This window comes from Candidatus Bathyarchaeia archaeon (assembly GCA_035935655.1).
GTDB lineage: Archaea > Thermoproteota > Bathyarchaeia > 40CM-2-53-6 > 40CM-2-53-6 > 40CM-2-53-6.
Genome location: DASYWW010000037.1, coordinates 229,356 through 287,026 on the forward strand (window position 1 = coordinate 229,356; position 57,671 = coordinate 287,026).

Sequence of the window (57,671 nt, forward strand, 5' to 3'; positions counted from 1 at the left end):
TCACCGCCCACTGCTACAACTGTCAATCCAGGGTTAGAGAGGCGAGCACCTGTGGCAATTGGAAGGACTCTACCGTGGAGCGTGTGGAATCCATAGGCGTTGACAAAGTGCGGCGTTTTGCCTGAGCATCCGATTCCCGAGAAGATTGCGACCCTGTGGGGTTCGAGCTGCATTTCCAGGAGGGTCATCTGGATCGCGTTGACGATCCCAAAGTCGCCGCAACCTGGGCACCAGTCGTTGTGAACTTGTGTTCGGTAGGTTTTCAGCTCAAGCATGGGATACAGTTACCTCTTTCATTCCGTTCTTTATTATCTCTTTGACTCCTTCGTAGATCTCGTTCTGAGAAAACGGTCTTCCATCGAACTTTACGATAGTGTTGTCCATTGCTATACCAGTTTTTTCCCGGATGAGCCCGGCCATCTGGGCCGAATAATTGTTTTCTATCGCGATCTTTCTCCGGGCGGAACTGAGCACCTGCTGAACTAGGTCAGTCGGGAACGGGTTGACGTAACGCACCTGTAGAAAGTTTGTTTCTATTCCATCGATCTTGAGGTCTTCCATTCCATCGAGTATCGCACCTTTCGATGATCCCCAGCCGACAAGTGTTATTGGAGCGGACTTGGGTCCGTGAAGTGTTGCCTTCTTCGCGTCTGGGATAATTTGTCCTGCAAGCTCGATTTTCCGCATTCTCTTTCTCATCATCTTGATTCGGATATCTGCCGCCTCAGTAATATGTCCGTACTCATCGTGCTCATCGCCCGTCGTCCAGAATATTCCTCCCTTCTGACCGGGTATGGCCCGTGGAGAAATTCCCATTTCTGTCCAGCGGTACCGTCGGTAATCCGTGGTGTTGGCTAGATCCGAATCTCTAACCATGTCACCTCGATCGACCTTCAGGTTGTCACCATTAAATGGAGGAACGTCCTGGTATGTGCTTGCCAGGAACTTGTCAGTTAGCAGAATCACTGGAACCTGGTAATGTTCGGCGTAGTTGAACGCGTCGAACGTATCGTAGTAAGTCTCGACCACATCTCCAGGTGCCATGATTATTCTTGGAAATTCCCCGTGGGCAGCATGAAGTGCGAATCGTAGGTCCGCTTGTTCAGTGCGAGTAGGCAGACCTGTTGCCGGACCCGCTCTCTGATATAGCACCACAACAGGTCCTGGGGCCTCAGTTATTCCCGCCCATCCCAAGCCCTCGGCCATAAGAGAGAATCCCGGGCCAGATGTGGAGGTTGAGGACCTAAGGCCGGCGTGTGCGGCGCCAGTGGCCATGTTGATGGCGGAAATCTCATCCTCTGCCTGTACGACTATCATGTTGTAGTCTTTTTGATGAGACTCCAAATATTCGCTCTCGTCCGTCGCTGGTGTAATCGGATAGTAGGTTTGGAATCCGCATCCGGCCTTGAGTTTGGCAATAGCGACTGCTTGGACTCCTCTGATCATCATTCGCTTCCCGGATAACGGCTGCTTTCGCAGTTTTGTCGGAAAAGCATCTTCGCCGAAACTCTTCTTTGCGTAGTCGTAGCCACGCCTTGCAGCGCTTACGTTCAGGTCGCCGAGAGCCGCTTTCCTGCCTGTGAATCCTTCCCTGATAGCTTCGGTAGCAAGGTCGAAGTCGTAGTCAGCAAGGCCCAACGAGGCGCCCAAGGCTATCGTGTTTACCATGACTTGGTATTTGCTGAGTTCCTTGTCTTTTCCGAACTCTTTCAGAGCATCAACAAGGAGATTCATGTACGGTATGGGAAAGAGTTTGATGTCATCTCTGCCGAAGGATTCAGGCGTTAAGTTCAGGCTCCGATCGTATATTATTCCACCACCGGGGCTGACCTCATGTCTATGTCCTCGATGGGTTGGGTGAACCTTGTTTAGGTCCCCGAAGATCGTCTCCCGGTCGAGCGCGACCAAGAGGTCTACCCAGTCCACATGGGAACGGGGCGCCTTGGACTCGACTCTAAGCCTGTAGTAGCTGTGTTCTCCTTTGATGTTGGAGTGGTATTCGATGTTGGCAAATATGTGAAGCCCTCCTCGTATGCATGCTTTGGCAAAGTTCTCTGCAACAGAGTTGATCCCGCTGCCTTGGGGACCGCCTATCATCCAGGTGAAGCTGTTATTTACCGTCAAATTCTCGCAGTACTAGGTATAGTCTACTATAGAAAATTCTTTGCTCTTCCCAAGTTCGTTCTGCACTATATGGAATAGTACCGATCGAGAGAGCCTGTTAGAATTCGTTTGTCTCGAAAAAGCGCTAAATACGCATAATCTAGCTTGAATTTGCCTTCGTCATGAACCCGATGGGACGCGCAGCATTAGCAGAGGCCTATGGAACATTTCTTCTTACCATGATAGGCCCCGGGACCATAACGGCAGTCACGTTTCTCGACGGTCAAGTCACGAGCGCCGGCCTTGGGTTTATTGGCCTTGCCCATGGAATAGCCCTCCTATTAGCTGTCTACACTATCGGTCGTGTCACGGGGGCCCACATCAACCCGGCAGTGACGATCGCTCACTGGGCTACGAGGAGAATAGAGACCAAGAAGGTCGCGCCGTACATTCTCGGCCAGCTCACTGGCGCATCTATCGCGGGCTTCATCCAACTCGCGTTGTGGACATCGAGCAACAACCCTGGACTCGTGGGAGCGGCGAGGGCAACCTTTCTCGGTGATACGATTCCTAGCCCTCAGTTCGGCACCGGTGCCGTGCTTCTCGCAGAGGTCATCGGAACAGCTATTCTTGTCTTCACCATCTTCGGAGCCACCGCAAAATCTGCCGACCCTAGCCGGGCCGGTGTCACCATAGGGTTTGCTCTTGGAGCGGTTGTGTGGATGTTCGGCCCGATTTCGGGGGCGTCTCTCAATCCAGCCAGAACTTGGGGACCGACGTTTGCGTCCACCGTCTTCAGTCTTACACCGCTCGGGAATTTATGGATCTATATCGTTGGACCGATCTTCGGAGGACTGCTCGGAGCATTCCTCTACGATGTCCTGAGATAGAAATAGTCTCGGATAAATTGAACTTCCGGCCAGCTCAAGACTTCGCTTGCGCGGGAGTCGTTTCTTGGACGGGTGGAGGGGAATAACCAGGATTTACTCGCTCGTTGATCTCTTTGGCGAGGGCGTGTCCGTGCAGGACGACCGTGACCTTCTTTACTCCATCAAGTTTGGAGGTCAACGTTCGTATGTTCATTCCGATGTCCTCAGCGAAAATGGGCGGACAGAATGGCGCGGTCAGGTGATACTTGATTAGTATGTCTCCGTTATCTTGGATGTTTATCTCGTCAACCAAGTGCATCTCGGTGATCGGAAGCCCGATCTCCGGATCAACGACCTTCTCAAGCTCTTTTTCAACTGCCTCGACGGTAACCAAACTCTTTCACTAGAAAAGACGTGCCTGTTTTGATTTATAGGTTCCTTAGAGTCGTAACCGATTTGAACGGACCTAGCTTCTCTAAGAAGCGCCGTGCTAGAGTCTCGCTCCAGTAGATCATCGGGAAGAACGCGACTCGCTTTCTTCCGCAATGTACGTCTCCTCCACCAAAAAACCGCCTTTCCCCGATCGCTTCCTGTTCGGCGCCGATTCTGAGCGAATCGGACAGTTCAAAGCATGATATGAGCTTGGAAAAGCTCAGGGTTCCGCGCCTTTCTCGACATGAGCTCCCATGAGGCACCGGCTCATCATTCAAACTGGTAACGAGTGCTACCCCCCGGGCAATTCGGTCTCGGAAAATGCAAACTCGATTATGACATAAGTCATGTTTAAATAGATTTTACGGGGAATTCTCCAATGTCGCCTTATTGATCATTCCGTGCGAAGTTGCAGCAAAATCCGTCATTCCTGCATTACGAGCGATGATAGCCCGCGAGCTGATAGAAGACTACGGAATGAAACAGGAACTCGTCGCAGAGCGACTTGGAATTACACAAGCGGCCGTGAGCAAGTATAGGCACCAAGTTCGAGGAGAAGCAATAGACTTGGGAGCCGCGGCAGAAGTCCGTCAGATGAGCAAAGACATCGCCTCAAGACTCGTCGATAACCCAAACCCGATAGACGTATCAAGAGATCTCTGTCAAGCATGCACAGACATTCGTGCATTAGGCCTTATGTGCGAAACCTGCAGGAAGGTCGACCCTAGTTGGGATGTTGAACATTGTACGATCTGTTTCGGGCATCACAGCTGCGCGGAAACCATAAGCATCGAGCCCAGCAGCATTGCAAAGTATAGAAAAATCCCGATCCAACATTAATTGAATTCATACGTCGAGGCTAATCCTATCTTTCCGAGTTTATCGGCGCAATGTTCGATCTGTGTGCTATCAGATTATCAAGGTCAATGACCTGATGAAGGTCAGTACTTGATCACTCGTCCGCCGCCGGAAGACTTCCTGTATGGCCCTCTCTTTCGCTTACGGGCTTTATCCTTAGATTCTCTCCTCCGAATCATCTTATCTTCAGCGCTCACAAATCTCGCCTCCCGAGGTTAGCTCACGGCTCTATCTCCTAAAGAATAAATCCCTTTAAATTGCTCGCAAAAGGAGATTACGAGACTCTAGGAGATACCCCGAGTACCTTGAAACTAGGCTTCGGCAAGCCGAAACAGAAAAACTCCCCCGTCGAAACCACGACCGACTCCGTGGTGGCCAATAGACTGAAAGAGCTCTGCGGTGGGGACAGCGATCTCTATGGCGTTATGTCGCGACTCATGTTTCTCGACCCGAAGAAGATCACAAGCCCTCTGGATCGCGTGCTAACTGAGGCTCAAGAATTCGAAGCCCAGGGAAACAGGTTACGAGCCGAAGTCAGTTACAGGGTTGCTGGTGGAATATCTCTCTACAGGGGCGATTTGGACGGTGTGAGGAAATATTTCGAAAAAGCAGCTTCATACGCCGGAGACTCACATCCCGAGTACCAGATTCTTCTAAAACGTAGCGATGAGGCTGTGAACGTAGCTAGAAAGTTCTATGACGAATTTGGTTCGCTGAGCATGCAATCATAGAACACGATGTAGATCGTCATCCGGTTATTCTGAATCCTCGAAACTCGCCTGTAAAGTCGGACCAGTCAATTTCGATATTCTTTACCCTCGCCCGAGGTGGGCCGACGCGGCAGAAATGGATGAGCTGATCCAGTTCCTCCCTGTCTCCCTCGGCAACCACTTCAACGCTTCCATCAGGAAGATTCCTTACCCAACCATTGATATCCCGTTTTCTCGCCAAGTCGGCAATCTCTCGACGAAAGAACACGCCTTGCACAACTCCAGAGATCAGAATTCGCGCACGAAGATGCAAGTTTGCACACTATCTGCTATCTAATTAGCCATGTTCTGGTGACTCCATTCAACTAGGAAGTAGAAGCAATCTAGGCTAGACTGCCGGAGCGGTTACAAGCTGAGCCGCAGCCGGCTGTGGTAAAGGCTCCTTCGCGACTTCAACAATTTCCACGACGAGCCCCTCGGTTTTCAATCCATTCATGGCCGAGAAAGCATCGAGGGTCATGTAGATATCTCCAGCATCTTCCGCCTCTAGCCTCAATCCATTTCTGACAAGAACTTCCCGTGTCCGAGGGAAGGTAACGAGAAGGTCCCCGATCGCTGTATCACCGCGAATGCTCTCGATTGTTACGACGACGCGCTCTCGAGCGGGAGGTTCGATGGTGACAGGCTGCTGTGTGGTCTGTCTAGTCACGGCTGGAGGTTTCTTTGCTTCAGCCCTTTTACGAACGTGTCCCGCTTTAACGGGCTTTGACTTAGCCTTCTTTCCAGCTTTCTTAGTTCTTGGAGGAACAACGCGACGCTTTTTCGCCATGTGATTGACCTTGCTTACCTGTGTAATGGCGGGACCTGCGTTAAAAGATTCGCGGCGTGGGAATACCGTTGGAAAAGATAGAGTCACGCCTCTACCGGGCGGGTTCGATGGACCATGCGAGCGGAAGTGCTTGCGTCAGTTGCTCCGCCTGCCTTACGGCTCTTGTTCTGAGCTCGTCAACGATCCCCGTGATTATTGGGTTAGAGTACTCTTCAATCCTTCCCTCGTCGGAGAGTTTCGCTATGGCCGGATCTAAGGGTATGGCTCCCAAGAACGGCAAATCCAAGCTCAAGGCTAGTTTTTGTCCCTGTGGTTCTCCGAAAACATACATCGTACCTCCGCAATCAGGGCATGTGAGATAGCTCATGTTCTCTATGAGTCCCAGCACGGGAGCGTTCATCTTCTTGGCCATGTTGACCGCCTTGGACACTATCATTGAAGCAAGATCTTGTGGGGAAGAGATCACAATTACGCCATCTAGCGGCAAAGATTGGAACACCGTTAGGGGCGCGTCACTAGTATTATGGACCACTAGACCATCCGCAATGAAGTTCTCATTTCCTTCAACTCTGATATCGTATACTTCACGCCGTCCCACGGGAGTCAATTTTGACACCCGTTCGAATCCGACGTACTGGTTGACCAGCGCGCGACCGACGGCCTGGCGACCGTTCCCCCTGATGAGACCGGCGCCGTACCTACTTGTACGCGCGCTGGCATTACATTCGAAGCTCCAGAATGTTGTTGCGTAGGAATGGCCAGAAGGAGTCTCTAGGGACCGTATTCGTGAATTGAGGTTTGTCACCTTCAATCCTACTGAAATTGCAAGAGCTCTAATGCCTTCCAGCAGCCCTCGGTTCGGGGTCTCGAAGACCATCCAGCCGGGCCTCCTAAACCGGCTCTTTCGAAGGCGACGAAATCCATCCGCGTCACAATACCCCTCGATGAAGGCGAGCTTCTGTGACTCGGGCAATTCGAAGACCCATTTGGGGACCCGCTTCTGTAGAGCAGACCTGTGTAGGTCGAGCTTGTCGAAGAGAAGGGCCAATGTTTTTGACGAGACGCCAAACTGTAGGGCATTCTTGGAGATTCTTGCGCCTCGGACAATCCTCTTAATTAGCTCGATGTACTTCGCCCTATATCTTCCGTTGATCGGCTCGGCGAACATGACTTGATAAGTCCTTGTCTTAGGATTGAGTCTCACGAAACCGTCTCCCATGAAATATCCGATAATTCGACAAAAATCATCTGTCGTATGACTTGGAAGAATGGGTCCAGTGGAGCTTGTGTCTGTGATGGGCGATAGCTCTAGTGGAACCGCCTTATTCTGAGGCAGTCTCTTTACCACGGCGATGATATCACCGGGCCTCAATTGCCCAAGCTGCTTCCAATAGAGCGAGTATCGGTAGTTTCTGCCGCCTGATGACCTAGACTTCGCCACCGCGAGAAACGGGTGATTCAAAGTCGCTGCAATCTTTCTAGTCCTGGTTCGGATTTCAAACACTTCAGCTTCGCCCTGGGGCAGAACTTCTAAGACACGTTTCGCGACGAGGGTGGCACTCAGGGCATTCGGAGATCGGCCTGACTCGGAGATCGAAGCGTCGACAGAGTAGACATGGTCGCCAGGGTTTAGCTGGGATATTGGAACAGGATGTGGGTTCGCGTAGACCATCGTGTCTGAAGCAACACACCCCGGTGGGAGGTCGACCAGGAGGTAGTGGAGGTCTCCCCAGTCGACGTCCCAGTATAGCTGTCGAATAACGCTGTTAACGATGGGTCCGCGCCATATGACCGGCATGTTGGGATCTTCCAACACGAGATTGATGGACATGACCTTAATCCCGCTCTGTGTTTTGAGCGGAACGATGCCGCCGTTTGGCCCTTTGAACGGTTTGCCTGCTACGCCCAGAATTTTCGCGATGCTTGGCCCGGTTAGGTCCGCGTCAAGAACTCCGACTTCGTACCCGCGCTTCCTTAGTTCCGAGGCCAGTATGCTTGTCACGAACGACTTTCCGACGCCACCTTTCCCGGAAACTATTGCGATTATGCTGCGTATACCTCGCCTGCCAAGGCGTTCGATCCCCGGACCTACCATCGAGCCAGCTCTCGGCGGAGGCGACTGGGCTGCGGAAGCCTGTAGTCGGACTCTCAGTTCTTCCAGTTCCTTTCGGGTCATAGTTGTCGTGTCGACCTTTACAGATTTTACATCGTCGAGTTTTCTGATTGCGTTTTCTACGTCAGTTTGAAGGGTCTTAGCTAGCGGACAGTGAGCCACGGTCAGAGCAATTCTGACGCTAACATTTCCGTTGTCGATCGTTACGTCTCGCACCATGTTTAGGTCGACAATGCTTCGGCCGATCTCTGGGTCTAGAACGGTTTCCAGTCTCCCCATGATTAGGTTCTTATCAACCAAAGGCTATTCCCGGCTTGACTCAGGATCAACATGCGCTCTTGCGTATTTACACCCTCCTCCAAGACCTGCAAGCGAGGCTGTTACGACTAGCATCCGACAGTGAATGACATGCCGGTCTCAGAGAGAACCAGAAGAGCCTTGAAAGATTTTGATCTTACAGAATACGAGGTAAAGGCCTACATCTCTCTGGTCGAGTCTGGCCCGATGCCCGCTAGCCAACTCAGTACGAATGCCACAATTCCATACTCGAAAATTTACGAGATTCTTGGAAACTTGGAGAGAAAGGGTTGGGTGGAGACTGAACAAGGAAGACCGAGTAAATATTTTGCAAAACCGCCTTCAGCGGCGCTTGACTCATCTAGAGTCAGAATGGAGAACACGCTAAAGTCCAGCCAGACGGATGCGTTGTCGGAGTTGCAACCTCTCTATGAGAGGAAGGAGGTCCAGGAGAGGCCTGACATCTGGATTGTGAGGGGACAGAACAACATTCTAGACAGGATCAAGGAAACACTAGGGCGAACCAGGAGAGAGCTGCTCGTAGCGATGCCCGTCGTTCCAGAGTCCGTAATCTCCATGGCCGCACCGCTCTTGTCTCTCATGGTTAGCCGAGGCATCAGGGTGTCACTCATGGTTCCAAGCATTACTGGCAAGGATATGATCAAGAGGCTGAAAGGGGTGGCCGAAGTTAGGGTCCGAGACCAAATGTTCGGCGGAGGGATGATCTCGGACAGTGGCGAAATAATCATCCTCCTCGGCGAAGAGCCTGAGAAGGGGCTTACCTTGGCTATCTCCTCACACCACGAGGGTCTAGTAAAGTTTGGAAAAATCTATTTCGAGTTCCTCTGGGAAAACTCCAGACCAGTGTAGAGAGCTCTGGCGAGACTCTGACAAAAGGGTAAAAGGCTATGACCTATTCGTCCGGACGATGCTCCGGTGGTGTAGCCCGGTTTAGCATAGCGGCCTTAGCCCTGAAAACAGGGTGGCCAATCGTGCCCAACTGGGCGACGGCGAAGAATCCTGCAGGGATTCAGAGCCGTTGATCGCGGGAGGCTTAACGGGAACGTTGAGCCCGCGAATTCAAAGGCGGCCCTGGCCGCGGAAAATCCCGCCCGGAGCACCATTCTTCCACGCTAGCTTACCCTGCCGCCTCCTCAACGACGGGAAGCTCTGTTGAAACTCCCTGTAAACTGTTTCTTCTACTCGTCCGCCGTGTTGCAGAATGTAGCTTGCCTCACGTGATTTTCTTCCCAAGAGGTACGGAAGTATTCTAGTGATGACTGCCACTGCTCGAGATCCTTGTGCCTCAGCCTCATAGCGACCCTTTCGAGGCCCCATTAGGGCGACGCCCATCAGAGCAGCTGCCCTTCCAATAGGTTCAGGTTCATAAATGCCTATTCTTACTCTTGCACGGAAGTATCTCTTGCCATTCACCGGTGCGCTCATGTAGGTAACTTCACCATCGGCGAGAATCAAAGCTCCCAGCCAAGCAGCATTGACCTCTTGGCCAAGCGGAGCAATCATCTGGGCCGTTATTGGCTTGCTTCCCATTACGAACCCAGACTATCGAGATACTGTTCAGCATATGCTGAAGAGGCGTCCGAAGCTTTATTCCCTTTCCCTAGAAACTTCGGTCCAGAGGCCTGTGGGTCTTGAGGACACCTTAGACCTCCGTGGCAGCACTCTCACCTTGGTTCATCCTACGCAAACTAAACGCTCGCGCATTCTTATTGAGTGTTCTGTCATGTCTTCGGTTGATCGATGACTAGACTTGCTCTCATCGACTCGGAGGATTACCGTAGTCGTCGGGTTCCCCCTCACTGCTTTACCTGAGAGCCCTTGCGCCTCGGAGACGAGCAGTCTCTTCTTGGCAGTGAACGGTCAAACCTCTATCGCCCCCTCATGCCCGTAGCGTGGTAGCTTGGCACATTGCCATGCCAGGGATTTTACGGTGGCCAACCACCGGTTATCCCAGTTTTGACCCGTCGCGTGGTCGAAGTCGCTCTCCTCATCCCAACGTGACAAGCTCATACAACGAACGCCTCTGCGATGTGACCGGTCATTCCTCGAACATAACAGTCAGAGCTGACCGAAGCCACCACCTCTCACCAGCAAACCGAAGAGTTGCGAGTGGTACGACCGTAGGGCTTATTTTGGCCAGAGCTTCTCTGTCATTTTTTTACGAGCGGGGGTACCATAGCCAGGTCAAATGGGCAGTGGGCTCAACAAGATCCCGCCAAGGGCTTAGGACCCTGTGGCGAAGGCCTTCGTGGGTTCGAATCCCACCCCCCGCACCAATGAAATCAGCGTGAGTTTTTGCGAGAAATGGGCCACTCACAGACCTCGGACGGAAAAACGATCCGATGGTGGCCAGGCGCGAAAGGCTTGTTTGACAGCGCCCTAGCGTCTTTGCCTTTTCTTGCTGAACCCTGACACAAGGCGCCTTTCAGAAATGAAGGAGAAAACGCCCAGAACTGATACGGAGAGGATTACTAACCCCATAACTGTCTCAGGCGTGTCGCTGAACACAACTATGATCAAGTCGCCGTTCGCAACTGACCTCGCCGGAGCTGTAACCTTTGAAGTCAAACGATAGAATAGTCCATAGAACACGCGGCTACCTCCGCCGGGTTCATTTATCGTCGTGAGGATCTCGACACCCAAAAGCCCTCCCCTGAACGACCAACTGAGAAGGTTACCGGGATCATATCCAAACGTCCATTTTGAGATAGGGGTATTGATTGTGCTAAAGTTCAGTGTTTCAACATTCTTCACCAAGATGGGAAAATCCCGCGGGAGCAACGGATGTCCGTTTACTAGAAACGTAAACCTGATTGGGGAACCCAGACCCCCCCGGCTCGCACTCGCAAGTTGACCGGCCACGTTCACGAGATACCCCGTGCCGATGTTGTTCACCTCGTAGCCTCCAACAGTGACGTTAGAAGGCACTGAGAACGACTTCCAAGCCATATCCACCTGTGAGTTTCCCGACTTGTCAGTTTGGATCCCACTCAGATCAAAACTCAGGGAGATGTTCAACCACTGAATCGAAGTGCTATTCATCCAAGAAGAAGACCTGGATTGGAGAACCAAGTTAGAGACACGGGCAGATGAATCCTTTGCCCCAATCGCTTGCTGAACCGCAGCCGCAAGGCTCGTCGAGTTAGAGCCCTCTAGGACACCACTGAACTGTGGTAGAGTAAACGATGCTTCGTATGCCGTGATATTCTGGAAGATGCTCAAATTGGCTGATGCATGAACTACCCCATTGGCGACGTTGGCCGACAGACTGGCGAGCGGAGCAGAGGCGTCCACTCTCGGTGGAGAGAAGGCTGCCAAGACGAGTAGGAGGAGAGCGCCAACAATTACAGTCCGCTTAGCCGGAGTCATATTCCGCTAGAATTATCAATCGGAAACGCATCTCTTAAAGGTAGTCGAGCGATCGACTCTATCGAAGGCGACTAATCCGTCTTGGCCGCGGGAAGGACAATTAAGACCGTCAAGAAAAAGTCAAAGAGGAGGCTATTCCTCGCTCTTTCAATCACGCTTATAGTCATCTTCGGGGGAGTTGGGTATCTCCTGTTCTATAATCCCTACCAGGGAGGGCTGGCGATCGATTGGCAATTGAAGATCGTATTTTATGACCTGCAGACCGGGACGAATGTTACACTACCGCCTGGTATCGGAGTTCAGGGTGAAATAATCAACAACTACACTCTCTTTCGATACGGTCCTGACCGTTACGCACCGATTAGTACTCGCGACACTACTGGAACCGTCTACGTTCAATCGACTGTGCCGACGATCTATACGTTCGGAGACCTGTTCAACATCTGGGGAAAGCAATTCAACCAAAAATGCGTTCCCAACCCCCTGACAAATTTCGCAACTCTCTATTGCACTAGGCCGGGCGAGGCGATAGTCTGGGACGCTGATAATGATGGTGGCAGCTACGATCCCTCGGATCAGGTAATGCTTCTCGGCAACAACACAGCTCCTGCTCAAGGTTCGCCCCTCAGTACCGATCCTCACATCAAATACGTTGACTCCGACAGCAATAGTCAATGGGATCCCGGGGAGACAATAGTCTATGATTCGAACTTAAACGGAATCTACGATTCCGGCGATAGGCTCATAGCAGGAACGACCCCCTCCACCGGCACACAGCTGAAGTCTGATTCGAGAATCTACTTCATAGATTCCGTGGTTCAGAATGGCACTTGGGATCCTCCCATACTCCCACCGGCCATGATTGATATTGGTCTTGACAAGGAACGATGCGTTAACCAGGCACTGGGCCTTTCAGCCAACAAGAGCTGGGAGATCATCATTAACTCGCCAGTTGGCGTGTCGCAGCATTGCTAGCTGGTTGAGCTGCTCAGAACCTTGAGACCGCTCGTAGGAGTGGTCTGCCTAGTTTGATTATGAGGCGGTAAATGGTTGGTCAACCAAATGGCAGGCGACCCAGTGGTTCTTTTCAACCTCCATTAATGGAGGATCCACTGATGTGCACCTGATATGAGCATATGGACAGCGCGTGTTGAAATGGCACCCCGGAGGGGGCGCGATAGGACTGGGAATCTCACCACTGATCACTTCTCCTGTGCGTTTGATCGCAGGGTCGGGAACAGGAACCGCTCCAATCAGGGCCCTAGTGTAAGGATGAAGAGGTCTGTTAATTATCGCATCAACATCCCCTAGCTCAACTACTCTTCCAAGATACATGACCGCAACCCTGTCACAAATGTGGCGCGCTAAGGCGAGGTCGTGAGTAATGTAGAGAAAAGACGCTCCCCGCTTCTGAACCAGAGTCAGCATCAAGTTCAGAACTTCGGCCCTAATCGAAACGTCAAGCATAGAAACAGGCTCGTCTGCCACAACGAACTCGGGATTCAGCACGAAAGCCCGTGCAACAGCGACCCTTTGTCTCTGCCCGCCGCTCATCTCATGCGGGAATCTATGCATGAACTCCTCAGGGGGAACAAGCTCGACCTCTCGCAAGATCTGCTTCACTCTCTCATCAAGCTCATCACGAGTCTTCGTGACTTTTTGAATTCGCAGCGGCTCAGCGACGATATCCTTGATCATCATTCTAGGGTTCAGGGATTCAAAGGGATCCTGGAAGATGATTTGCATTTCCTTACGGAGAGGTTTGAGTTCTCTCGAGGAGAGATGGGAAATGTCTTTCCCCTTGTAGAGGATCTTCCCTTCAGTCGGGTCGGTGAGCCTAATCAGTAGCCTTCCCGTGGTCGTCTTTCCGCTTCCGCTTTCTCCGACGAGCCCTAAGACTTCACCCTTCCTGACGAAGAGATTTATCCCGTCAACTGCCCGTACCAGAAGCTCCGACCGAGCGAAGAGAGTCGAGGCAAATCCACGTTTTATCGGAAAGTATTTTTTCAGTCCTTGGGCGGCTATTATTTCCTCATTTTCCAAATTGCTCAGATCCATTTCCTAGTAGAGATAACACGCCACCGAATGGTTTGAGGAGCCCGACTTTTTCATTTCTGGGAACGTTGTCTTGCAAACATCCATCGCGAAGGGGCACCTCGGATGGAACGGGCACCCGCTGGGGGGGGACAGAAGGTCCGGAGGCTGGCCGGGGATCGAGGTAAGCTTCTTCCTCTCCCCCTTGATACTGGGAAAAGCGCCCAATAGACCTTGAGTGTAGGGATGAAGAGGTTCCTTGAACACGGCCTCGGCATCTCCATATTCCACAATATGACCAGCGTACATTATCGCAATCTTCTCACATACTTCAGCAACCAATGACAAGTCGTGACTTATCACCATCATGGAGAGGCCCAATTTCTCCTTTAGGCCTCGCATCAACTGCAGGACTTGCGCCTGGACAACTACGTCGAGAGCAGTTCCCGGTTCGTCGGCTATCAACAATTTCGGGTTCGAGGCAAGGGCCATTGCAATCAACGCCCGTTGGCGCATTCCACCACTGAACTCGTGTGGATAATTTCTGACTCGGGAGGGCTCGACTCCCACCATCTCGAAAAGTGCCTCTGCACGTCTCCATGCTTCCGACTTGGATACGTTCGGTTCATGCAATCTTATTGCTTCGACTATTTGGTCGCCCACTTTGAACACGGGATTCAAGGCATTCATGGCGCCTTGAAACACTATAGAGATTCCTTTCCATCGTATCTTGCGCATCTCTTTATCGTTCAGCGGAACCAGGTCTGTTCCATCGAAGATTATCTTGCCCCTCCTTACTCGGCCCCCCATGGGGAGAATTTTCAGGATCGACAGCGCGACAGTTGTCTTTCCGCATCCAGATTCTCCGACAACCCCTAGAGCTTCTCCTTTTTCGATTTCAAAGTTAACGTTCTCAGCCGCCTTCACCCATCCTCTCAGGATGCGATACTGAGTAGTTAGATCTTGGACTTGCAGCAATGGCATATTGGTGATCGCTCTAGGTCCGGTCCTCGCAAAACAATCTCAAGGGCGAAGATAAGGCTTGGGGATAGTTGACGGCTTGAAGATTGATACGACCCTACGGCTGCTGCTAGGTGTATCCCGACTAGCGACGTCGTCTCAGCCTCGGGTTGAAAATCGCATCGAACCCAAATCCGAGGAGAATGAATGACAGAGACAACACAGCGATTCCCAGCCCTGGTGGAATGATCCACCACCACGGGAGCGAAACACCGCCTCTTGCTTCCGCAAGCATTCTACCCCAGGTCGTTTCGGTTAGGCTTCCAAGTCCGAGAAAGCTAAGGGCTGCCTCCCCGACGATCGCAGACGGAACAGATAACGCGAGGTTGACATAGGTTAGCGAGACAATGTTGGTGAAGATGTGCCGGATTACTATGTATCCCGTCCCCGCTCCCGAGGCTTTGGCAGCCTCGATGAATGGTCTTTCTCGCAGACTCAGGACTTGAGAGCGGACGAGCCTAGCGAACCCCATCCAGCCGAGAAAACCGAGGACAAAAATGATGTTGGTAAGACTTTGTCCGAGCACGGCGACCAGGACGATTAGCAACGGGAGTGATGGAATTACAAGCATCATATCGGTGAACCGCATCAAAACCTCGTCAACTAGTTTTCCCAGGTATCCGGCCATGAGACCCACCAGCAGTCCTAGCCCAATGCCAATGACGGTGGCCGTAAGGCCTACGATGAGCGAGAGTCGGGCGCCGTAGACAAATTGCGTGAAAACATCATAGCCGGAATCATCCGTGCCCATCCAGCCAAAAGTGTTGCCGAACACAGCCAACTGGAATTCCTTTACTGAAACGTCTGCATGAAAGTTGCCGTTTGGTAAGGTTAGCTCCAGAACGTATCGATAGGTTCCTGGAACGTTGAAGATAACTTCCGCCGCATTTAAGCTCGTCCCACCGAGACGCAGCGTCTGGGCGACGTTATTCGCATCTAGAGAGCCGACAGGGGAGTAGGTCTGCGCATTGGTTAAGGTCTGTGTCCAGAAGGTGAAGTTCTCCTCGGTTGGCATCCGGTACAACTTTGTCACATAGTCAGTAGCGTTGAACGGACTGGAACGGTCTTTCACGATGACGATTGAGTTTCCAAGGAAATCTTTGGACTCTCCCTGATATGGGTAGTTGAGCGTCTTTACCAGTTGGATTTTTCCCCCTAACGTAGAGTTGACGGCGAAGTCGAGAGAATTCGACGTTTGACTATTTTTCGTCAACGTGATTCCGGATCCCACTGTGTTGTAGGTCAACTGCGAGAACTGGGTATTCTGACTATATCCTCCTGCACCGGTGTAGAACGTTATCCAGCTTGGAGGGTCAAGAGAAGCGGAGACTACCTCCTGCTTCGGATGATAAGGCGTTAACAGCGGTGCTGCTACGGCGAGAACAAGGAAAAACAGCAATAGGACAAGCCCGGCGGCAGCCATCCTGGTAGAGAGAAGAGATTGGAAGAATTTCTTGAGTCGAATAATGCGATATGGTACTCTTGACGCCGTCGACAAGACGTGGCTCACTCGTATTTTATCCGCGGGTCTATGATTCCGTAGACAATATCAGATATCAGATTCGCCCCGATGACGCACAGGGCGATGATGTAGAACATTGCCTGCATGACCGGAAAGTCTTTGTTGTTGATCGCGTTGAAAATCCAGAGACCGAGACCATCCCAGAAGAAGACTGTCTCTGTAATAATGGCTCCCCCGAGCAAACCTCCAAAGCTAAGAGCTGCATTGGTAACGATTGGCAGGGACGCGTTCTTTAGCGCATGCTTGAACAGCACCCCCCAATTCGAAACACCCTTCGCTTTTGCCGTAACAATGTAGTCTTCGCCAAGCGATTCCATCATCGTTGCCCTCGTTATCAGCAAATGCCCCCCATAGAAGAAGAGGGTAAGGACGGCTGCGGGCAGGAACAGATACTGAGTCCTGACAACTATCTGTGTAAGAAGCGGTGGCGGGTTGAGTATCCACTGCGGGGTTGCGGGCGTCACTCCTCCTGGGGGGAACCATCCCAAGGTCTGGGCGAAAATGAGTATGGCCAGAAGACCCATCCAGAACGTGGGAAGAGAATACGTGATAAGCGATATGATTACTGAACCATTGTCAAACAGAGACCCTCTTCTTGACGCGGATAGGACGCCGAGAAAGACTCCGATCAGGATTGAAAATGTAGTAGACACACCTAGCAGGATCAGCGTATTGTATAGTCTCCCTTCGTGAATCATCTCATCAAGAATAGGTTTGCCCGAAGAATAGGAATTTCCAAAGTCGAAGGTTACCATGCTCTTGAAATACGCTAGAAATCGCTCGAGAAACGTCGTGCTGATGCACTCCCCAGCAGGGGTGAATCCTTTGCAGATACCATATGCTATCTGAAGGTGGTGGATAACCCGAGTGTCGTGCACCTTCGGATTCTGGGTCAAGTTCGCAATGGCCGCCTGAGTCCCGGGCAAAAGCTCGAATATCGTGAAGTTCAAGACTATTACAAACAGCACGAGGATGACCGTGTTTATTCCTCGTTTAAGCAGGTATCCACGAAGACCCATTTTTCAGACCGACGAGAGATACCACCCCTGTCATATGTAATTTAGCCTTATCGGTAGCTGGTTCCGAACGTTTGTTTCAAAAGCAAGATTGGATGTTAATTGGGAAGGGAGCATCTGTGAATCGGGCCTTTCGGACCGGTGCACGCGCCCGAACCACCAATGTCGCGAAACGCCTGGGATTTTGAATATCTCCCCGTGACAGCCTCAGACCGCATCCAAGGCTACCGCAGGTATTTGAGAAAAATAAGAAGGGGAGTTTGACTTGATACGATGTTCTGTTATGCTGTTACGTAGAATTGTCCGATCTGGACAGGTCCGGTGCCAGTGTTGTCGAAGATCCTGATCACGTAGTGAGTTCCGTGTACGAGAGCTGGACTCCAACTGTTCGTTACTGTTCCTCCGGACACTGTAACGGTGCCCGATTGGGCGGTTCCCAGTGTTCCGTCGGCGTTGAGGACGCTGGCAGAGTCGGTTATTGTGTGGCCGGCTGGTAGGCTTGCTGCGCCTGAAGCGTTGCAGTTCACGAGCACGAGCTGAGTTGCAGCGGTGTTAGTATTCTGGTAGTAGAGACAGACGCCGCTACCGGGGAGCTGCATGTTGTACGGGTCGATTTGTGGGTCGACATTGAAGAGTCCCGGGCTAGTGCCTGTACCTCCGAACGGAGCAGTGTTACCAGTGTCGAACAAAACGGCAAGCGCTGATGCAACACAGACGTCAACAACGGTAGCTGTTGGGGTGCACGCGTATTGCGGGTGGGCCCAGTAGCTGTTGGCCTTGTCGAAGAAGAAGGCCATGTTGCTTCCGTCCAAGATGTTCACTTGACCGTCTTTGTTGTGGTCACCCCAGCTTGCCTTTTGTAGAGCGTGACCTTGGTCACCTCTAATGCCCCGCATATAGTTCGGGTAGGCAGTCAAGAGCACCCTGCTGTCAGTTGACATTGATGTTCCACCGATCACCGCGCCTGTGGAGCTCTGGATGCATGAACCTCCGGGCTTTCCGGAGGCTTGGAAGGTGCTTGGGCTGACGTTGGGGCAGACGTAAGGACCGCTACCAGTGAAGATTCCCTGGACGCTACCGTCAGCGAACGTTGTTCCGCAGCCTGCGACCGCTCCTGCAGTTCCTACGCAGGTCACCGGGTCGAAGCCTGGGTCAGCGCATGCTGATGATGGTCCGTTGGCAATCACGTTCACTGGGCCGGCTGGTGTGGACAAGCTGGATACGCTTCCGCATATCGAGCCGCCCGGTCCCTGGTACAAGTGCTGTGGAACGATAGGTACTCCACCGATGTTGATCTCATAGAAAGCGCTGTTCGACTCCAACTTCACCTGGACCGTCTTAGCGTCCAAAGCGACAGCATTGGTAACGAAAGCAACGCTTGAGAAGCCGTTAGCGGAGGGATCGTCCCGTTGAGTCAGGATGCTATAGACAACGTCCTGAGCTGTGACTGGCGTATTGTCGTGGAAGAAGAGGTCGTTACGAAGGTGCCATGTCTGGGTCGTAATACCCTTAACACAGCTTGGGGCAACAACACTCGGTCCAGCAATACAGCCAAGCTCATTGGGGTTGAATGTCTCAGAGTGGCTTGTAGTCATCCAGTCGATCACCTGTTGGTTAGCACCGCCGGTAGTCGGGTTCACGGCAACCATCGAATCGAAGACTTGGCCAATGATCTCAAAGTCCCAGACAGTCGTCGCCTGATAGACGTTGATCGTGTCCGGATCTTGCGAGAAGCCTCGTCGGATCAGGTTCGGGTTACCGCCACCTGGCGCGAAAACACCGCTCGCCGGAGTGTAGCCTGGAAGCTGGCGCATGTTCATCAGCGACCAGAACCCTGTCTGAGAACCGTGACCCTTCTGGATCACGAGACTCGAGCTCAGGCCTGCGCCGCTGCCTTGCCAGTTCCAACCATTCAGTTCAGCGAACTGTTGAAGGTGAGAGTATTGTGGGTTGCCGATGGGGACGTTGAACGCTCGCAGTGCCGCATCTTGGAAGATTGCAGCTGCGCCGCTCAAAGTTGGTGTCGAGATGGCCTGGAATTCTCCCGCACTGGTGATAGCGTCGAACGCGGGGTCGCAGTGGAAGTCATAGTTGGATGGGAACAGGTTGAACGCTGCACCGCAGTCAAAGGAAGCGAATTGGCTGTGGTAGTTGCTGAACAGAAAGTCCGGTGTGGATCCTAGCGAGAATCCGCCCGTGTAAATGTTCCACCTGTCAGCGAGACCAGTGCCACCGTCACCGAAAACGATCGGGACAGCGACCCTGATGGTGTTGTACGCGGCTGTTGGTTGTAACGCAGCTCCTGTTGTATAGTAGAGGACCGTGGCAGTTCCGGTGGAGGTCTGGGTGCATGGTGCCGGGCAGCTGCCGGAGTCGTTTGGTGTTCCAAAGAACATGTTGATACTGTCAGCGACGATCTGCCCGAAGTGAGCCCTAGGCCGGTCAGTTCGAAGCAGGGCCAAGAAGTGTGCTCCCGCAGGAGCGGTGAAGTGAGTATACGAGGTTGCGTTCGGCGCGGTTGTTCCCATAGAGTTTACGGCTAGTTCAGCACAGCTGTTCACTGCCGTTCCCGCAGGAGCGGTGGTCGCACCGGACAAGGTGAAGCCCGGAACCTTCGAAAGGTATTGGCAGGCTGCATCAATATCGGCCGGGCTAGCATAGCCTGATACTACACTGCCTCGCGCGGTTCGTCCGGGTACACCCCACCATACAGAGCCGGCACCGGTGTTCGCGTCAACGAGGTGATGCGCTGAGATTGGAGCGCACGCCTTGATTACAGCGTCCAATGTGAGATCGGTGCATTCAGTACTGAGCACAGCTGCGGGGAATGGGGCACCCGGCGGCGGGCTAGCCACACAGGGCGAACCCTGAATGAGGTGGGCAGGGGCAAGGAATGTGTCTAGGCACCTGGCTAGTCCGTGGAGATCGGCGTCGTTCGCGACAAATTCTGGCTTGTCAACCAAGTGAGCAATTGCTTTCATGATGTTCGGCATAGCTGCAGTGGGTGTTAGAGTGCTCGGACTGTTCCAGACAACGTTCCATGTAGCCGTGAGGGCTCCACCTAGCGTACCAGAGCCTGCAGGGATAGCTACGGTGCAGCCTGCTGCGACTCCGCAGCCGAGGTGGGGTGCACTCGTAGAGTTACCTGTGACCATCGATCCTGTGATCAGGTAGGTGCCCGCTAGGATGCACGGGAACACGTATGTTCCAGTGGGGGTTTGACCACCCTGATCATTGGTTGGCAAGGACGCAGGAGTTCCTGAAGGCTGGTTGGCTATGGTAACTGTATTCAGCGAGTCCTTGAACGCGCCGCCTGCCTCAACGTTGACAACATTGAGGGTTAGCTGTCCATTCCCGTTTGCACAAGCAGCTGTCGTTCCAGGAGTTCCAGGGACGACAGAGCCGGTGAGCGAGGGTCGTGCGGTCTGCATGGCCGTTCCTAGGAATGGGGCGTGGTTGTTGACGTCAAGCTGGAATATGCCGAATTCAGGATCCTGAGCACTGCACCATACATCTGCGTTATTACAGAGGGTACCGAGGTCAGGGAACTGAATGGGCCAGTCGCTTACGTCAATCTGACCGCTCTTGAACGCACCGAACATGGTGGCGAAGTCCGAATAGTCGTGAATAACCAGATTGGGCGTAGCAGGTCCGAAAGGTGACCAAGAGGTCGTTTGTGTAGAGGTGATTGCGTGTACTTGGACATGTATTGGCATTGACATGAGAAATGCGATAGTAAGCATTGCAACTAGTATTGGTGTATTTTTTAGCAATATTCTTCGAAGGGGGTATCGGGCAATTTGCCCTTTTAAGATTATCCTCTAAAAGGGTGGCTCGGGATACCCCTGGGTGGACGGAGGAATCTAGCCAGCCATTTGACTCATCGAGAACGTTTTCCTTTCCTCGGTCTCATGTCGTCCTCGATCTCCGCTAACTTTAGCCTTCTGCGTCGAGCGAGGAAACCGCCGACTGAGACCAAGGCCACAATGCCAGCGCCTCCTGATAGCAGGTAGAGAAAGGGCGCATTGGAAGGCCATGCCACTACGAAAAGCGTGCGCCCAACCTCGTCTGAGGTGTCGTTGGCGAATGGAATATGAACGGTCGCTACAACCGTATAGGTGTTGGGCTTGAGCTTAGTGGTGTTGAGCATGTAGCTGTAAGTTACTGTGCCTGAAGCGGCAAGCCCTCGGCCAGTTTCGTTATGGATGAACGTGGTCGGAGGGCCGTAGGAGACGGAGAGATTGTAGTTTTCGGGGAAAGTTCCTTGATTCTTGAGGATCACTCTGACGGTCACCTGCTGACCTGGAGTTATGCTAGCAGGTGTTGCCGTAACAGCGAATACCGCAACATCGTGTTTCGGTGGCCGAACTATTTCTATTCTCTTGACAGACATGCCCTGGAAACCATTGTCTATGTCAACAACCGTCAGGCGAACAGTGAAGTTTCCGAGATATCTGGTGTCACCAGGACTAACGTATGGGTGGCTAGTCATCGGGACCGTGTTGTTTTCTGAACCTCCGTCGCCGAAGTCCCAGACGTACCGTAGGATACCGGATAGAGGGTGGTCAGGATCAAAACTTGCTGTAGCATCGAAAGTTACAGCACGGCCCTGCTCGGCCGGTTGGGGAAACGTAGTAAACTTGGCAATAGGCCCAAGCTGGCCAGTCCCGGCAACATTCGTAAAGTAGCCGTCAGAAGTATCGACTCCAATATAGTAGGTGTAACCTGCAGCGTTGGTAGTGGCCAAATCTGTGTAAACCGGTTTCTTTCCTCTCGCATCTTGGGCAAAACTCGACGGAAACATTCCAGCGGCTAGTGTCAATGGACTGACCCCTGTTCCTGTAATGTTAAAGACGACATTTGCAAGGACACCGTTGCCTCCGGGGAATATTCCGGCGTCGCCAAGACCAATCACTGCCTCATAAATGACCCCTCGATTGCTGACATCGTTTTTGAAAGCATCAGCATGGTTTCCAAATACTGTTTGGGTGCCCGTCGAGCCAGTGACATCGACACTGAGCGCGTTGAGGTAGTGGGGGTCATAATACAAAGCGAACTCAAACGCGTTAAACGATGGAGTGTTCGTTACGTTGATCTGAATAGTAAACTGATTCTTTGGAGTCAATGTCAGGCCTGACGCAGCACAGAAAGGACTAGTATTGGTCACATTAGAAGAACTGCAATCATTGCTCCAGACACCTACGAAAGGTTGGGGCGCACCATGCACGGGAACTGGTGTGATTGGACTTGCGTTGAGCGTGGCAGATATAGCAAAGACCAGCAACAAGATCGAAGTTGCTACGCGTCGGTTCAGCTGAACGACCTCTGAAAACAAGAGGCGGCTAAAAGCAGCTTAAAAGTTTATGGAAGCGCCCTGCGAGATTTTTGAAGACATCTTCCAAGAAAAAACACCTACTGATTTTTGAGGGTATGAATTCTTGCGCGTGGTTCTGCTATGGCGGAACGCTGTAGTCGAAATCGTGCTAGAGAGGTGAAGGTATGCCCCTTCTTCTCCGTCTGAGAAGCAGGACCAGCGCGGCAAGTACCGCTACTCCGCCGACTCCAGCACCGACGTAGACCAATGGGAAGGCTTGAGGAGTACCTGGTCCAGTCGGCGCTGTTACGGTTACGGCATGAGTAACGACTGAGCTTCCTCCATAGGAGTCGGTGATCGTCAGGTTCACGTTGTAGGTTCCCGCATTGGAATAGGTATGAGTCACCGATACGCCCGTACCGCTCGTTCCGTCGCCGAAGGCCCAAGAATATGTGAACGTGGAGCTTCCACCGGAAGCGGTGGCGGTGAAAGTGACAGTCTGTCCAGACTGGACCGTCGTGGGGCTAGTACCAAAGTCGGCTGTAATCGGGGCATCAACAGCCATTATTGTGTAACCATTCTCCTGAATCCTGGATTTTGACAATACTGTGGTCCTTGTCTCCTGAGCTCGCACAAGTACACTGAATCTTGCGCTGGTAAGGTAAATGTGTGAAACTGATGCGGATGAGCCAGATGAGATAATTTGGCTGCTCCCGTCGCCGAAGAAGAAGACGTATCGGAAACTTGTTGAGCGCAACACGGCCGGATAATTGCTATTGTAGGCTACAGTCGCGGTTAATTGAACTGCATGATTAACGAAGGCAACAGTTGTGTTTGAGGTTATTCCGAGTGAGTATACCATCGGGGTTCCTGTGACATTTACTAGAAAAGTCGTGGAGGCAGTGAAAGGCCCGTTAACCCAGGATGGGGCGCTGTCCGTGACAGTAAGGGTCGAATTGTATAACCCTGCATAATTGTATGAGACGAGCGCTGTCTTGTTCTGCGCAGTAGTACCGAGTGGAATTACTAGGTTTGATTTGGAACAGACGGATACATCATTGGAGCTTTGGGCTGGACAGAGTCCATAGCTTCCCGAGTAGGAAGATGTTCCGCCAAGCCAGCTGCCGCCAACATCTCCCGCGACACCCACAGCCAACGTGTGGAGATTATTCTTTGCAACAAGTGGAAGGATACGGGTAGCAGAAACGGAAACAGTGGCACTGGCATTTGTGACTGTAAGAGTGACCCTGTTGACGAGGGGAGGAGGCGCGGTAATAGTAACGAGGCTGCCAGTCCTGTCTATCTTTGGAGTGTATGTGGATGAATCGACACTGCTAAAGTCCCAGTGATAAGTAAGAGCTCCTCTACAGTAAGAACATGAGGCTGTAGCCGTGAAAGTCAAAGGACTACCGGGAACTTCTGGGTTTGGCGAGTACGACCAGGACGCGTTAAACCAAGAGGTCGATGGAGCGAGCGGTTGAGAGTCTAAAAGATTGAAAATGTCTTGAGTGCTGAACGACCCGTCTACAGTGTAGTGAGGATCTGGACTGGTAACTGCGCCAACGGCTAGCGTTACGATGTTTGTTCCGAAGTGGATGGCGGTGTAACCCGCGCCCACCACGTCGAACCTTAGCCTGAAGAAGGTGACGCTGTTAACGTTCCCGGTATCTCCGTTGGGACCGATATGGAGACCGAGAACCACTTGAGCAAGACGGATTACTCCGTTGACGCGATCAGCACTCGATGCCAGCTGGAGAGTGCAACTCGGATTCGAGATCGGACAACCAACGTTCCCACCGAACGTTAGTCCTGTCTGGTCGAAGGCGACAAAGTCTAGAATGTGAGGGTCGTAGTTGACGGTGATGTCGAACCCATTGATTGTCGTGTTCATGTTGGTGAATATTACATCGGCGATGAAACCTCCGCCGATTTGCGGGCTTAGGGTTTCAGGGCTATCAGACGTGAGAGGGTCGAGGGTTGCGGCAGGGTCGCCGTCAACGTCTCCAGCCCACTGGCACCCAGAGTCGATTACTCCATCTGAGTTTTTGGTGGTAATTGGCGTCGGAAAGGGATTGGGAGAATCTGCAGATGAGCCTAGCGCACAATCGATACCCAGATTATTGGCGGGACCGAGGGCTGCGGAAACAGTATGGATCAGGGGAAGGGATCCTCCCAACAGGTGGTTGAGTGGACCTCCCGCAACAAGTCCGGCCACTAGGATCAAGAGGAGGACAATCGCGGTTCTTGAACGGGTCTCGTTTCCGGTAGAATGAACCATTCATCTTGCACTTTGATAATGTTATGATCGAATTCTTGTGTCCGGTACTTATTCCTTGGGATAGCTACAAAAGCATAGTGGCGACCCTTGCCATAGAAACATACCTGGTTGAGTAATTTTTGGGATATGAAAGTGGTCGCGAAGTGGCTATGGTTCGCACGCGATCCGGATTACGAGGTGGCATAGAACCGGCCAATTTGGACGCCATTATCGTAGAAGATGATTTCGTACTGTGAACCGCTGGTGAGACTGGGGCTCCATGTTGACACCCCGCTTCCACCTGCTCCGACCACAACTGTTCCAGCGACTGGAGTCCCTAATATCCCGGATGAAGCGACGGGAAATGCTTTCGAAGTGATCGTGTGACCAGCCGGAAGCGCAACTCCCCCTGAATTACCACAGGTTAACACCTCGAACAGAGTCTGAACCGTGGTCGTTTTCTGATAATAGAGACATGTGGCGGTCCCTGACAGTTGCAAAGAGTAGGGGTCTATCTGCGGGTCAAGGACGCTGAGCTGTGTGGACGGATTGACGTTTGCGCCTCCGAATGGAGCCGTCAAACCCTGATCAAAGTAAACGGAAAGTGCTGACATGACGCAAATGTCAACAATGGTAGCCGTTGGGCTGCACGCGTATTCCGGGTGGGCCCAGTAGCTATTGGCCTTGTCGAAGAAGAAAGCAGCGTTGCTCGCGTCTAAAATGTTGACAACGCCGTCGTCGTTGACGTCCGCCCAGCTTTGCTTCTGCAGGCTGTTTGCTTGCCCGCCCCGGACTCCTCGCATGTAGTTGAAGTTGGCCTGGAGCAGAACTCTGCTGTCAACCGTGAATTGGCCTCCGCCAATTATGGTGCCAGCGCCGCTCTGGGCGCATGAACCGCCAGCCTTTCCGAAAGCTAGCTTGCCGCTGTCAACATTGTTGCAGACGTAAGGACCACTACCAGTGAATATGCCCTGAATGCTACCATCAGCGAATGTCGTGCCGCAGGCGGCAACGGCTCCGAACGAGCCAGTGCATGTTAAGGGATCAAATGATGGATCAGCACATGACGAGGCAGGACCGTTGGTTACTGCACTCACAACTCCTCCTGGAGTTGATACTGGAGAGATTCTTCCGCAAACGGATCCCCAAAGATGCTGAGGAATAATGGGTATGCTTCCGATGTTAATTTCGTAGTAGGGACTGTTGGACTGTAGTTTGACTTGAACTGTCTTCGCGTCAAGGGCGATCGCGTTGGTCACGAATGCCGCGCTACTGAACGCGTTCGCGGAAGGATCGTCCCTCGTGGTTAGGATCGAGTAGACAACGTCCCCGGCCGTTACTGGTGTGTTGTCTTGGAAGAAGATGTCATCACGCAAATGCCAAGTCTGGGTGACGATTCCCTTGGCACACATCGGAGTCGATACACTGGGCGGAGGAATACAGCCCAGCTCGTTTGAGTTGAAGCTTGCAGAGTGGCTTGTAGTCATCCAGTCGACGACCTGTTGGTTCGCACCGCCCGTTTCCGGATTGACCTGCAACATCGTGTCGAAGACTTGGCCAATGATCTCGAAGTCCCAGACGGTCAGAGCTTGATACGGATTCAGCGTGTCAGGGTCTTGTGAGAAACCGCGGCGTATCAGGTTCGGATTACCTCCACCCGGGGCGTATACTGAGCTTGTCGGAGTATAGCCTGGAACCTGGCGTGCGTTCAGCAACGACCAGAAACCAGTCTGAGTGCCATGACCCTTCTGGACGACGAGACTGGAGCCGAGTCCGTTGCCTGTCTGCTGCCAGTTCCAGCCGTTCAACGCAGCGAACTGTTGGATGCGACTGTACATCGCGATGCCGATTGGGAGATTGTAGGCTCTCAGTGCTGCGTCCTGGAAGATCGCGCCGGCAGATGTAAGCGTCGGGCTTGAAATCGCTTGGAATTCTCCGGCATTGGTCATCGCGTCAAATCCAGGGTCGCAGTGGAAGACGTAGTTTGCTGGAAAGTTGTTGAATGAGCCACCGCAATCGTTTGATCCGAACTCGCTATGGTAGTTTGAAAAGAGAAAATCGGGTGTTGAGCCCAGAGAGAAGCCGCCCGTATACAGATTCCAGCCATCAGCCTTGCCTGCTCCACCATCTCCGAAAACAACACTGACAGCCGCTCCGATCGAGCTGTATGCGGCTGTTGGCTGCAATGCGGACCCTTGGTTGAAGTAGAGTACTGTCGCAGTGCCGGTAGAGGTCTGAGTGCATGTTGCTGGGCAAGTGCCTGAATCGTTCGGTGTTCCAAAGAGCATGTTGATGCTGTCAGCAATTATCTGGCCAAAATGGGCTCTCGGCGGGTCAGTTCGAAGCAATACGACGAAATGGGTCCCGGGTGGGGCGGTAAAGTGGGGGTATGATGTCGGTTGAGTTGTCCCAACAGATGCCTGACCGAGGGCAGCACAAGTGTTGGTTGTCCCACCTGATAATGGGAAGCCTGCTGCTACGAGGTATTGGCACGCCGCGTCAATATCGGCGGGACCGGAATATCCCGCTGCGACGCCTCCTATCGCGCTCCGCCCAGGTACGCCCCACCATATCGATCCGCTACCGGTGTTGTCATCGACCAGATTGTACGCCGAGATTGGATTGCACGCGGTGATTACCGCGTCCAAAGCAAGACTGTTGCACTCTTTCGTAAGCACCGAGGCCGGAAACGGCGAGCCGGGTTGGCCAGCTGATGGGGCAACGCAAGGCGAACCCTGTATGAGATGTGCGGGAGCCAGAAATGTGTCGTCGCATGTTGCTCCTCCGTTGAGAATAGAATCATGCTGGACGAACTCTGGCTTGTCAACTAGATGAGCAATAGCTTTCATGACATTCGGAAACAGCGCAGATGGCGTTAGAGTGCTAGGACTGTTCCAGACAACGTTCCATGTTGCAGAAACTGTTCCTCCTTGGGTGCCGCTGCCGGCGGGAACCACTATCGTGCAGCCAGCCGCCGCGCCACAACCAAGATGTGTCCCACTTGTGGCATTACCGGTAATCATTGTTCCCGAGATCTGGTAGACACCTGCTAGAATGCATTGGAACTTGTATGAGCCAGTCGGGGTTGACCCGCCTAGATCGTTTGTGGAGGTGCTGGGGGTGCCACTCGGCTGGTTGCTGATTGTGATAGAGTTCAGTGAGTCCTTGAATGTCTGGGTGTTGTTCTCGATGTTGACAACGCTCAGGGTGAGCTGTCCGTTTCCGTTCGAACAAGCGCTCGAAGTTCCCGAGAGAACGCTTGTCACGGAACCGGTGAGTGCCGGCCTTGCCGTCTGCAAGGCTTTTCCTAGGAACGGGGCGTGGTTGTTGATGTCTAGCTGGAATATGCCGAATTCAGGGTCTTGAGCGCTACACCATATGTCTGCATTATTGCAGAACTTTGAAAGATCTGGAGCCTGAATAGGCCAGTCGGTGATATCAATCAGGCCATTGTTGAAAGCGCTAAACATCGTGGTGAAGTCAGAATAATCATGTATGATGAGGTTCGGTGTTGATGGTCCGAATGGAGACCAGGAGGTTTTCTGCGTTGGGTTTTGGGTTACCCCATGAACTTGAACGTAAGTCGGCATCGACATTAGAAATGCGAGTGTAAGTAGACCTACGAGAGTAGCGGACGCTTGTCTACTCAATAATCAGTACCGATACGGTTTGGATGCCTGGCCGAATTTATCACTATCGGAATACTCCTGCCTCGCGGGAGTGTTGGAGACATCTACGGCAAGCGTCAGATTCCCGCGGCAAGAACCCCCGTTCAGGGCGGTTGGGAAATCAGCTAAGTCTGGTCAGAGTACGGTTTTGCCGAAGTTGAAGGCCAGTAGGGACGCGTCAACAATGTCTACATGCCCATCGTGATCAAAGTCGGCGTACGGATTGTAGAGTGGAGATCCGATCATCGAGTCAAAGGATACTGCGAGGGCGGAAGCGTCAAGAATGTCAACAGTACCGTCGCCCGTAACATCGCCGGGAGGCGAGATCCGCATGATCCCCATTGACAGAAAGTTGTCGCCTTTGTTGATAGCGCTCTCGCCAGGGACGGATTGAAGTGTCGCGTTCATGACGTATCGTCCCCAAATCAGCGAGGGCTGGAAGATGACTTGCTGTGTGCTGCCGGGTGTTAGGCTCAGAGGTTTAGTGAATGTTGTTGTGTTCATCTTCAATGTCACAGCGGTTGATTCAGCAAAGTCGCCGTAGTTCTTGACTCCGACAGTTATGTTGAACGGATAACCGGATCTGATGAGACGAGTGGAAACGGAAACAATCGTTATTCCGACGTCATGAATCCCGGCAATCGGGTCCGAGGTTGTCTTCCAAAGATCTATGGCGCCGCTCGTAGAGTTTTGTCTGGTGAAGAATATCCATAGCTTCTGATCGGACATCTGAGCAGCGGTGGGAAGAGCGTCAGTGGTGGCTGAGGTCAGGGCAAGAGGTCCCGTCCAAGAGGTTGCGTTCGGAGCAAAGGTTGTGTAGTCAATATTGTTCCCGCTGATCGTACTTACTGAGAAGAAGACGTAGAGGGTGCCGTCTCTAGCTTGAACCATAGAGGGTGAGCCATCGTCGTTAGTGTCCGCGAAGAGCAGTTGTCTGGCGGTCCATGAACTCGAGGTAATCCCAGTAGACGGGAGCGCTGGAATGGTAGCATCGGTGCTCGTCGAGTACAAGTTAGTGGCGCCAGTATCGTTGGAGGACCAGACGATCCTTATGCTACCGTCCTTTGCAATGATTGCGGAAGGTGTCACCTGGCTCAGGGCCGGGTTTGAAGCCCCTGGGACCGGAAAATCTGCCGACCAAGCGAGCCCGTCGAAATACTTGTAGTAGATACTGCTGCAGACTGGGGCACAACCAACGCCTGTCTGGCGAGACCACACTACCCAGATCCTGCCGTACCTATCGACCGCAACAGATGGAGAGGCATCACTTAGCGATGTCGTTGTCATCTGGATAGCCGGAGTGGTGGGGGATGGGCTTGCGATCGTATCTGAGTATAATCTGTAGTATAGGTTCGGGTGGCCGGTCTTGTTGGACGACCAGACTATCATCATCGTGCCGTTTGCTAGAGGACTCACTGAGTCGTAGTTATCGGCGCCGGCATCATTGCTCACCTGTTGCTTGTTAGTCCAGGCAGTTCCGTTCCATACTTTGAAGTAGATGATGTGGTTTTTCACTACTCCTAAGGGGACCTCGCTCCATGCCAGCCAGACCCTGCCGAGAGGGTCCAGGGCGACAGATGGGCTCCCAACGCTCACCGATGACGGCGTTGTTCCGTAGATTACCGGGTCTCCCGGGTCGTAGACGTTGCTGTTGTTGAGATCGTATGCGATTATCTCTCCAGGATCCCACAGGCCATTGCCGTTGAGGTCTGCGAACTTGACTAGGGAATCACTTACTAGGGCGGTTGCATTTCGGGGGGCGTTGCCAACTATGACGGTCTCGCCTGTTTCGTAGATCTTGTCATTGTTGACGTCATACGCAACTGTTTCGCCCGGATCCCAATGGCCGTCCCCTGCGATTCCTCCGGCGATTACCGATTCTCCCTGGTCATACATTCCGTTGCTGTTAGAGTCGTAGACCACAGGTTCACCTTGGTCCCAGACGCCGTTCCCGTTGAGATCGACGAATTTTATCTTCGGATCGGACTTGAGAACGGTGCCGATTGTTAGTTGAGTCCCCGCAATAACGGGCTCGCTCAGCAGGGTTCCAGGCAGCGGAGGTATGCCAAGGACGACCGGCTCGCCAGCATCGTACACGTGGTTACTGTTGCTATCATAGACGACCGCTTCGCCCAAATCCCAAACGTTGTTTGTGTCGGAGTCGACATATCGGAGGTTCGGGTCAGTCTTCAGAACGGTCCCAATAGCCGGCACTGGCCCCGCAATTACTGGCTCTCGGAGCAGCGTTCCGACTGCGGGCGCGGTTCCGAATACGATTACGTCGGCAGCATCGTAGACGTTGTTGTTGTCGGACTCGTAGATGATGGTCTCGCCTGTGGACCAGCCGCCTGTTAGGAATGTGTCGACGAACCTCATGATGGGATCGAAGGCGATGATGGTTCCGTTGGGCGGAGCGGGTCCGACGATAACTCTGTCGACGAACAAATTGTGAGTACTACCGGGGCCGATGTAGATCCCGTTGTTATTCCGGTCGTAGATTACTGTCTCGCCGGGGTCCCAGTGACCGTTACTGTTTGCATCCCAGAACCTTAAGCGGGGATCGATTGAGGCACTGTAGCTGCCGTTGAAGTTGCTGTCGTACGTGACGCTGTCTCCCGGGACCCAGTGATTGTTGTTATTGGTGTCAACATATCGTATCTTTGGATCGTTTGCGAGCTGTGTCTGGGGGGCGGGAGCGCCGTTCGCTATGACCGGTTCTCCGGTTTCGAAGATGTTGTCGTTGTTGGCGTCGTAGACGACTGCGTCTCCGCTGGTCCATGAGCCTGTTCTGTTGGAGTCGACGAATCTGATCTTGGAATCTACGCTCAGGTTTGTGCCTAAGGCGGGTGCTGTGCCTGATATGACAATGTCTCCGGTCGTGTATGTTCCGCTGTTGTCAGCGTCGTAGATCACGGTCTTTCCTGACGCCCATGTTCCGGGCGCGTTTGGAGTGCTGGCGGGTGGAGTGTCGACAAACTTGATTTTTGGATCGAGGGATGCGCTGTACAGTCCATCATTGTTCACATCGTAGGCTACCGGTTTGCCCAGTGACCAGACTCCGTTTCCGTTCGTATCGAAGAATTTTAACTTCGCGTCGGTCTTCAGAGCACTAGTTGGGGCAACAGGTAGGCCTCCGACCACAAGCTCGCCCGCGTCGTAGAGTCCGTTGTTGTTTGCGTCGTAGACAACTGGTTCGCCTTGATCCCATACGTTGTCGAGGTTCGTGTCAACAAACTTCAGGTGGCTATCGGATTTTAATGGTGTGGAATAGGCGGGGGGTGTTCCGGCTATGATGCTGTCGCCGAAGTTGTAGAGGGTATCATTGTTCGCATCGTAGATTACGGTCTCTCCGCTGTCCCAGTGTCCATTGTTGTTTGTGTCCACGAACCGGATTCTAGAGTCGACCTTAAGCGCTGTTCCAATCGGGGGAGAGCTATCGAGAATTCGTATCTTGGGATCGAGGGAAAGCGTTGTGCCCATTGAGACTCGCGTGGGGGCTGCGAACCCGATAGCGTGAGCATTCTCGAGATTGATGAGGCTTGAGACGCCAAGGAGGGTCAGTGACACCAGGAGGAGGGCTCTGATGAGTTGTCCTTGGCGGGTGGTCAAGAAGTTCACCTATTAGTAACTGGCCTTCCGAGTAGAAAAAGAAAAAGGAGGGTTGAGCCCTGAGAGGGCTCCCGTTATTCGCGCTAGCTCTTGACTTTGAAGAACAATCCAGGGCCGGAGGCGCCAGGAACGCATACCGTTAGGCTTGCACATTCAAGTGCAGTTGCGGTGATGCTCCAGGTTCCAATGGTTGGCATTGAGGAGAAGTCTATGGTTGCGCTGACGGTGGTCGAGTTGCCGGGGAACATGAAGACGACGTTCGATTGAGCGAAAAGCTGGCCGCCGTGCGGGTCGGTCGCGGTCAGGAGTACTGCTCCATAGCCGGCACGTGGGTTAGATGGCGATAGCTGGATGAAGCCGGTGTAGTCGACGGTGAATTGGCCTTTGCGTAGGTGTCGGACTGGGCTCGCTGTTGGCTGGGCGTTGGGCGCTACGAGGTTGACGGTGGGTGCAATGAAGAAGACCGAGTTGATGCTCGTGTGTGGGGCGCATGGGCCTGTTGATCCGCCAGTGGCGCAGACGAGCAGGTCGTGTGCGATGACGAGGTCAGAGTTGCCGTCGGCGATAACCTTGAAGGTTATGACGGCGAGGGTTGATGAGAAGACGTTGGTGCTTATTCCTCCCAGAAGAGAGAATGCGGAGCGTGCTGTGCCGAATCCGTCGTTGCAGCTTGAGACGAACTGGAATGCTTGTCCTGAGGCAACGAATGGTCCGATAAGGGTGCTGCCCGAGTGGTCGTCGTATGCGATGCAACTGAGGACTGCGTTGTTGTACAGCAGTGAGTAGTCGTAGCCGACAAGCATTGGCTGGTTGGTGAGGCTGATGGTTACTTGAAAGGTGCTTCCGACGACGCCTGAGTATAGTGGTTGGTCCATTGAGATGAGTGCGCCTGAGAAGGCTGCGGCTGGTGCCATTGAGAATGGGATTGTTGTGAGCACTGTTAGCGTGGCTAGCATGATTGAGGATAGTAGTTTATTCATGTCTATCCAATATCCACTGAGGCTTTCCGTCTATACCTCATATAAGACTTGCTGACTGGCAGGGTTCTTCCTGTATCTATGGAAACCTCCGGTTATACGTAGCCTACCACGCATTCGAGAGGATAAACGGGTGATTTTGATAAGCAATTCCCGGAGTATTCAATCTAGAACGCCGGAGGGGAGAGTAAGAGCTGACCGTTGGATTTCTGGTTCTCTATCCTTCGATAGAAATACTTCGTAGCGATACGTAGGTTTGCGATCTGGCGAGAGCGCGCTAGAATTATAAGAGGTCCAGTCCTTTTGATCAGCGTCCGGTGAGTCGCTATTCGGATCAACATGTCCTTAGTATGGACGATTGCCACTGTTCTGCTCATCCTGACCGCCGGTGTGTTGCCCCGAGCATCGTTCTACGCCTCAGCTCATCCAGGCACTCTCTCTGTTCCCTCGCAGTATTCGACGATACAGGCTGCGGTGAACGCCGCGGTCTCAGGGGATACGATTCTCGTCGCTCCGGGTATCTACAGGGAGAGCGTGGTTGTCATAAAGAGCGTCAACATCACGGGCGCCTCGAGAGATACGACTGTTATTGATCCGGCTGGCGCGGGTCCGGGTGTTAATATTACTCTGGCGAGCGGGGTTTCGCTTCAGGGCTTCACGATCAACGATACGGGACTGTTCGATCCCGCGATATTCGTGAACTCATCATCACTGGTCGTGATATCGAACAACAAGCTGTCCGCCTCTGTTCAGTCGAACGGCGTGACGGTTCTAGATTCCAGCCAGGTTTCAGTGACAAACAACCTGTTGACCGGTGATCTCTACGGTGTAGCGGTGCAGGGCGGGTTCGGCAATAATATCCGATTTAACAATGCCACAGGCAACGTCGCCGGCGTTAGAATCTACTCATCGTCAGGGAACAAGATCACCGACAATATCATCCGGAAGGATCAGGTGGGCCTGGAGCTCTGGGCCGGATCGACTGGGAATGTGGCGTTGCGAAACCTGGTCGCGAACGATTCTTTCTGGGGAGTCTCGGTCCAGAACTCCCGGAACAATCTTGTCGCCGAGAACAATATCGAGTTCAACAATGCAGACCCGCGGAACACGGAGGGCATCAACCTGCAAAATGCTGTGGGAAATAGGTTCTATCACAATAATATCAGGAGTAATAGTATTCAGGCGAGTGCGGTGTTTCCGCCCGGCGACCAGAACATCTGGGACAACGCGACTGGGGCAACGTTGAAGACCGATTCGAAGATCATGTTCGTTGATACGAACGGTAATGGTGTGTGGAATTTTAACGAGACAGTTGTCTACGACACGGACGGTAACGGAGTTTACGATTTGGGAGAGCCTGTTATCGGCTCGGTGAACGGGATGATGCCGCTACCGGGTACAATGCTGAAGAGCTTCTCCGGGCTGAAATTTGTGGACCGGTATGGGGATGGGATCTGGAGACGCGGAGATCCCGTGGTGAACGATACGAACAATGACAACTTGTTCGAGGCGGGCGAGACGGCGATATCGGCGGTTGGGGGAAACTTCTGGAGCGATTACTCAGGGAAGGATAATGGAGCGAACGGTTTCGGGCTCAACGGGATCGGCGATACACTGATTCCTTGGCCATGTCCGAATGGTGGAGCATCTACTGCTCCGTGCCCGGCGGGCAGCCCGAGAGAAGAGGACTGGTATCCGTTGATGAAATCATGGGTTCCGCCGAACATGAACGTGACAGCGAGCGCGAGTCCGTTTCTCGGATATCCGCCGGTACAGGTTTCATTCCAGGGAAAGGTTGCGGGTGGAGCGGCGCCGTACAATTACACGTGGAACTTCGGGGAAGGATCGACGGGAGTCGGTAGTGGGGTTGTTCACTCGTACGCGGTCAAGGGGAGCTATGTTGCAGTGCTGACTGTTAGCGATTCTGGTTTCCGGACAAGATCAGACTCTGTCGCGATCTCCGTTGTGGTTGGAACTTTGTTGGTGAGGGTTGTGGATGGGAACAAGAAGCCTGTCGTGGGTGCGGATATCGGCTCGACGGTTCAGCCGGCTGGGCAGCCGGCGCTCAGCGGGAAGGTGAACAACTCCGGACTCGTCACCTTCTCTGATCTCCGGAATGGATCTTACACGATACGGGCGGCAAGCATTGGCTTTGTGGCAGGATCAAAAGGTGTGGTTATCTCTCTCAACCGTTTGACAAATGCGACGATCACACTGAGCCCGTCTCCAGCGCCGGCGAGTAGTCTCTGGTTGTTTGCCGTTGGTGGAGGGGCGGCGGCAGGCGTTGCTGCTGTGGCCGGGTTCTTGGTCTGGCGGTCCCGGCGGAAGAAACGAGCCTCCCATGAAGGACCGCCAACTTCAGTTCCAGGTGCAAACGTGGCGCAGCCCTAGTGTCACGAAGGGCCGGGGGCGCGGGAAAAACAGACCCCCCCGTGGGATGGCATATTTGTTAGCGGGAAATAGAATAGTTAACTGAAAAGAAACGTTGGGGGAAAAATAGTTATGAGAAAAAGAAAGGTTGGGAAAGCGGAATAGTTACCCGCCGAGACCCGTAATAGCAAAGCTATTATCCATGTAGAAGGTCATATCATAGACCGTTCTTTGTGAAGATTACAATAATACTGATCGCGATTCTCCTAGCGGGAACCGTCACAACGAACTTCACATTTGAACGCGTCAAGAAGCCGGGCACGCCGGACGCAAGGCCAACCGTGGATCAGCCTGGACAATTCAGCCCCGCCTTTGCCAACTTGACAGCGTACACCGCAACCGCGTTCCTTGCAGGGTTCAACTCATCCACGATGCTCGGTAACTGTGCTCCGAGCGGAACGGCCACTTGCAACCCTGGATTTGCGATGTACCGCGGAGTAACAACCACGTTCAAGATTATCTGGGGAGACTGCTGCACCCACACGTTCTCTCTGTACACGAAGGGCTTCCTCTCAACAAAAGTGAACACGACAGATTCTTGCTCGACCGCCAACAAGATAGGATGCGTCGCAAAGGCGAACATCCCTACGAGCCGGACAGTAAACTTTCTCTTCGCACCGAATATTCCTCTAGACGATTTCACCGGGCTTGGCGGATACGAGTACTACTGCCAGATCCACCCTGACAGCATGCACGGAAAAGTAATAGTCTACAAGAACCCCAACATCAGCGGAACAGGGGTCGTCAATATTCTTGACGCCTCAGCTCTAGCCGTCTCGTTCGACTCAACACATGGATCAGCAAACTTCAACGCAGCAGTCGACTTCAACAACGATGGTGTCATCGATATCCTAGATGCTTCCTTCCTAGCAAATCTCTTCGACCGACCAATTTAGACGAAGTGCCCAGTCCGAAGGCCGGACTTGACGGTATTTGTAGCGCCAGCTCGAGCGCAAAAATAGACTGAGAAGAGAAAAGTGGAGTTTTGGATTCTAGTTGTCTTTGGAAGCGACGAGAGTCCCGTTAGATAGCAGCAGTGCGCTGGCGTCGTTCGTGTTGTTCTCGAGAACAGTGACAGGGAGAAATACTCTGACAACGTCGGTGGATGCTTGGCCTGTGATCTTTACGCGAGCCATGAAGAATCCATTGTCATCATAGCTGTGAGTTGCGCTGCATGTTCCGGTGCTGGTCGTTGCAACAACGGCTGGTGCGCCATCGCCGAATGTGAAGCTGCAGGCGAATGGGGCTGAGCCGCCGGTGAATGTCGCGGTGAAGGTCACTGTCGCTCCCTGGATAACAGGCGTCGGGTTTACCGTGTAGCTCGTTACGACCAGGGGTGGATTCGAGAAGGTGAAGGTAGCGGGATGATCGCCGGTGACGAAGCGGGCGCCGTTTACGTGGAGGAGTATGGTGTTGCCTTGTGTTACGGTGACGTTCTTGACGAGGGCGAAGTGTCCCGGGGGTGGGCTTGTGAACTGTACGGTGTTCATTCCCTGGACCACGAAAGCAGTTATGTCGAAGGGTCCGAAGCTGACGAACTTGTTCTCGAACGCAGAGTTATCCTTGCCGCCGGGGATGCAAGGTGGCAGGTTGACAATCATGTGTCCGTTAACGCTGACGTTCAGCTGTCCAACACCGTTATCGCAATCGTCAATGTCGAAGGCCTGGAAGGTCAACATGACTGCCTTGCCGGTCACTGTACTCGTGACAGTTACCGAGTGAGTTGCGGTTGTTGAAACGCCGTTCATGTCGGTTACTGTCAGCATAACAATGAAGGTTCCCGGTGTCACGTAGGTGTGTGTTGCTGGGTTGCCGGTTCCTGTGGTGGTGTCGCCAAAGCTCCAGGTGTACGTGTTCGGAGCGGTTCCGCCTGTGACAGTCGCTGTGAAAGTTACTAGTGTCGCGTTGGTTGGTGTTGTTGGAGAGAAGGTGAAGTCAGCTGATAATGCGACTGCGGCCATCGTGATGCTGGCGGATTTTGTCTGAGTGTTCGGGATTGGTGTTGCGGAATCTGTTCCTGTTACACTGATGCTTACTGTTCCCTTGACACTGTATGTTGTCGTGAAGCTTGCTCCTATGCCGGATGATGGAGTGCCTCCGGTCGCTGTCCACGAGAACGTGACTGTGCCGGTTCCACCGGTGGATGTTGCGGTGCAGTTAAGTGGAGTGCCAACGGTTCCCGCGGCTGGGCAGTTGATTGTGACTGCTAGTGCGGCTGCAGATCCAATCGTATGGGTTGCAGAGGCTGTAATGCCGTTCGCATCAGTTACTGTCTCGACGACGGTGAATGGTCCTGTGGTCGAGTATGTGTGAGCAGCCGGGTTTCCTGTGCCCGTTGTTGTGTCGCCGAAGGTCCAGGAGTATGTGTACGCTGGTGTCCCGCCGCTGGTTGTGGCGGTGAATGTGACTGGGCTGTTCGCTACTATTGGTGTTGGGCTTGCTGTGAAGTCCGTTGTCAATGCGAGCGCGGCTATTATGACACTCGCGGACTTTGATTGAATGTTGGGTGTAGGAGTTGCAGAATCGGTTCCGATTACACTAATCGTGACAGTTCCCTTCACATTGTAAGTGGTACTGAAACTAGAGCCGGTGCCTGAAGCAGGACTTCCACCCGTCGCTGTCCATGCGAAGGTGACTGTGCCGGTTCCGCCTGATGATGAGGCTGTGCATGCGACCGCTGTCCCTACTGTTCCGGTTGCAGGGCAGTTGATTGTCACGGTGAATACTGGGGCGGAGCCGACTGTGTGGGTTGCGGTGGCAGTCTTCGCGTTAGCATCGGTGACTGTCAAGACAACTGTGAACGGGCCAGTGCTCGCATAGGTGTGGCTAACCGGGTTGGTTGTTCCGGTTCCTCCGTCGCCAAAGGTCCAAGCGTAGGTGTAGGGTGCGGTTCCACCGGTCGTCGTCGCCGTGAACGTAGCGGCAACGTTAGGAGTTATTGTGGCCGGGAAGGTAAAGTCGGTTGCCAGGGCAAGAGGACTGACTGTTATTGATGCGGTATTTGACGCCGAAACAACATTCGCATCTAGGACGGTTACCTTGACGACGAAAGTGTTCTTCGCGGTGTACGTGTGCGATGCGGAGGCGCCGGTGACCGTTGCAGATCCATCGCCAAAGTCCCAGGTGAACGTGTACGGTGAGGTTCCACCGGTCGCTGTCGCGGAAACACTGACTGATGTGCCAACTGTGCCGGTCGTCGGAACTGTGGGTGTAACGGTTAAGGCCAGGGCTGCGATGTTGACGGAGGCGGATTTCGTATCGGTGGCTGCTGTTGGAGTTGCGGAGTCTGTGCCGGCTACGCTGATGGTCTTCATTCCCTTCACGCTATAGGTTGTGCTGAAAGTTGCTCCGGTGCCAGAGGCTGGGGATCCGCCTGTGGCCGTCCAGGCGAAGGTGTAGGGTGTTGTGCCTCCTGTTGCAGAGACGGTGCAGTTGACTGCCGCTCCGACGGTTCCTGTGGTGGGGCATGTGATCGTGACGGTGAAGGGCGGGGCTGAACCGATCGTATGAGTTGCGGTCGCGGTCTTCGTATTTGCATCAGTGACTGTCAGGACGACGGTGAAGGGTCCGGTGGTGGTGTAGGTGTGAGTGATCGGGTTTGTTGTGCCGGTTGTTCCGTCACCGAACGCCCACGCGTACCCGTATGGGCTTGTTCCGCCGGTTGTGGTGGCGGTGAAGGTTATCGGGGTATTGGCAGTTACGGTTGTTGGACTGATAGTCCAGTCGGTGGCGAGGGTGAGCGCCGCAATTGTGATCGACGCAGTGTTCGACACAGTGACCGCGTTCATGTCAGTGACGGTAACCTTGACCGTGAAAGTTCCCTTTGCCGTGTAAGTGTGGGTGGCCGTGGCGCCTGGAACTACAGCAGTTGCGTCGCCAAAGTCCCAAGAGAACGTGTAAGGTGATGTTCCGCCTGAGGCAGTCGCGGAGACGCTTACTGAGGTGCCGACAGTGCCGGTTGCGGGAACTGTCGGAGTAACGGTGAGAGCTAGTGCGCTAATCAGGACACTGGCCGATTTTGTCTGAGTGTTCGGCGTTGGAGTTGCAGAGTCAGTTCCTGTCACACTAATGCTGTGTGAGCCTTTCACATTGTAAGTTGTGCTGAAGGTGGATCCGGTGCCTGACGCAGGCGAGCCACCTGTTGCGGTCCAAGCGAACGTGACTGTGCCGGTTCCGCCTGATGATGAAGCGTTGCATGCGACAGCAGTTCCAACGGTTCCCGTTGTCGGGCAGGTTATTGTTACAGTGAGGGGTGTCGCCTGGCCTACTGAGTGAGAAGCTGTGGCTGTCTTAGCGTTCGCATCAGTAGCAGTAACAGAGACAGTGAAGGGTCCGGATGAGGAATAGGAGTGACTCGCGGGGTTGCCCGTTCCCGTTGCTCCGTCGCCGAATGTCCACGCGTAAGTGTATGGCGCTGTTCCGCCTGTTGTTGTCGCAGTGAAGCTGGCAGCAGCACCTGGGGTTATTGTTGCGGGGAACGTAAAGTCAGTTGCTAGGGCAAGAGGACTGACTGTTATTGATGCCGTGTTGGATGCTGTGACAGAGTTCGCGTCAGTGACGGTTACCTTGACGACGAAAGTGTTCTTCGCGGTGTACGTGTGCGACACTGTTGCTCCCATGACTACGGCACTACCGTCGCCAAAGTCCCAGGAGAAGGTGTAGGGCGAGGTGCCACCAGTGGCAGTCGCAGAAACGCTGACTGCGCTGCCAACTGTCCCGGTCGTCGGAACTGTAGGTGTAACACTCAAGGCCAGAGCTGCGATGGTGACCGATGCAGATTTTGTATCGCTAGCATGTGTCGGGGTTGCAGAGTCCGTACCAGTTACGCTGATAGTCTTCGCTCCCTTTACACTATAAGTTGCGCTGAATGATGCTCCGGTGCCCGACGCTGGACTACCGCCAGTAGCAGTCCATGAGAAAGTGACCACTCCTGTTCCACCCGAGGATGTAGCGGTGCACGCGACAGCTGTGCCAACGGTTCCGGTCAGAGGACATGTCATCGTAACTGTAAATGGTGTGGCTGCGCTGATTGTTACGGTAGCACTAGCAGTTCCGGTGTTCGGGACCGGGGCGGAGTCGGTTGCAGTAACGCTGATTTGTTGTGGTCCCGGCGTACTGTATGTTGTGGTAAAAGTTGCTGCGGTTCCTGAAGCAGGGTTCCCGCCCGTAGCTGTCCAAGCGAATCCGACCGGAGCTGTTCCACCCGTCGTGGTCACAGTGCAAGTGACCGCAACACCAACGGTCCCAGTCGAGGGACAATTTATCGCGACTGCCAGCGTAATCTTGAGGTTGAAGGCTGTCGTTTTGATGAGACCTCCCGAGGCGGTGCCGGTAATCGTAATCGCCGCGGTTCCTGCAAGCGCGGCGGAGGTGGTTACGACATTCACCTGCGAGGTGCATGATAGAGCGCATGATGTTGGTGCCAGCGTGACAGTGGTGCCCGCAGGCTGGCCTGTCACAACGAATGAAACTGATTGAGATGCTCCCCCGGTGAGAGTGGCGGAGAGACTCGCAGTGGTGCCTGAACCGGCAACTACAGTGATCGGATTCGGGGTCACCTGGAGACCATAGTCAAAGACCGTTATTACTGGAGAAAATCCGTTCTCCTTGATACTGGTTGGTGCAGCCGCCGCCGACTCCTGAGGTGTGACACGAACAACGAAACTGCCACCGAACGCGTAGGTGTGAAGTGCGAAGGCAGCTGTTGTGCCACTGACAGTGGTGTCGGGGCTACCATCACCCCAGTGAAAGACGTACGTGAACAAGCTCGCCATGAAGCCCAATGGGTAGGCAGTTGCGTACGCCGTAACAGCAGTTACATTTACTACAGAGCCGGCATTGATACTTGTCTTGTCAGAGGTAACCGTCACAGTGTACGCCGCAGGCGTCCCGGTAACATTTACCGGAAAGGCCTGTGTTGTGGTTTGAGGCCCGCCCAGCTGGCTTCCTGAAGAGTCGGTGACGGAGAAAACTGTGTTGTAAACTCCAGCAAAATTCCAAGTAATGCCCGGAACGTTCGAAGGATCCGTGCTCGCTGCAGCAAACGGATTGCTACAGACAGTAAGAAGACGGATGTTACCGGGACAGAACCTCCAACTACCGCTGAACCCCGATGACCCAGTCCCGGCGCAAGTAGCACCACTACACTCGGCGGAAACCCCACCAAGATAACCAGACTTGAATGAAGTTGAAACTGTGCCAGTAGCAGCCGTGGCGGGTCCTTGCGTGGCTCCAACTAGTGGCAACCTTCTGACGGCAGTTATGCTGTGCGCGGCGGAGTCGGTGACCGTAAGAGTAACTCGGTTGATGGCCTGAGGGGGCGCCGTAACAATGACAGTCTGTCCAGTTGCGTTGACCTTTGCAATGTATCCGGACGAGTCAAAACTGCTGAAATCCCAATTGTAGGTGAACGGAGCTGTGCAATAACTGCAAGAAGCGGCTGTTGCGGAGAAAGTAATTGGGAAAAATGGAACCTCAGGATTCGGCGAGAAACTCCAAGATTCATCGAAGGTTCCAGGAGGTGGCGTTGGAAATAGGAAGTTAGCGTAAGTATTGAACGAACCGTTCTGGACATTATGAGCCTCAGGGCCAGTGTTTAATCCTACGGCGAAAGTAACAATACTCTTCGTGAAAGTGAGCGCACTATTTCCAGCGCCCACAACGTCAAACCGCATACGGAAGAACTCAACGGTGTTAGGAGAACCGCCCGTCGTTACACTTTCAATAGCTTGAGCAAGACGAACAACGCCATTCACACGATCTACGGTATTTGCTAGACCGAGAGTACATGACGGATTTGCAGCGGGGCAACCAGCATTCCCACCAAATAGAAGACCGATCTGGTCAAACTGAACGAAGTTGAGAACGGCCGGATTGTACTGCAGCGTAACGTCGAACGCATTTATGGTATTATTGCCGTTAGTGTAGAGGACGTTCATGATGACCCCGCCACCCAAGCCTGCTGCAGCAGTTTCGGGACTATCAGAAACCAGAGGGTCCATGGTAAAAGCCGGGTCACCGTCAAAATCGCCGGTCCACTGACAGGTTGAGTCAATGACTCCGTCCGAGTCTTTCGTCGATATCGGAGTAGGGAAAGGATTCGGAGCGTCAGCGGAGTTCCCCAGAGCACAATCTATTCCAAGAACCGGAGGTCCCGGAAGAGCCTTAACCGTGTGAGCACTCGGGAGATAATTCCCACTTAGAAGGCTCGATGCGGCCGAGCTAGCCGTAAGCGTTGCCAGAACGAGCAAAACAGCCACAAAGATAGATTTCAAACTACCACGGATTCTCATAGACAAATAACCTCAGATATACCGAACAAACTATGACCCGTCAATGTAGTCGAAAACTGTTTTGGTTGTTTGTCGTTGATAAGGGTTCTTATGTTGATCGGGCTCTGTATACCTCAAGGAACATCTGTAGCACTTTGGTTATCCAAAGAAATCGCCTGGTTTAGTTTTGCAATCTCACTCTTCACCCGATCAATATCGACTAGCGAAAATTCTTTCGTCGGCGAGGTTTCATTATTACAGCGAGGACTAGTACAATTACAACAAAGCCGGCCAAGCCTACGGCAAGTGTGGAGTATAGGTCTAGGCTGGCTGATGGAGACGGAGCGGAGGGCGAGGTTACTGTCACATCGCGTGATGATGTGTAGGTGTTTCCGTTATCTGTGAGTGTGAGCGTGATAGTGAAGGTTCCAGCCCTCGAGTAAGCGTGGGAGACAGAGTTGCCTGTCCCGCTCGAGCCGTCGCCAAAGTCCCAACGCAGATTGTAGGGGGACGAGCTGCACCACACTGCAAGAGCGGAGAGTTTGACGAGGCTATTGACAATGACGGAGGGAGAGTCAAGATTGAAGGTTGCTATCAATGACGATGAAGAGAGTGGCGTTGAGTTCGGAAGTTGGGCCGAATTCACATGACCACTAGTGCCGGCGGGCGGGCCGGCGACATAGGGAGCGATCCCAGAGGTAACGTCTAGTGAGAAGTCGAGGTTGTACTGGGGATAATTCTGTAGTACCCCAATAATTGTGAGAAGGTGTCTCCCGACCAAAGTTGTCGGTGCCGTGGTTATGGTGAGACTAGAAAGAAAACTCTGGTGAGTAGCATTTAGATTACCAGTTCGCGGACTAAAAACGTAGCCAGTTCCATTGACCGCATTACTGAGCAACAGAGTTACCGTGCCATTCCCAAGATTGTTTGTCCGTGTAACATTCACTGCGACTGTCAGACCCCTGCCTTGAGTCACAGACCCTGTCGGCGGAGATGCTTGGATCGCGAAAGGAGATCTATTGTCGAAATGAGCGTTTGTTACAGTGAACGGGATCAGGTTTCCACATCCGTTTATGAAACCGGTTATTTGCGATGATGCTTGCTGAATACTGATCGAAGTTGCGCCAATCCCTTTGATAATAAATTGGACACGGAAAAGAAGTGCGGGGAGTCCTTGCAAATTCGAAAGATCTGGTCTGTGCTTTGGTCCTAAAACTAGGACTCCAATCCGAGATGCTCCCGGTGGGGAATCGATCGCGTGACTGATCGTGACTGTGTTGTTTGCAGGCATATCAAAGATACAATTGTCGGACAGTGGACACTGAGGGCCCGTGGACCAGGTACCACCGACCTTCAGAATGCTGGAATTGTACGCTAGCCCAATATCAAAGCCCGATACTCCTCCCGAATTCTGATCTGACACAGCAGAAAGATTCGCGGCCAAGATCGACACGTTGAAACTCTGTCCAGAAACCAGCGACGGACTCACAATATTCGACGTGGACAAGTCCTCGCTGTAGACGCTCACAGCCAAGGGAGAATTTGGAGCGACAACTGACTGTTGTGAGTTGATGAAAATGACCAGCGAAAGCAGGACGAAAACTGCAACCCGGAGTGATCTCGAGATTGCTCGCATGTTTCTCTTCGATACAATAGATGAGGGGGCATCCGAAGAATAAGGATTCTCTAGGCGGAGTGCTCTCTGCGGCACTCGGACTAGGCCCAGAGCATGGGACCATTATTTCTAGGGAAGTCGCAAGCCATGGGTTATTGTGTCCTCTGTCTCAGGTTACCGTTCCGAACCAGAGGGCCACGATTGACGCATCCAGAATGTCGACAATACCATCGCCGGTCAGGTCCGCATTAGGGTTCCACAAGGGGCTTCCAGGCGTCGACCCGAAGGCGTAGGCCACAGCAGCGCCGTCCAGAATATCAACTCTACCGTCCAAGGTAATGTCGCCCGGAGGACAAAGCCACAGAATACCACCGGTCATGATATTGTCGCCAGTGACAATCTGCTTCTCAGTTGCTGGTATCACAACGTTCGCGGACAATCGGTACCTGGCCGGGGGAATTCCGTTCGTGTTCCACTGAATGCTCAAAGGCAATATGTCTCCTGCGGCAAGACTGAGAAACTGGGCCGCGATCGTCCTGGAGGTGGCGTTAGTACCCTTCACGAAGAGCCAGAAGCTTTCTGGAAAAGTCCCCAAGTTTGCCACCGTAACATTAACAGTTATCACAGCAGAGACGCTTGGCACGGCAGCTTCTCTGATCTTCATTGGGCTGGCTAAGAGAGCGGTCACGGCTACGTGGTGGAAGGGCATAGGATTTGTTGTTGCATAATAGAGATTCCAGTACATCTGAGGGTCCCTGTTGGTCGACCAGAAGAGATAGACTCGCCCATCTCTCATCTGAGCAAAATTTGGATTCATATCCTCTGGACAGGGGCTAGTGCATCCCACATCATTCGTTAGGTTCGTTTCGCCTGCCCAGCTAGTTCCTCCGTTAACAGAATAATTGTAAAAGACATCAAACTGAAAAGAGCTTCCGCTAGTTGGGAGTTCTCGGCTCCAAGATACCCAAATCGTGGTATTGCTGTCCTGCGAGATGGCGGGATGTCCATCGCTATTAGTTCCCGAGGTAAGCTGGAAGGGTCCGGTCCACACGTTGTTGGAGAATATCTTGTAGTAAATGTTGCCGATGCCTGTGGCGGAATCTGTTCGGGTGTATATCATCCAAACACTCCCGTCGTTCATCTGGTACGCGGACGGTTGAGTGTTCTGAATCGAGGATGCATCTGTGGTAAGAGGGGTCTCTGTCGACCACGATCCTCCCTTGCCAACTTTGTAGAAGATGTTGGAAGTTGTAGGGTTGAGGGCCCGGTCGTAGAACAACCAGAGACTACTGTCGCTTGCAGCGACCACAGAGGATCCTAACTGGTCAAGGTTGCCAAGCGTCGCCTGTCGATCAGATGACCATCCTGGTCCAGGGGTATACTGCTTGAGAAAGATATTGTAGTTACCGGTTCTGTTTGAGGAGAATGACACGTATATGGTCCCATTTCGGAATTGACTAGCAGAGGGGGACACATTTTGGCTAAGAGGAGTCTGCGAGAGGACCTGGTTCCCAGACCAATTTGAGGCGTTGTAAACGGGAGATGGATTAGAGCTCGTTCGATAATCGATGACTGGGAGAGAGGATCTCCCGTTGAAAGCAACATATTCCCAGAAGACCCAGGCAGTTCCATCTAATCCTTGGATTACCGCAGGCTGGAAATCCCGATTTTGAGTGTTTGTAAATCTTTGGGCGTTGCTAATCGAGATATTGAGAATAGGGCCAGGTTGTATCTGCCCTTCGGCAGGTATGATCTGAATAGTGGACGTGATTGGTAGAATTAGGATCAGTAAGAGAAGTGCAGATAGTCTGGCGATGCCCTGCATTTCTCCCACTTTTTTCATATGTTAGATAGAGTGTGTGCGTCCCAAGAAAAGGGGAAAGGAAAGTAGACCGTTTTTCTCGGTCTACTTGAACTTGAAGTTGCCCGCTATCGACGCGTCTGATCCGGTGACTGTGGTTGTTTGTGTGGTTCCTGCGCCGACTGGTATTGTGGCACTGTACACTGTAGATTCGATGAAACTGTAGTGCGCTCGTACTGCGGAGTTGAAGGTGAAGGTGAATGTCATCGAGCCACTTGGTGAGATTGTTCCGCTGTTGAAGAACTCCTGCACCAGTAACCCGGTCATTTGGTCGAACACGTCGAGTGTGACGTTGGCGGTCACTGTGAAGCTGGTCGGGTTGGTGACTGTCACTGTGAATGTTTGTGATTGGCCGAACTTGACCTTGTGGTTGAATCCGACTGTAGTGCTCGGGGCCGCTTCCACGAGTACAGCGTGAGTTGCGGTTGCTGTGCTGCTGGCGCTGTCGGTGACATTGAGGTTGACTGTGAAGGTTCCTGATGCGATGTAGTTGTGGGTTGGTGTGCAGCTGGATGTGTCCTTGGCTGTTCCGTCGCCGAAGCTCCATGAGCAGCTGTATGGCGATGTGCCGCCACTGATGACTGCCACGAATTGCGTGCTGCCGACAATCGTGTCGGTTGGCCCGAAGTCAGCTGTGAGCTGCTGCGCGACATTGGACACTGTGACTGTGTGGGTTGCGGTGGCGGTCTTCGTGTTTGTATCGGTGACGGTGAGTGTTACGGTGTAGGTGTTGGCTGTCGCGTAGGCATGGGTTGCGGGGTTGCCCGTTCCTGTGGTTCCGTCGCCGAAGCTCCATGCGTAGGAGTATGGCGCTGTTCCGCCTGAGACGGTTGCGGTGAACGTTACTTGCTGGTTGAGGGTCGGTGAGGTTGGGCTGAATGTGAAGTCGGTTGTTAGTGCAAGTGGTGTGACTGTGATTGAGTGGCTTGCAGTTGCTGTCTTGCCGTTGGTATCAGTAACGGTTAGCGTCACCGTGAATGTGCCCTTCGTCGTGTAGGTGTGACTTGCTGGGTTGCTCGATCCGGTCATGCCGTCGCCGAAGCTCCATGCGTAGGAGTACGGTGCAGTGCCACCGGATACTGTGGCGGAGAATGTTACTGACTGTCCCGTGGATGGTGCTGTAGGTGTAAAGGTGAAGTCTGATGTCAGTGCTAGTGGGGTTACTGTAACCGTGTGAGTTGCGGATGCGGTCTTAGTTGGGCTTGAGCTGTCGGTTCCCGTTAGCGTGACGGTGAAGGTCCCTTTCACTGTGTAGGTGTGGGATGTTGTTGTTCCAGTGCCTGTCGATCCGTCGCCGAAGGTCCAGCTGAAGCTGACTGGCGGGGTTCCTCCAGTGGAGGTGGCGGTGAAGCTTACTGATTGGCCGACTGAGGGTGCAGTTGGGGTGAACGTGAAGTCAACCGTTAGTTGTGCTGGCTGGACTGTAATGGTCTGACTGGTTGTGAAGAGCTTGCCGTTGGTATCTGTTGTGTTCAAGGTTACAGTGAAGGTGCCTGCGGACGCGTAGATGTGGCTGGCTGGGCTACCCGCGGCCTTTGCACTGCCGTCGCCGAAGCTCCAGGAGAACGTGTAGGGACTCGTGCCGCCGGAGGCGCTGGCTGTGAATGTTACTTGTTGGCCTGCAGCTGGTGATGTTGGTGCGAAGCTGAAAGTTGCTGTCAGGGCTTGTGGTGCTACTGAGACGGCTTGGCCCGAGTTAGCTGTCTTGGCGTTCGTGTCTGTTACGGTGACGGAGACTTGGTAGGTTCCCTTCGCTGTGTAGGTGTGAGTTACTACGGGACCGTTGGCAAGGATTGTGCCGTCTCCGAAGTTCCAGCTGTGCGTGTATGGGGATGTGCCACCTGAGGTGGTTGAGGTGAATGTGACTGGGCTGCCAACTGTTGGGTTGGCGCTGACTGTGAAGCTTACAGTGAGGGTGAGTGGAGCGATTGTGATCGTTGCGGAGGCGGAGGCGCGTGCTCCGTTGGAGTCTGTCGCGTTGACCTTGACAGTGTAGGTTCCTTTGACAGTGTAGGTGTGGGTTGCGGTTGCGCCTGCAACGTTTGCTGTCCCGTCACCGAAGTTCCAGCTGAAAGTATAGGGCGCAGTGCCGCCTGAGGCGGTGGCAGAGACACTCACAGGAGAGCCAACAGTACCTGTCGTTGGAGCTGTGGGAGTGACTGTCAGTGCTTGTCCTGGGGATATCACTATCGAGCCTGAAGTCGAGGCTAATTTGCTGTTGCTGTCCGTAGCGTTGACCTTGATCGTGAACGTTCCTTTGACACTGTAGGTGTGAGTTGCGGTTGCGCCTGCAACGTTTGCTGTCCCGTCACCGAAGTTCCAGGAGAAGGTGTAGGGTGAGGTTCCGCCTGAAGCGGATGCGGAGACACTGATTGGTGTTCCAGCTGTGCCTGCTGTAGGAATGGTTGCACTGACCATCAGTGTGAGTGGGCTGATTGTTATGGTGGTGGAGCCTGACGCGACCTTGCCGTTTGTATCGGTTGCGTTGACCTTGACTGTGTAGGTTCCCTTCACAGTGTAGGTATGGGATACTGGACTGCCCGTTCCTGTTGTGCCGTCACCGAAGGTCCAGTTGAACGTGTATGGGGATGTTCCGCCTGAAGCAGTAGCTGTGAAGCTGACCGATGTTCCGACTGTACCTGTTGCGGGGCCGCTTGCGCTCACGGTGAGTGCGAGGGGTGCGATAACTACTGATGCAGATTTAGTCGCAGTGTTGTGGGTTGGACTTGCAGCGTCGGTAGCGGTTACGCTGATCACGTACGTTCCTTTCACGTTGTATGTTGTAGTGAATGATGATCCACTGCCGGATGGTGGGTTTCCACCGGTTGCTGTCCAGGCGAAGGTAATGGGTGGTGTTCCGCCAGATGCAGTTGCGGTGCAAGTTACGGCTGTTCCAACTGTTCCTGTCGTTGGGCAGGTAATCGTTACTTGCAAGGCGCCTCCAACTTGGTGGGTTGCGGTTGCGAGTTTGCCGTTGGTGTCGGTCACGTTCTCCACGACGGTGAACGGTCCCGCGGTCGCATAGGTGTGAGAGACTGGGTTGCTAGTGGCCTTCGCCGATCCGTCACCAAAACTCCACGAGTAGGAGTATGGGGTCGTTCCGCCCGAGGTTGTGGCTGTGAAGGTAACTGGAGTGCCAGGTGTTATCGTTGATGGGCTGGACGTGAAGTCCGTCGTCAGTGTTAGTGGATTGATGGTGATGGTCGAGGATGCGGACGCGATCTTCGCGTTGGTGTCAGTGGCGTTGACTCTTACTGTGTATGTGCCCTTGACCGTGTAGGTGTGGCTTGCAGTTGCGCCTGCTACGTTTGCTGTGCCGTCGCCAAAGTTCCAAGAGAATGTGTATGGCGCAGTTCCGCCTGAGGCGGTTGCGGAGACGCTAACTGGGGTACCGACGGTTCCGGTTGTTGGAACTGTTGGTGTGACGGTTAGGGAGAGTGGGCTTATGGTGATGACTGCTGAGGCCGATGCAATCTTGCTGTTTGCATCAGTCGCGTTTACCCTGACTGTGTATGTGCCCTTGACAGTGTAGGTGTGGGTTGCAGTAGCTCCAGCGACCTTTGCTGTTCCGTCACCAAAGCTCCAGGAGAAGGTGCACGGTGCTGTTCCGCCGCCGCATGTTGCAGAAACGCTGACTGGTGTTCCAACTGTCCCGCTTGTTGGGACTGTGGCAGATATGGTGAGTAGGAGTGGTGTGATAGTTATGGTCGCGGATGCCGTTGCAGTCTTAGCGTTCGCGTCAGTTGCAGTAATGGTCACGGTGTATGTGCCCTTCACTGTGTAGGTGTGAGATACTGGGCTACCTGTTCCGGTCGTGCCGTCGCCGAAGGTCCACGAGAACGTGTACGGTGCGGTTCCACCTGTTGCGGTGGCGCTGAAGGAGTTTGCCGTTCCCACTGAGCTTGTTGTCGGGCCGGTGATTGATACTGCGAGTGCGAGTGGTGCGACTGTGACCGCTTGCTGGGCTGATGCCGTTGCTGTGTTCGAGTCGGCTACTGAGAGGACGACTGTTCTGCTACCCTTGGTCGTGTAGGTGTGGCTGACTGGGTTGCCGGTTCCTAGTGCAGAGCCGTCGCCAAAGTTCCACGTGTATGAGTACGGAGTTGTTCCGCCGGTTACCGTTGCGGTAAAGGTTACTGGGCTACCTACAGTAGGGTTAGCGCTGACAGTGAAGCTTGCAGTCAATGGGAGCGCGGCTATTGTTATCGATGATGAAGCTGAGGCAATCTTGGCGTTCGTGTCTGTTGCATTTACTCTTACTGTGTATGTTCCCTTGACGGTGTAAGTGTGGGACGCGCTAGCGCCGGCGACGTTTGCTGTGCCGTCTCCAAAGTTCCAGCTGAACGTGTATGGGGATGTTCCGCCGGACGCGGATGCGGAGACACTGACTGGTGTCCCGACCGTGCCTGTGCTTGGAACAGTTGCAGTGACGGCTAGGGTGAGTGGGCTGATTGCAATGCTCGACGAAGCACTCTTCGTGTTCGCCGGGGTTGCGGAGTCTGTGGCTGTTACGGTGATCGAGTATGTTCCCTTGACGTTGTAAGTCGTGCTGAACGTGGCTCCACTGCCTGTGGCTGGGCTACCGCCCGGAGCAGACCAGGTGAGAGTGATGGGTGGTGTTCCGCCTGATGCTGTCGCAGAGCAGGATACCGCTGTTCCGACTGTGCCTGTAGCTGGGCATGTTATTGTGACTGTGAGTGTTCCTCCGACTTGGGCCGTGGTTGTGAATTTGGCGCCGTTGATGTCGGTGACGTTCTCCCTTACCGTGAAGGGTCCTGCAGTTGAATAGGTGTGAGATACTGGGTTGCCGGTGCCGGTTGTTCCGTCGCCGAAGTTCCAGGCGTATGTGTACGGGCTAGTGCCACCTGAGGTGGTGGCTGTGAAGGTGACTGGGCTGCCGGGCGTAATGGTGGTGGGGCTAGCGACGAAGCTGGAAGTGAGCGCTTGAGGACTAATCGTGATTGTTCCTGAAGTGGAAGCTATCTTCGCATTGGTGTCAGTTGCGTTCACTCTTACTGTGTAAGTTCCTTTGACCGTGTAGGTGTGAGTTGCAGTAGCTCCTGCCACGTTTGCCGTGCCGTCACCGAAATTCCAGGAGAATGTGTAAGGCGATGTCCCGCCGCTGGCAGAAGCGCTGACGCTTACTGCCGTACCCACTGTTCCAGTCGCGGGTATGGTCGCGGATACTGCGAGAGTTAGCGGACTAATTGTGATCGTTGCGGACGCGGAAGCTATTTTCGCGTTGGTGTCTGTGGCGTTAACCCTGACAGTGTACGTGCCTTTCACTGTGTACGTATGGGTTGCTGTTGCACCGGCGACCTTCGCAGTTCCATCGCCAAAGCTCCAGCTGAAGGTGTACGGCGCAGTTCCACCTGAGGCTGATGCAGAGACCGATACCGCGGTTCCGACTGTGCCTGTTGCAGGAACTGTCGCGCTAACTGCTAGAGTCAGTGGGGCAATTGTAATAGTCGACGATGCAGAAGCGATCTTGGCGTTAATGTCTGTCGCGTTGACTCTCACCGTGTATGTGCCCTTGACCGTGTAGGTGTGAGTTGCAGTTGCGCCTGCTACGTTTCCTGTGCCGTCACCGAAGTTCCAACTAAACGTATAGGGCGAGGTTCCACCGGAGGCCGTTGCTGAGACGCTCACGGCTGTTCCAACTGTGCCGGTTGCCGGAACCGTTGGAGTGACTGCGATCGGAAGTGGGCTGATTGTGATTATTGAGGACGCTGATGCAATCTTCGCGTTAGTGTCTGTCGCGTTAACCCTGACGGTATACGTACCCTTGACAGTGTATGTGTGAGTAGCTGTTGCCCCGGCAACGTTTGCTGTGCCGTCACCGAAGTTCCAGGAGAATGTGTAAGGTGAAGTTCCACCGGATGCGGATGCGGAGACACTGACTGCTGTTCCGACGGTTCCTGTTGCGGGTACGGTCGCGGTTACGGTGAGGGTTAGAGGACTGATTACTACATTTGCGGATGCGGTCTTAGTGTTGGCCGGAGTCGCGGAGTCAGTCGCGGTTACTGTGATTGTGTCGGTTCCCTTGACGCTGTAGGTTGTGCTGAACGTGGATCCTGAGCCTGTCGCTGGGCTACCGCCCGGGGCAGACCAGGTGAGAGTAATCGGTGGGGTCCCTCCAGAGGCAGTTGCGGAACATGATACCGCGGTTCCAACTGTGCCGGTCGCTGGGCATGTGATCGAGACTGTTAGAGTTCCTCCAACTTGGGCCGTGGTTGTGAATTTGGCGCCGTTGATATCAGTAACGTTCTCCCTTACGGTGAACGGTCCGGCAGTCGCATATGTGTGAGACACTGGGTTTCCGGTTCCAGTTGTTCCATCGCCGAAGTTCCAGGCATACGTGTACGGGCTAGTGCCGCCGGAAGTCGTGGCGGTGAATGTGACAGGGCTACCTGGTGTAATGGTCGTTGGACTGGAGACGAAGCTCGAGGTCAACGCTTGCGGACTGATTGTGATAGTCGAAGAAGCGGAAGCAATCTTCGCATTCGTATCAGTTGCATTCACACGGACTGTGTATGTACCCTTGACAGTGTAGGTGTGAGTTGCAGTCGCACCCGCAACGTTCGCTGTTCCATCACCGAAGTTCCATGAGAACGTGTAAGGTGAAGTTCCTCCAGAGGCACTCGCGGAAACGCTCACGGCAGTACCTACTGTTCCTGTCGCAGGGATGGTTGGGGTTACGGTTAGGGTGAGTGGAGCGATTGTGATTGTAGCCGATGCAGATGCGACCTTGCTGTTGGTGTCAGTTGCGTTTACTCGAACGGTGTATGTGCCCTTGACAGTGTAGGTGTGGGTTGCAGTAGCTCCAGCGACCTTCGCTGTTCCATCGCCAAAGCTCCAGCTGAAGGTGTAGGGTGCTGTTCCGCCAGTTGCAGAAGCAGAGACTGAGACTGCTGTCCCAACCGTACCGGTCGCAGGGACCGTTGTAGTGGCCGTTAGAGTTAGTGGGGCTACGGTGATCGTCGAAGAAGCGGACGCGATTTTCGCGTTCGTGTCTGTTGCATTGACCCGCACTGTGTATGTACCCTTCACGGTGTAAGTGTGCGTAGCTGTTGCGCCTGCAACGTTCGCAGTACCATCCCCAAAGTTCCAGGAGAACGTGTATGGGGATGTTCCACCAGAGGCTGTAGCAGAGACGCTTACCGCAGTTCCAACTGTACCTGTAGCAGGGACGGTTGGAGTGACTGTCAATGTTAGAGGTGCAATTGTTATCGTCGCAGATGCGGACGCTATCTTGGCGTTCGTGTCAGTTGCATTCACACGGACTGTGTATGTACCCTTGACAGTGTAGGTGTGAGTTGCAGTGGCGCCCGCAACCTTTGCGGTCCCGTCACCGAAACTCCAGGAGAACGTGTAGGGTGCTGTTCCACCTGAGGCCGATGCGGAAACCGAAACTGCAGTTCCAACTGTGCCAGTTGCAGGCACAGTCGCAGTTACGGTCAGAGTTAGCGGAGCGATTGTGATGGTGGATGAAGCGGATGCAATCTTTGCGTTCGTGTCTGTTGCGTTTATTCTTACTGTGTAAGTTCCTTTGACCGTGTAGGTGTGAGTTGCAGTAGTTCCTGCAACGTTTGCTGTGCCGTCGCCAAAGTTCCAAGAGAATGTGTAGGGCGAAGTTCCGCCGGAGGCGGTCGCAGATACGCTAACCGCGGTGCCCACTGTTCCTGTCGCAGGAACCGTCGGAGTTACCGTCAATGTCAATGGTGCGATGGTGATTGTTGAGGAGGCGGACGCGATTTTGGCGTTCGTATCAGTTGCATTAACCCTTACTGTGTAAGTTCCCTTGACAGTGTAAGTGTGAGTCGCAGTAGCGCCGGCAACCTTTGCGGTCCCGTCACCGAAACTCCAGGAGAACGTGTAGGGTGCTGTTCCACCGCTTGCTGTCGCAGAGACGCTAACTGCTGTCCCTACTGTTCCAGTCGCTGGAACGGTCGGGGTTACTGTCAATGTCAGGGGTGCGATGGTGATGATTGACGAGGCTGAAGCAACCTTGGCATTGGTGTCCGTGGCGTTCACTCTAACAGTGTAAGTTCCTTTCACCGTGTAGGTGTGAGTTGCAGTTGCACCGGCAACATTCGCTGTTCCGTCGCCAAAGTTCCAGGAGAAGGTGTAAGGCGAAGTTCCACCAGAGGCCGTCGCCGATACGGAGACTGCTGTTCCAACTGTTCCAGTGGCTGGGACAGTAGGTGTAACAGTCAGAGTGAGTGGCGCTATTGTGATCGTCGCAGATGCGGATGCTATTTTAGCATTCGTATCAGTTGCGTTTACTCGTACAGTATACGTTCCCTTAACGGTGTAGGTGTGGGTGGCTGTGGCGCCAGCGACGTTCGCTGTGCCATCGCCAAAGTTCCAACTGAAGGTGTATGGCGAGGTTCCGCCAGAGGCGGTAGCTGAAACGCTAACTGCAGTACCCACAGTTCCGGTCGCTGGAACGGTCGGAGTAACCGTCAACGTCAGAGGTGCAATTGTGATTGTCGAGGAAGCAGATGCAATCTTTGCGTTTGTATCAGTTGCATTAACCCTTACTGTGTAAGTTCCTTTGACAGTGTAAGTGTGAGTCGCCGTTGCGCCTGCAACGTTAGCTGTGCCGTCACCGAAGTTCCATGAGAACGTGTACGGTGAAGTTCCGCCAGACGCGGCAGCCGACACGCTAACTGCTGTGCCAACAGTGCCAGTAGCTGGAACTGTCGGTGTGACGACGAGAGTCAACGGAGCAATCGTGATCGTGGCGGAAGCGGAAGCTATCTTGGCGTTGGTATCGGTCGCATTGACTCTTACAGTGTATGTGCCCTTAACTGTGTAAGTGTGGGTCGCTGTTGCGCCTGCTACTTTTGCTGTTCCGTCACCGAAGCTCCACGAGAAGGTGTAAGGCGAAGTGCCGCCAGAGGCGCTCGCGGAAACAGACACCGCTGTTCCTACTGTGCCTGTCACAGGGACGGTCGCAGTTGCTGTCAGAGTCAGTGGTGCAATTGTGATTGTTGAGGACGCGGATGCGATCTTAGCGTTAGTGTCAGTAGCGTTGACTCGTATTGTGTAGGTTCCCTTCACAGTGTAGGTGTGAGTCGCGGTTGCTCCTGCAACATTCGCAGTTCCATCACCAAAATTCCACGAGAACGTGTAAGGCGAGGTTCCACCCGATGCTGTTGCTGATACGCTAACAGCGGTTCCTACAGTGCCGGTTGCCGGAACGGTCGGGGTCACGGTCAGTGTAAGTGCAGCTATAGTGATTACCGAGGATGCTGAGGCAATCACCGCGTTGGTATCAGTTGCGTTTACCCGTACAGTGTAGGTGCCTTTCACCGTGTAAGTGTGAGTAGCTGTCGCACCCGCGACGTTCGCTGTACCGTCACCGAAGTTCCACGAGAACGTGTAAGGCGAGGTTCCACCCGATGCTGATGCTGAAACCGAAACAGCTGTCCCAACGGTTCCTGTCGCTGGAACGGTAGGAGTGACAGTCAAGGTTAACGGATTAATCGTAACGGCGGCGGACTTCGTTTGGCTGTTGGGTGTTGGAGTTGCGGAATCTGTTCCCGTAACGCTGATCGTCTTCGATCCTTTCACGCTGTAGGTTGTGCTGAAACTAGCGCCAGTCCCTGTAGCAGGGCTGCCACCAGTGGCCGTCCACGCGAATGTGACCGCACCTGTTCCACCAGAAGAGGTTGCGCTGCAGGTTACTGCCGTTCCAACTGTGCCCGTTGTCGGGCAGGTGATAGCGACGATAAGTGGCGCGCCACCCGTAACGGTCAGCGTGAAACTTGTTGTTCTAACAAGACCTCCAGTAGAATTCCCTTGTAGGGTGATCGCATAAACTCCAGCTTGAAGTGTAGACGTCGTCGTGATCCCCACTGTAGTTGTGCAGGTAGGGCTGCATGAGGTCGGGGTGAAAGTAATAGTGGCGTTTTTCGGTACACCTGTCGCTTTGAAGGATACGGATTGGGTAGGTCCTTGGATTAGAGTCGCTACGAGACTTGTGCTGGTGCTTCCACCAGGTGCTATAGTCGCTGAATTCGGAGTCGCAAGAAGGCTGTAGTCAAAGACTGTTATTGCTGGGGAGTAACCATTCTCTTTGATGCTCGTTGATGCAGCTGCCGCGGTCTCCTGAGGAGTTACTCGGACAATGAAGGTTCCACCAAATGCATACGTGTGAACCTGCGCAGTTACATTACCCGCTGTGACAATAGTATCGGGAGATTGGTCGCCCCAATTGAAGTCATATGTGAAAAGTGATGCCCTCACGCTCAACGGATAGGCGGCCACATAGAGCGCCGTGGCGGTAACATTCACTGCTCTTCCTGCAGAAATGCTAGTCGCGTTGGGTGACGCGGTCACGGTGAAAGCTACCGGAGTTCCGGTGACGTTCACCGGAAAGTTCTGAAAGATTGTCTGTGGGCCTCCAACCTGGGTAGGGGCTGAGTCGGTGACTCGGAAGGCTGTAGTATAGAGGCCAGCGAAGTTCCAGGTTACGGCCGCGATGCTTGTAGGGTCAGCACTCGCGGCTGGCGCCGGATTACTGCAAACGGGACCTACGCGAACATTGGGACAAAACGCCCAAGTGCCGCTGAAGCCGGTGGATCCGGTCCCAGTGCATGTTGCAAGGGTACACTCAGCAGAAACACCACCAAGGTAACCTGACTTGAAAGGTCCTGTGGCCGTTCCTCTAGGAGTTCCTATAGTGCCGATATTCGCTGGTCCTTGAGTGGCTCCAACAAGAGGAAGACGTCTAACAGCGGTTATGGTGTGAGCAGTAGCAGCAGAGTCAGAAACCGTGAGAGTTACTCTGTTAATCGCTTGAGGTGGAGCAGTCACAGTAACAATCTGGCCAGTAGCATTAACCTTGGCAACATAGCCGGAGGAGTCAAAACTACTGTAGTCCCAACGGTAGGTGAACGGAGCAACACAGTAGCTGCAGGCAGCGGGTGTTGCGGAGAAGGTTATCGGAGCAAACGCAACTTCCGGATTCGGCGAGAAACTCCACGTATCGTTGAAGCTACCCGTCGGTTGAGAGTTGTTGAAGTTGAAGTTAGCTATGGTACTAAACACGGCGTTCTGAGTATTGTGAGACTCAGGACCAGTATTCAGTCCGACAGCAAAAGTAACAATACTCTTCGTGATGGTGAGCGGACTAGCCCCGGCACCAACGACGTCAAACCGCATACGGAAGAAGTTGACAGAAGGAGCACCATTCCCCCCAGTCGTAGCACTTTCAATTGCCTGAGCGAGACGAATTACACCGTTCACGCGATCCACGCTTGAGGCTAGCTGAAGAGTGCACGAGGGATTAGCAGGGGGGCATCCAACGTTACCGCCAAAAAGAAGGCCGGTCTGGTCAAATTGGACGAAGTTGAGAATAGCCGGATTATATTGGAGAGTTATGTCGAATGCATTAATCGTGTTATTCCCGTTAGTATAAAGAACATTCATGATGACTCCTCCCCCTCCAGCGGAGGTAGCAACCTCG

Annotated in this window: 28 protein-coding genes and 2 tRNA genes (2 of these 30 cut by a window edge); 9 read left to right on the top strand and 21 right to left on the bottom strand. The window is 53.4% G+C overall.

The window, feature by feature from the left end; all coding sequences use genetic code 11:
• Together VGS11_06510 and VGS11_06515 are read right to left on the bottom strand one after the other, a co-directional pair.
• Positions 1-275: the 5' end (the start) of a thiamine pyrophosphate-dependent enzyme gene (locus VGS11_06510; GenBank protein HEV2119738.1), read on the bottom strand. It extends 652 nt beyond the left edge of the window; the window shows 275 of its 927 coding nt (coding positions 1-275); the start codon lies at positions 273-275; the stop codon falls past the left edge of the window.
• Complete coding sequence (locus tag VGS11_06515) at positions 268-2,124, bottom strand: 2-oxoacid:acceptor oxidoreductase subunit alpha (GenBank protein HEV2119739.1); 1,857 nt, start codon at positions 2,122-2,124, stop codon at positions 268-270. Before VGS11_06515 ends, VGS11_06510 begins: the two co-directional genes overlap by 8 nt.
• A 170-nt stretch (positions 2,125-2,294) precedes the next feature.
• Between VGS11_06515 and VGS11_06520 the strand changes: the two genes are divergently transcribed.
• Positions 2,295-2,993, top strand: coding sequence for an aquaporin (locus VGS11_06520; GenBank protein ID HEV2119740.1), 699 nt, complete (start codon positions 2,295-2,297; stop codon positions 2,991-2,993).
• A gap of 34 nt (positions 2,994-3,027) precedes the next feature.
• Here VGS11_06520 and VGS11_06525 read toward each other — a convergent pair whose 3' ends face one another.
• Positions 3,028-3,366 (bottom strand): iron-sulfur cluster assembly protein, encoded by a 339-nt coding sequence (locus VGS11_06525; protein ID HEV2119741.1) that lies wholly within the window; start codon positions 3,364-3,366, stop codon positions 3,028-3,030.
• Between the two features lie 428 nt (positions 3,367-3,794).
• Here VGS11_06525 and VGS11_06530 point away from each other — a divergent pair, with 428 nt between their 5' ends.
• Positions 3,795-4,244 carry a hypothetical protein gene (locus VGS11_06530; GenBank protein HEV2119742.1) on the top strand — a complete coding sequence of 150 codons (450 nt, stop codon included), beginning with the start codon at positions 3,795-3,797 and terminating at the stop codon, positions 4,242-4,244.
• A 275-nt stretch (positions 4,245-4,519) separates the two neighbouring features.
• Positions 4,520-4,993, top strand: coding sequence for a hypothetical protein (locus tag VGS11_06535; protein ID HEV2119743.1), 474 nt, complete (start codon positions 4,520-4,522; stop codon positions 4,991-4,993).
• Positions 4,994-5,009: 16 nt separating this feature from the next.
• On the opposite strand, the gene VGS11_06540 is transcribed toward VGS11_06535, so the two are convergent.
• The 3 genes from VGS11_06540 to VGS11_06550 form a co-directional block, all read right to left on the bottom strand.
• A complete protein-coding gene (locus VGS11_06540) occupies positions 5,010-5,285 on the bottom strand; it encodes an acylphosphatase (GenBank protein HEV2119744.1) in 276 nt (91 codons plus the stop codon).
• A 75-nt stretch (positions 5,286-5,360) separates the two neighbouring features.
• Entirely contained in the window at positions 5,361-5,801 is a 441-nt protein-coding gene (locus tag VGS11_06545) for a hypothetical protein (protein ID HEV2119745.1), read from the bottom strand.
• 91 nt (positions 5,802-5,892) lie between these two features.
• A complete protein-coding gene (locus tag VGS11_06550; GenBank protein ID HEV2119746.1) occupies positions 5,893-8,214 on the bottom strand; it encodes a P-loop NTPase in 2,322 nt (773 codons plus the stop codon).
• A gap of 108 nt (positions 8,215-8,322) precedes the next feature.
• On the opposite strand from VGS11_06550, the gene VGS11_06555 reads away from it, so the two are divergent.
• From VGS11_06555 to VGS11_06565, 3 genes are all read left to right on the top strand, one after another.
• A complete protein-coding gene (locus tag VGS11_06555) occupies positions 8,323-9,081 on the top strand; it encodes a TrmB family transcriptional regulator (GenBank protein HEV2119747.1) in 759 nt (252 codons plus the stop codon).
• Positions 9,082-9,141: 60 nt separating this feature from the next.
• A tRNA-Glu gene (locus tag VGS11_06560) sits at positions 9,142-9,334 on the top strand.
• Between the two features lie 1,062 nt (positions 9,335-10,396).
• Positions 10,397-10,508, top strand: a tRNA-Leu gene (locus VGS11_06565).
• Between the two features lie 103 nt (positions 10,509-10,611).
• Here the strand turns inward: VGS11_06565 and VGS11_06570 are convergent.
• Positions 10,612-11,601 (bottom strand): hypothetical protein, encoded by a 990-nt coding sequence (locus VGS11_06570; protein ID HEV2119748.1) that lies wholly within the window; start codon positions 11,599-11,601, stop codon positions 10,612-10,614.
• 81 nt (positions 11,602-11,682) lie between these two features.
• On the opposite strand from VGS11_06570, the gene VGS11_06575 reads away from it, so the two are divergent.
• Positions 11,683-12,576 (top strand): hypothetical protein, encoded by an 894-nt coding sequence (locus tag VGS11_06575; protein ID HEV2119749.1) that lies wholly within the window; start codon positions 11,683-11,685, stop codon positions 12,574-12,576.
• Positions 12,577-12,633: 57 nt separating this feature from the next.
• Here the strand turns inward: VGS11_06575 and VGS11_06580 are convergent, their stop codons facing one another.
• The 10 genes from VGS11_06580 to VGS11_06625 form a co-directional block, all read right to left on the bottom strand.
• Positions 12,634-13,644: an ABC transporter ATP-binding protein gene (locus VGS11_06580; protein HEV2119750.1), complete on the bottom strand. Its 1,011-nt coding sequence runs from the start codon at positions 13,642-13,644 to the stop codon at positions 12,634-12,636.
• Between the two features lie 18 nt (positions 13,645-13,662).
• On the bottom strand, positions 13,663-14,619 hold the full coding sequence (locus VGS11_06585; protein HEV2119751.1) for an ABC transporter ATP-binding protein: 957 nt from the start codon (positions 14,617-14,619) through the stop codon (positions 13,663-13,665).
• 121 nt (positions 14,620-14,740) lie between these two features.
• Positions 14,741-16,165 (bottom strand): ABC transporter permease, encoded by a 1,425-nt coding sequence (locus VGS11_06590; GenBank protein HEV2119752.1) that lies wholly within the window; start codon positions 16,163-16,165, stop codon positions 14,741-14,743.
• Positions 16,162-17,196, bottom strand: coding sequence for an ABC transporter permease (locus tag VGS11_06595; GenBank protein HEV2119753.1), 1,035 nt, complete (start codon positions 17,194-17,196; stop codon positions 16,162-16,164). The genes VGS11_06590 and VGS11_06595 overlap by 4 nt, the downstream gene beginning before the upstream one ends.
• A 278-nt stretch (positions 17,197-17,474) precedes the next feature.
• A complete protein-coding gene (locus tag VGS11_06600) occupies positions 17,475-20,966 on the bottom strand; it encodes an ABC transporter substrate-binding protein (GenBank protein ID HEV2119754.1) in 3,492 nt (1,163 codons plus the stop codon).
• Positions 20,967-21,073: 107 nt separating this feature from the next.
• Positions 21,074-22,318 (bottom strand): PKD domain-containing protein, encoded by a 1,245-nt coding sequence (locus VGS11_06605; GenBank protein HEV2119755.1) that lies wholly within the window; start codon positions 22,316-22,318, stop codon positions 21,074-21,076.
• A 358-nt stretch (positions 22,319-22,676) separates the two neighbouring features.
• Complete coding sequence (locus VGS11_06610; GenBank protein HEV2119756.1) at positions 22,677-24,785, bottom strand: PKD domain-containing protein; 2,109 nt, start codon at positions 24,783-24,785, stop codon at positions 22,677-22,679.
• A gap of 170 nt (positions 24,786-24,955) precedes the next feature.
• Positions 24,956-28,414 carry an ABC transporter substrate-binding protein gene (locus tag VGS11_06615; GenBank protein HEV2119757.1) on the bottom strand — a complete coding sequence of 1,153 codons (3,459 nt, stop codon included), beginning with the start codon at positions 28,412-28,414 and terminating at the stop codon, positions 24,956-24,958.
• 153 nt (positions 28,415-28,567) lie between these two features.
• Positions 28,568-32,041, bottom strand: coding sequence for a dockerin type I domain-containing protein (locus VGS11_06620; protein HEV2119758.1), 3,474 nt, complete (start codon positions 32,039-32,041; stop codon positions 28,568-28,570).
• An 83-nt stretch (positions 32,042-32,124) separates the two neighbouring features.
• A complete protein-coding gene (locus tag VGS11_06625) occupies positions 32,125-33,021 on the bottom strand; it encodes a cohesin domain-containing protein (protein ID HEV2119759.1) in 897 nt (298 codons plus the stop codon).
• A 336-nt stretch (positions 33,022-33,357) separates the two neighbouring features.
• On the opposite strand from VGS11_06625, the gene VGS11_06630 reads away from it, so the two are divergent.
• Positions 33,358-35,409: a NosD domain-containing protein gene (locus VGS11_06630; GenBank protein HEV2119760.1), complete on the top strand. Its 2,052-nt coding sequence runs from the start codon at positions 33,358-33,360 to the stop codon at positions 35,407-35,409.
• Between the two features lie 212 nt (positions 35,410-35,621).
• On the top strand, positions 35,622-36,344 hold the full coding sequence (locus VGS11_06635; protein HEV2119761.1) for a dockerin type I domain-containing protein: 723 nt from the start codon (positions 35,622-35,624) through the stop codon (positions 36,342-36,344).
• Between the two features lie 96 nt (positions 36,345-36,440).
• Here VGS11_06635 and VGS11_06640 read toward each other — a convergent pair whose 3' ends face one another.
• The 4 genes from VGS11_06640 to VGS11_06655 form a co-directional block, all read right to left on the bottom strand.
• Positions 36,441-42,722, bottom strand: coding sequence for a PKD domain-containing protein (locus tag VGS11_06640; protein ID HEV2119762.1), 6,282 nt, complete (start codon positions 42,720-42,722; stop codon positions 36,441-36,443).
• Positions 42,723-42,939: 217 nt separating this feature from the next.
• A complete protein-coding gene (locus VGS11_06645; protein HEV2119763.1) occupies positions 42,940-44,355 on the bottom strand; it encodes a PKD domain-containing protein in 1,416 nt (471 codons plus the stop codon).
• Between the two features lie 148 nt (positions 44,356-44,503).
• A complete protein-coding gene (locus tag VGS11_06650; protein ID HEV2119764.1) occupies positions 44,504-46,177 on the bottom strand; it encodes a dockerin type I domain-containing protein in 1,674 nt (557 codons plus the stop codon).
• 63 nt (positions 46,178-46,240) lie between these two features.
• A protein-coding gene (locus VGS11_06655) for a PKD domain-containing protein (protein HEV2119765.1) crosses the window boundary here: on the bottom strand, positions 46,241-57,671 show its 3' portion. The gene runs 317 nt beyond the window's last position; only the last 11,431 of its 11,748 coding nucleotides appear in the window; its start codon lies beyond the right edge, outside the window — the gene reads right to left on this strand; the stop codon is at positions 46,241-46,243.

Excerpts from the sequence above, each read along its gene's own strand:
- VGS11_06650 (HEV2119764.1), bottom strand. The coding sequence starts at position 46,177 with ATGAAAAAAGTGGGAGAAATGCAGGGCATCGCCAGACTATCTGCACTT.
- VGS11_06610 (HEV2119756.1), bottom strand. The coding sequence starts at position 24,785 with ATGGTTCATTCTACCGGAAACGAGACCCGTTCAAGAACCGCGATTGTC.
- VGS11_06625 (HEV2119759.1), bottom strand. The coding sequence starts at position 33,021 with ATGAATAAACTACTATCCTCAATCATGCTAGCCACGCTAACAGTGCTC.
- VGS11_06555 (HEV2119747.1), top strand. The coding sequence starts at position 8,323 with ATGCCGGTCTCAGAGAGAACCAGAAGAGCCTTGAAAGATTTTGATCTT.
- VGS11_06545 (HEV2119745.1), bottom strand. The coding sequence starts at position 5,801 with ATGGCGAAAAAGCGTCGCGTTGTTCCTCCAAGAACTAAGAAAGCTGGA.
- VGS11_06520 (HEV2119740.1), top strand. The coding sequence starts at position 2,295 with ATGGGACGCGCAGCATTAGCAGAGGCCTATGGAACATTTCTTCTTACC.
- VGS11_06585 (HEV2119751.1), bottom strand. The coding sequence starts at position 14,619 with ATGCCATTGCTGCAAGTCCAAGATCTAACTACTCAGTATCGCATCCTG.
- VGS11_06595 (HEV2119753.1), bottom strand. The coding sequence starts at position 17,196 with ATGGGTCTTCGTGGATACCTGCTTAAACGAGGAATAAACACGGTCATC.
- VGS11_06645 (HEV2119763.1), bottom strand. The coding sequence starts at position 44,355 with ATGCGAGCAATCTCGAGATCACTCCGGGTTGCAGTTTTCGTCCTGCTT.
- VGS11_06630 (HEV2119760.1), top strand. The coding sequence starts at position 33,358 with ATGTCCTTAGTATGGACGATTGCCACTGTTCTGCTCATCCTGACCGCC.
- VGS11_06570 (HEV2119748.1), bottom strand. The coding sequence starts at position 11,601 with ATGACTCCGGCTAAGCGGACTGTAATTGTTGGCGCTCTCCTCCTACTC.